Annotated in this window: 47 protein-coding genes, 5 tRNA genes and 1 riboswitch (2 of these 53 cut by a window edge); of the genes, 15 read left to right on the forward strand and 37 right to left on the reverse strand. The window is 60.0% G+C overall.

Annotated elements, in window-relative coordinates; genetic code table 11:
- Positions 1-236, reverse strand: partial view of a CaiB/BaiF CoA transferase family protein gene (locus ACSPX5_RS16170; RefSeq protein ID WP_439819900.1) — the 5' portion only. 946 nt of this gene lie to the left of the window's left edge; 236 of the gene's 1,182 nt are visible here — the first part of the coding sequence; the start codon lies at positions 234-236; its stop codon lies beyond the left edge, outside the window.
- A gap of 145 nt (positions 237-381) precedes the next feature.
- Positions 382-1,716 carry a dicarboxylate/amino acid:cation symporter gene (locus tag ACSPX5_RS16175; protein WP_323160626.1) on the reverse strand — a complete coding sequence of 445 codons (1,335 nt, stop codon included), beginning with the start codon at positions 1,714-1,716 and terminating at the stop codon, positions 382-384.
- 354 nt (positions 1,717-2,070) lie between these two features.
- Between ACSPX5_RS16175 and ACSPX5_RS16180 the strand changes: the two genes are divergently transcribed.
- Positions 2,071-3,069, forward strand: a complete 999-nt coding sequence (locus ACSPX5_RS16180) for an AraC family transcriptional regulator (RefSeq protein WP_439819901.1) — start codon at positions 2,071-2,073, stop codon at positions 3,067-3,069.
- 4 nt (positions 3,070-3,073) lie between these two features.
- Here the strand turns inward: ACSPX5_RS16180 and ACSPX5_RS16185 are convergent, their stop codons facing one another.
- The gene (locus tag ACSPX5_RS16185) at positions 3,074-4,420 is read right to left on the reverse strand and encodes an ATP-binding protein (RefSeq protein ID WP_207867618.1); all 1,347 of its coding nucleotides are present in this window, start codon (positions 4,418-4,420) and stop codon (positions 3,074-3,076) included.
- A complete protein-coding gene (locus tag ACSPX5_RS16190; RefSeq protein WP_169431492.1) occupies positions 4,417-5,094 on the reverse strand; it encodes a response regulator transcription factor in 678 nt (225 codons plus the stop codon). Before ACSPX5_RS16190 ends, ACSPX5_RS16185 begins: the two co-directional genes overlap by 4 nt.
- A 206-nt stretch (positions 5,095-5,300) precedes the next feature.
- Between ACSPX5_RS16190 and ACSPX5_RS16195 the strand changes: the two genes are divergently transcribed.
- The gene (locus tag ACSPX5_RS16195; RefSeq protein ID WP_439819902.1) at positions 5,301-6,092 is read left to right on the forward strand and encodes a dienelactone hydrolase family protein; all 792 of its coding nucleotides are present in this window, start codon (positions 5,301-5,303) and stop codon (positions 6,090-6,092) included.
- A gap of 84 nt (positions 6,093-6,176) precedes the next feature.
- Positions 6,177-6,902: a 4'-phosphopantetheinyl transferase family protein gene (locus ACSPX5_RS16200; RefSeq protein WP_207867616.1), complete on the forward strand. Its 726-nt coding sequence runs from the start codon at positions 6,177-6,179 to the stop codon at positions 6,900-6,902.
- A gap of 6 nt (positions 6,903-6,908) precedes the next feature.
- Here ACSPX5_RS16200 and ACSPX5_RS16205 read toward each other — a convergent pair whose 3' ends face one another.
- Together ACSPX5_RS16205 and ACSPX5_RS16210 are read right to left on the reverse strand one after the other, a co-directional pair.
- On the reverse strand, positions 6,909-8,519 hold the full coding sequence (locus ACSPX5_RS16205; protein ID WP_169431495.1) for an ATP-binding protein: 1,611 nt from the start codon (positions 8,517-8,519) through the stop codon (positions 6,909-6,911).
- Positions 8,516-9,238 carry a response regulator gene (locus ACSPX5_RS16210; RefSeq protein WP_096818051.1) on the reverse strand — a complete coding sequence of 241 codons (723 nt, stop codon included), beginning with the start codon at positions 9,236-9,238 and terminating at the stop codon, positions 8,516-8,518. The genes ACSPX5_RS16205 and ACSPX5_RS16210 overlap by 4 nt, the downstream gene beginning before the upstream one ends.
- A gap of 734 nt (positions 9,239-9,972) precedes the next feature.
- On the opposite strand from ACSPX5_RS16210, the gene ACSPX5_RS16215 reads away from it, so the two are divergent.
- Entirely contained in the window at positions 9,973-12,867 is a 2,895-nt protein-coding gene (locus tag ACSPX5_RS16215) for a ribonucleoside-diphosphate reductase subunit alpha (RefSeq protein ID WP_085730400.1), read from the forward strand.
- 320 nt (positions 12,868-13,187) lie between these two features.
- Here the strand turns inward: ACSPX5_RS16215 and flgE are convergent, their stop codons facing one another.
- The 6 genes from flgE to ACSPX5_RS16245 form a co-directional block, all read right to left on the reverse strand.
- Positions 13,188-14,522, reverse strand: a complete 1,335-nt coding sequence (gene flgE, locus ACSPX5_RS16220; RefSeq protein ID WP_169431497.1) for a flagellar hook protein FlgE — start codon at positions 14,520-14,522, stop codon at positions 13,188-13,190.
- Positions 14,523-14,552: 30 nt separating this feature from the next.
- A complete protein-coding gene (gene flgD, locus ACSPX5_RS16225; RefSeq protein WP_323160631.1) occupies positions 14,553-15,281 on the reverse strand; it encodes a flagellar hook assembly protein FlgD in 729 nt (242 codons plus the stop codon).
- Positions 15,282-15,296: 15 nt separating this feature from the next.
- Positions 15,297-15,740, reverse strand: a complete 444-nt coding sequence (flgC, locus tag ACSPX5_RS16230) for a flagellar basal body rod protein FlgC (RefSeq protein ID WP_054593596.1) — start codon at positions 15,738-15,740, stop codon at positions 15,297-15,299.
- Positions 15,741-15,743: 3 nt separating this feature from the next.
- Positions 15,744-16,151: a flagellar basal body rod protein FlgB gene (gene flgB / locus ACSPX5_RS16235; protein ID WP_169431499.1), complete on the reverse strand. Its 408-nt coding sequence runs from the start codon at positions 16,149-16,151 to the stop codon at positions 15,744-15,746.
- A gap of 240 nt (positions 16,152-16,391) precedes the next feature.
- Positions 16,392-17,219, reverse strand: a complete 828-nt coding sequence (gene cheR, locus ACSPX5_RS16240; RefSeq protein ID WP_007960327.1) for a protein-glutamate O-methyltransferase CheR — start codon at positions 17,217-17,219, stop codon at positions 16,392-16,394.
- Between the two features lie 47 nt (positions 17,220-17,266).
- Positions 17,267-18,199, reverse strand: a complete 933-nt coding sequence (locus ACSPX5_RS16245; protein ID WP_065258844.1) for a chemotaxis protein CheV — start codon at positions 18,197-18,199, stop codon at positions 17,267-17,269.
- Positions 18,200-18,281: 82 nt separating this feature from the next.
- On the opposite strand from ACSPX5_RS16245, the gene flgA reads away from it, so the two are divergent.
- From flgA to ACSPX5_RS16265, 4 genes are all read left to right on the forward strand, one after another.
- Positions 18,282-19,043 (forward strand): flagellar basal body P-ring formation chaperone FlgA, encoded by a 762-nt coding sequence (gene flgA / locus ACSPX5_RS16250; RefSeq protein WP_169432683.1) that lies wholly within the window; start codon positions 18,282-18,284, stop codon positions 19,041-19,043.
- A gap of 160 nt (positions 19,044-19,203) precedes the next feature.
- On the forward strand, positions 19,204-19,530 hold the full coding sequence (gene flgM / locus ACSPX5_RS16255; RefSeq protein ID WP_323160632.1) for a flagellar biosynthesis anti-sigma factor FlgM: 327 nt from the start codon (positions 19,204-19,206) through the stop codon (positions 19,528-19,530).
- 48 nt (positions 19,531-19,578) lie between these two features.
- Positions 19,579-20,046 (forward strand): flagella synthesis protein FlgN, encoded by a 468-nt coding sequence (locus ACSPX5_RS16260; protein ID WP_169431500.1) that lies wholly within the window; start codon positions 19,579-19,581, stop codon positions 20,044-20,046.
- Positions 20,047-20,141: 95 nt separating this feature from the next.
- On the forward strand, positions 20,142-20,876 hold the full coding sequence (locus ACSPX5_RS16265; RefSeq protein ID WP_169431501.1) for a flagellar brake protein: 735 nt from the start codon (positions 20,142-20,144) through the stop codon (positions 20,874-20,876).
- 76 nt (positions 20,877-20,952) lie between these two features.
- Here ACSPX5_RS16265 and ACSPX5_RS16270 read toward each other — a convergent pair whose 3' ends face one another.
- The 4 genes from ACSPX5_RS16270 to ACSPX5_RS16285 form a co-directional block, all read right to left on the reverse strand.
- The gene (locus ACSPX5_RS16270) at positions 20,953-22,323 is read right to left on the reverse strand and encodes an MFS transporter (protein WP_323160633.1); all 1,371 of its coding nucleotides are present in this window, start codon (positions 22,321-22,323) and stop codon (positions 20,953-20,955) included.
- Positions 22,324-22,391: 68 nt separating this feature from the next.
- Positions 22,392-23,633: a glutamine synthetase family protein gene (locus tag ACSPX5_RS16275; protein ID WP_439822036.1), complete on the reverse strand. Its 1,242-nt coding sequence runs from the start codon at positions 23,631-23,633 to the stop codon at positions 22,392-22,394.
- Between the two features lie 219 nt (positions 23,634-23,852).
- Positions 23,853-24,545 carry a sensor histidine kinase gene (locus ACSPX5_RS16280; protein WP_323160634.1) on the reverse strand — a complete coding sequence of 231 codons (693 nt, stop codon included), beginning with the start codon at positions 24,543-24,545 and terminating at the stop codon, positions 23,853-23,855.
- Positions 24,542-26,146: a tetratricopeptide repeat-containing response regulator gene (locus tag ACSPX5_RS16285; protein ID WP_207867606.1), complete on the reverse strand. Its 1,605-nt coding sequence runs from the start codon at positions 26,144-26,146 to the stop codon at positions 24,542-24,544. Before ACSPX5_RS16285 ends, ACSPX5_RS16280 begins: the two co-directional genes overlap by 4 nt.
- Positions 26,147-26,368: 222 nt before the next feature.
- Here ACSPX5_RS16285 and ACSPX5_RS16290 point away from each other — a divergent pair, with 222 nt between their 5' ends.
- Entirely contained in the window at positions 26,369-27,748 is a 1,380-nt protein-coding gene (locus ACSPX5_RS16290) for a lysozyme inhibitor LprI family protein (RefSeq protein WP_439819903.1), read from the forward strand.
- Between the two features lie 72 nt (positions 27,749-27,820).
- Here ACSPX5_RS16290 and ACSPX5_RS16295 read toward each other — a convergent pair.
- A tRNA-Arg gene (locus ACSPX5_RS16295) sits at positions 27,821-27,897 on the reverse strand.
- Between the two features lie 283 nt (positions 27,898-28,180).
- On the opposite strand from ACSPX5_RS16295, the gene ACSPX5_RS16300 reads away from it, so the two are divergent.
- Together ACSPX5_RS16300 and ACSPX5_RS16305 are read left to right on the forward strand one after the other, a co-directional pair.
- Positions 28,181-28,411, forward strand: coding sequence for a hypothetical protein (locus ACSPX5_RS16300; RefSeq protein WP_207867602.1), 231 nt, complete (start codon positions 28,181-28,183; stop codon positions 28,409-28,411).
- 20 nt (positions 28,412-28,431) lie between these two features.
- A complete protein-coding gene (locus tag ACSPX5_RS16305) occupies positions 28,432-28,611 on the forward strand; it encodes a PA3371 family protein (protein WP_169431526.1) in 180 nt (59 codons plus the stop codon).
- Here the strand turns inward: ACSPX5_RS16305 and phnN are convergent.
- The gene (gene phnN, locus ACSPX5_RS16310; RefSeq protein ID WP_169431527.1) at positions 28,586-29,155 is read right to left on the reverse strand and encodes a phosphonate metabolism protein/1,5-bisphosphokinase (PRPP-forming) PhnN; all 570 of its coding nucleotides are present in this window, start codon (positions 29,153-29,155) and stop codon (positions 28,586-28,588) included. The two genes, ACSPX5_RS16305 and phnN, sit on opposite strands and share 26 nt — an antisense overlap.
- 389 nt (positions 29,156-29,544) lie before the next feature.
- Between phnN and ACSPX5_RS16315 the strand changes: the two genes are divergently transcribed.
- Positions 29,545-29,871 (forward strand): Arc family DNA-binding protein, encoded by a 327-nt coding sequence (locus ACSPX5_RS16315; RefSeq protein WP_003178899.1) that lies wholly within the window; start codon positions 29,545-29,547, stop codon positions 29,869-29,871.
- A 114-nt stretch (positions 29,872-29,985) separates the two neighbouring features.
- Here ACSPX5_RS16315 and mgtE read toward each other — a convergent pair whose 3' ends face one another.
- The gene (gene mgtE / locus ACSPX5_RS16320; protein WP_011335525.1) at positions 29,986-31,428 is read right to left on the reverse strand and encodes a magnesium transporter; all 1,443 of its coding nucleotides are present in this window, start codon (positions 31,426-31,428) and stop codon (positions 29,986-29,988) included.
- A 320-nt stretch (positions 31,429-31,748) separates the two neighbouring features.
- Between mgtE and ACSPX5_RS16325 the strand changes: the two genes are divergently transcribed.
- A complete protein-coding gene (locus ACSPX5_RS16325) occupies positions 31,749-32,267 on the forward strand; it encodes a cell envelope protein SmpA (RefSeq protein ID WP_169431528.1) in 519 nt (172 codons plus the stop codon).
- A 19-nt stretch (positions 32,268-32,286) separates the two neighbouring features.
- Here ACSPX5_RS16325 and ACSPX5_RS16330 read toward each other — a convergent pair.
- From ACSPX5_RS16330 to ltaE, 8 genes are all read right to left on the reverse strand, one after another.
- Positions 32,287-32,363 (reverse strand) — tRNA-Arg (locus ACSPX5_RS16330).
- 72 nt (positions 32,364-32,435) lie between these two features.
- Positions 32,436-32,512 (reverse strand) — tRNA-Arg (locus ACSPX5_RS16335).
- 72 nt (positions 32,513-32,584) lie between these two features.
- Positions 32,585-32,661: transfer RNA gene (locus ACSPX5_RS16340), tRNA-Arg, on the reverse strand.
- A gap of 107 nt (positions 32,662-32,768) precedes the next feature.
- Positions 32,769-32,859, reverse strand: a tRNA-Ser gene (locus tag ACSPX5_RS16345).
- A 62-nt stretch (positions 32,860-32,921) separates the two neighbouring features.
- Positions 32,922-33,110 carry a carbon storage regulator CsrA gene (csrA, locus tag ACSPX5_RS16350; RefSeq protein ID WP_002554426.1) on the reverse strand — a complete coding sequence of 63 codons (189 nt, stop codon included), beginning with the start codon at positions 33,108-33,110 and terminating at the stop codon, positions 32,922-32,924.
- 188 nt (positions 33,111-33,298) lie between these two features.
- Positions 33,299-34,540: an aspartate kinase gene (locus tag ACSPX5_RS16355; RefSeq protein WP_169431529.1), complete on the reverse strand. Its 1,242-nt coding sequence runs from the start codon at positions 34,538-34,540 to the stop codon at positions 33,299-33,301.
- 90 nt (positions 34,541-34,630) lie between these two features.
- Positions 34,631-37,255 (reverse strand): alanine--tRNA ligase, encoded by a 2,625-nt coding sequence (gene alaS / locus ACSPX5_RS16360; RefSeq protein ID WP_039772080.1) that lies wholly within the window; start codon positions 37,253-37,255, stop codon positions 34,631-34,633.
- A gap of 146 nt (positions 37,256-37,401) precedes the next feature.
- Positions 37,402-38,406, reverse strand: coding sequence for a low-specificity L-threonine aldolase (gene ltaE, locus ACSPX5_RS16365; protein WP_439819904.1), 1,005 nt, complete (start codon positions 38,404-38,406; stop codon positions 37,402-37,404).
- Positions 38,407-38,603: 197 nt separating this feature from the next.
- Positions 38,604-38,775, forward strand: a riboswitch (FMN riboswitch).
- 102 nt (positions 38,776-38,877) lie between these two features.
- On the opposite strand from ltaE, the gene ACSPX5_RS16370 reads away from it, so the two are divergent.
- Positions 38,878-39,387 carry a 6,7-dimethyl-8-ribityllumazine synthase gene (locus ACSPX5_RS16370; protein WP_169431532.1) on the forward strand — a complete coding sequence of 170 codons (510 nt, stop codon included), beginning with the start codon at positions 38,878-38,880 and terminating at the stop codon, positions 39,385-39,387.
- Between the two features lie 160 nt (positions 39,388-39,547).
- On the opposite strand, the gene astE is transcribed toward ACSPX5_RS16370, so the two are convergent.
- The 7 genes from astE to ACSPX5_RS16405 form a co-directional block, all read right to left on the reverse strand.
- On the reverse strand, positions 39,548-40,558 hold the full coding sequence (gene astE, locus ACSPX5_RS16375; RefSeq protein WP_169431533.1) for a succinylglutamate desuccinylase: 1,011 nt from the start codon (positions 40,556-40,558) through the stop codon (positions 39,548-39,550).
- Between the two features lie 12 nt (positions 40,559-40,570).
- Complete coding sequence (locus ACSPX5_RS16380) at positions 40,571-40,861, reverse strand: hypothetical protein (protein WP_011335531.1); 291 nt, start codon at positions 40,859-40,861, stop codon at positions 40,571-40,573.
- Between the two features lie 59 nt (positions 40,862-40,920).
- On the reverse strand, positions 40,921-42,267 hold the full coding sequence (astB, locus tag ACSPX5_RS16385) for an N-succinylarginine dihydrolase (protein WP_439819905.1): 1,347 nt from the start codon (positions 42,265-42,267) through the stop codon (positions 40,921-40,923).
- Positions 42,268-42,404: 137 nt separating this feature from the next.
- Positions 42,405-43,871 carry a succinylglutamate-semialdehyde dehydrogenase gene (gene astD, locus ACSPX5_RS16390; protein WP_439819906.1) on the reverse strand — a complete coding sequence of 489 codons (1,467 nt, stop codon included), beginning with the start codon at positions 43,869-43,871 and terminating at the stop codon, positions 42,405-42,407.
- Positions 43,868-44,896 carry an arginine N-succinyltransferase gene (gene astA, locus ACSPX5_RS16395; RefSeq protein ID WP_169431536.1) on the reverse strand — a complete coding sequence of 343 codons (1,029 nt, stop codon included), beginning with the start codon at positions 44,894-44,896 and terminating at the stop codon, positions 43,868-43,870. The genes astD and astA overlap by 4 nt, the downstream gene beginning before the upstream one ends.
- 51 nt (positions 44,897-44,947) lie before the next feature.
- Positions 44,948-45,967, reverse strand: a complete 1,020-nt coding sequence (gene aruF, locus ACSPX5_RS16400) for an arginine/ornithine succinyltransferase subunit alpha (RefSeq protein ID WP_064598807.1) — start codon at positions 45,965-45,967, stop codon at positions 44,948-44,950.
- Between the two features lie 223 nt (positions 45,968-46,190).
- Positions 46,191-47,411, reverse strand: coding sequence for an aspartate aminotransferase family protein (locus ACSPX5_RS16405; protein ID WP_323160644.1), 1,221 nt, complete (start codon positions 47,409-47,411; stop codon positions 46,191-46,193).
- A gap of 306 nt (positions 47,412-47,717) precedes the next feature.
- On the opposite strand from ACSPX5_RS16405, the gene ACSPX5_RS16410 reads away from it, so the two are divergent.
- A complete protein-coding gene (locus ACSPX5_RS16410) occupies positions 47,718-55,448 on the forward strand; it encodes a dermonecrotic toxin domain-containing protein (protein ID WP_439819907.1) in 7,731 nt (2,576 codons plus the stop codon).
- 58 nt (positions 55,449-55,506) lie between these two features.
- On the opposite strand, the gene argR is transcribed toward ACSPX5_RS16410, so the two are convergent.
- From argR to ACSPX5_RS16425, 3 genes are all read right to left on the reverse strand, one after another.
- A complete protein-coding gene (argR, locus tag ACSPX5_RS16415; RefSeq protein WP_085607460.1) occupies positions 55,507-56,487 on the reverse strand; it encodes a transcriptional regulator ArgR in 981 nt (326 codons plus the stop codon).
- A gap of 111 nt (positions 56,488-56,598) precedes the next feature.
- Positions 56,599-57,363: an ABC transporter ATP-binding protein gene (locus ACSPX5_RS16420; protein ID WP_003227281.1), complete on the reverse strand. Its 765-nt coding sequence runs from the start codon at positions 57,361-57,363 to the stop codon at positions 56,599-56,601.
- 23 nt (positions 57,364-57,386) lie between these two features.
- Positions 57,387-57,671, reverse strand: the 3' end of a protein-coding gene (locus tag ACSPX5_RS16425) for a succinylglutamate desuccinylase/aspartoacylase family protein (protein ID WP_439819908.1). The gene runs 828 nt beyond the window's last position; the window shows 285 of its 1,113 coding nt (coding positions 829-1,113); its start codon lies beyond the right edge, outside the window; it ends in the stop codon at positions 57,387-57,389.

A 57,671-nucleotide genomic window follows, 5' to 3' on the forward strand; every position in this document is an offset into this window, starting at 1 on the left:
AGCGCCTCGGGCTGTTTGAGGTCCAGTGCCAGGCTGCGCTTGTTGCGATTCAGGTAGGCGTGACTGGCCGAGACGCCGTGATCGTGGGGCGGCAAGACCCGCACCAGGTCGAGTCGGGTCGGCGATTCGATGCGCAGCACTTCGGCGCCCATGTCCGCCAGCAGCAGTGAGGCGAACGGTCCCGGCAGCAGGGTCGAGAAATCCAGAATCTTCAGTGAGGCCAGCGGTGCAGACATGGGCGATCTCCATCAACGATGCATGCAGCCTAGGCAGCCGTCGGCGATGGGGCAATTACCGGATGCATCAGTTGCACTGACCGTTGCGCTCAAAACGCAGGCAAGAAAAAACCCGCCGAAGCGGGTTTTTCCATTCAAGCGATGCTTACTTCACATTGCTCGGGGTCGGGCCTTCGGCCACGCCCAGGTCATCTTCTTCACGCTCGTCGGAGATACCGCGACCGCCGGAGGCCAGCTCGGATTGCAGCACGTCGGTGTCCAGTTCCTTGACCCACTTGGCCACAACGATGGTGGCAACGGCGTTGCCGACCAGGTTGGTCAGGGCGCGGGCTTCGGACATGAAGCGGTCGATACCCAGGATCAGCGCCAGACCGGCCACCGGCAGGTGACCTACCGCCGACAGGGTGGCGGCCAGCACGATGAAGCCCGAACCGGTCACACCGGCGGCGCCTTTGGAGGACAGCAGCAACACCACCAGCAGAGTGATCTGGTGAGTGATGTCCATGTGGGTGTCGGTCGCCTGAGCGATGAACACGGCCGCCATGGTCAGGTAGATCGCGGTACCGTCAAGGTTGAACGAGTAGCCGGTCGGGATCACCAGACCTACCACCGACTTCTTCGCGCCCAGACGCTCCATCTTGATCAGCATGCGTGGCAGTACCGATTCCGAGGAGGAAGTACCCAGCACGATCAGCAGTTCTTCACGGATGTAGCGGATCATCTTCAGCACGCTGAAGCCGTGCATGCGGGCGATACCGCCGAGCACGATCAGGATGAACGCCAGGCAAGTAATGTAGAAGCACGCCATCAGTTGACCCAGCTGCACCAGCGAGCCGACACCGTAGGCGCCGATGGTGAAGGCCATCGCACCGAAGGCACCGATTGGCGCGAGCTTCATGATCATGTTGATGATGTTGAACATCACGTGGGCGAAGCGATCGATGAAGTCCAGGATCGGCTTGCCGTAGGCACCCAGGCGGTGCAGGGCGAAACCGAAGATCACCGAGAACATCAGCACTTGCAGGATGTCACCGGTGGCGAACGCGCCGACGATGGTGGTCGGGATCACGTTGAGCAGGAAGCCGACGACGCTCTGGTCAGCACCTTGCTGTACGTAGGTGGCGACTTTCGAGGCGTCGAGGGTGCTGACGTCGATGTGCATGCCGTTGCCCGGTTGCACGATGTTGACCACGATCAGGCCGACCAGCAGGGCAATGGTCGAAACGATTTCGAAGTACAGGAGTGCGTAACCGCCGGTCTTGCCGACCGATTTCATGTTCTGCATGCCGGCGATGCCGCTGACTACGGTGCAGAAGATGATCGGGGCGATGATCATTTTGATCAGTTTGATGAACCCGTCACCCAGCGGCTTTACGGCCACACCGAACTGCGGGTAGTAGTGACCGAGCGCGATACCGATACAAATTGCGACGATCACCTGGAAATACAGGGATTTGTACAGTGGCTGACGAGTCGTCATTGCAAAGTTCCTCAAGAGTCCCGCGCGGCAACATCCATCTGTTGTACGCGACACTTGAATTGCGAACCCTCCTGCACTGGAGGGATTTGTTGTGTCGAACGGCGCTGTTCCGGACCGGCTCGGCGCACGCTTCTGTTGCTCTTATCGCAAACGTCGTGCCACTTTGGTGCAAATCGCTGCAAGCCTTTTGATATCAGGGGATACGGGTTTTTCTGTGTCACCGTTCGGTTACTCAAGTGTGGCGGATTTCCGCCAACTCGCCCGACCTCGTCCTACAATTTGGCGGAAATCCGCCTTGTTACCGATCAAAGGCAGCCGCTACCATCGGTCGGCCAGAGGAAGGATCTGCCGCCCATGCGCGAACGCACCATCGCCAGTCACTTTGCCCGCGCCGCCCTCGGTGGCGCGCGGCGCTCGGGTTACGACTATTCGGACCTGCTGCAGCAACTGGGCATCAGCCCCGAACTGCTCGACGAACCGCGCGCGCGGATCGCACCGGAGCAATTCACCCAACTGATCCAGAACCTGTGGCTGGCCCTGGACGACGAATACCTGGGCTTGGGCAACGCGCCGAGCAAACCCGGCAGCTTCGCCATGATGTGCCACGCCATCATTCATTGCCGCAGCCTGGAAAAGGCTCTGCAACGCGGCTTATTGTTTTATAGCCTATTCCCAGATGCCCCGCGCCTGACGCTGACCCATGAAGACGAATGGGTACGCCTGAGCCTCGACGATGCGCAATGGTGGGACCCGGATCACTTTCTCAGCGAGAGCCTGCTGGTGATCTGGCACCGCCTCGGCAGCTGGCTGATCGGCCAGCGGATTCGCTTGGAACAGGCCGGTTTCAGCTACCCGAAACCGGCGCACGGGGCTGAATACGATTTGCTGTTCTCCTGCCCGCTGGCGTTTTCCGCCTCCCAGAGCAGCCTGGTGTTTCACAGTCGCTATCTGCACATGCCGCTGCTGCAGGACGAACGCACCCTCAAGCATTTCCTCGAACGCTCCCCCGCCGACCTGTTGTCTCGCCCGGATGACGGCAACAGCCTGAGCAGCCGATTGCGCCGCCTGCTCAGCCATGACAGCGCGCGCTGGCCGGACCTGGAAGCGGTGGCCACGCACCTGCACATCAGTCCGCAAACCCTGCGCCGACATTTGCGCGAGGAAGGCACCAGTTTTCAGGAATTGAAGGATCAACTGCGGCGGGACATCGCGATTTATCACCTGGGGCGGGCCGATCTGTCGTTGCAACAGATCGCCGAACAGCTCGGGTTTTCCGAACCGTCGGCGTTTCATCGGGCGTTCAAGAAATGGACGGGGCTGACACCGGGGGCTTATCGGGCGCAGGAACAGTAGGCGGTCACATCGCCGGAAAATGAATCCTGAACGCCGCCCCGCCCATCGGCGAATCCCCCAGTGTCAGTTTCGCGTTGTAGCTCTCGATGATGTCCTTGACCACCGCCAGGCCGATCCCCTGCCCCGGGTGCTGGCGATCCAGACGCTCTCCCCGCTCAAGGATCCGCGCCCGCTGATGCTCCGGAACACCGGGGCCGTCGTCTTCGATGCACAACTCGATCCCGGCCAGGGTTTCGCGCACGCTGATGCGCACTTCGCCCAGGCACAGGCGATAGGCATTTTCCAGCAGGTTGCCCATCATCTCCAGCAAGGCGCCCTGCTCGATCGGCACATAGCAGTGCTCCGGCAGGTCGAACGCCACCCGTACGTGTTTATCGCGGTAGACCTTGTCCAGGGTATCGCACAGGCTTTTGAGTACCGGGCGCAAGCGTACCTGATGGCGCACCAGACCACTTTTGCGCAGGCTCGCGCGCTGCAACTGGTAGCTGATTTGCTGACTCATGCGTTCGATCTGGGTTTGCAGCACCCAGGCCTGATCGCGATCTTCGGGACGCTGGGCCATGTCTTCACTGACCCCCTGCAAGACCGCCAGCGGGGTTTTCAGGCTGTGGGCCAGATCGTCGAGGGAGTCGCGGTAACGGCTGCGTTGCTGGCGCTCGCTGTGCAGCAAGCGGTTGAGCGAGCCGGTCAGACGCAACAGCTCACGGGGGTGCTGTTCAGTGAGGCTTTCGCGGGTGCCGCTTTCGATTTCGTCCAGTTCCTGGCTGAGCCGGCGCAACGCCTTGAGGCCCCAGGTCAGGCCGATCCACAGCAACGAAAGCAAGACCAGCAGCGCCGCGCCGAAACCGAGGTAGAGGTTTTCCCGCAGGCCTTCGAGGGTGGTTTCGTACTCACGCACCGGTTGCAGCGCGACGATGCTGAACGCCGCATTCTTGCCACCGAGCAGTTTGACCTCGACGTCGTAGACGAAGAACTCCTGACCGCTGGCTTCGCGAATCCGCGCAAACTCGCTGCCCATCCCGTCGTAACGCGGTTTGTAGTTGATCTGCTCTTCCTGGGTCGCTTTCGAGCGCCAGACCAGATGACCTTCGCGGTCGTAGATGTAGCCGAGCAGACGGAAGTCGGCGAGGTTGAATCGCTCGTCCGGCAACTGCATCGGCATCACCAGCCGACCGTTTTCAATCCGTGCCGCGGAAATCAGTGTGGTGACGTCCGATGCCAGGCGCTGCTCGATGGAATCCTGCAGCGCCAGACTGAACGCCCCTTGCATCGCCGGAAGCAGGGCGAGCATGAACAACACCGCCAACGTCGTGGCGGCCAGCATCAAGCGAACGCGAAGCGAACGGATCAAGTGCAGCGCTCATTGAACAGATAGCCGAGCCCGCGCACCGTGTCGATCGGCTTGAACCCGGCCGTGCCTTCAAGCTTGCGCCGCAGACGCCCGACCAGCACTTCGATCACGTTCGGATCACGCTCGTCGTCGTCCGGGTAGAGCTGCTCCATCAGGCGATCCTTGGGCACCACTTGCTGGTGATGGCGCATCAGGTATTCCAGAATCCGGTATTCGTAGGCGGTCAGAGCCAACGGCTGCTCATCGAGGGTCGCCTGCTTGCGATTGAGGTCGAGTAACAACGGACCGGCGACAATGGTCGACTGGGTAAAGCCGCTGGAACGACGCAACAGCGCATTGAGCCGCGCTTCCAGCTCTTCGAACTGGAACGGCTTGACCAGGTAATCGTCGGCACCGGCAGCCAGGCCTTCGACCTTGTCCTGCCAGTTGCCACGGGCGGTGAGGATCAGGATCGGAAAGCTTTTGCCGTCCTGGCGCAGCTGGCGGATCAGATCGAGCCCGCCCATGCCCGGCAGGCCAAGGTCGATCACCGCCAGGTCAAAATTGAATTGCCCGGTCTGATACAGCGCCTCTTCGGCATTGGCCACGGACTCGACCACGTGACCGCTTTCCGTCAGGCGGGTTTGCAGGTGATGGCGCAACAGCGCTTCATCTTCGACGACCAACAGTTTCATGACACTCTCCCGGGCCAATCAGCATCTGCAACAGCATACCTGCGACAACGGTGTACTGCCGCTTTTGAGGGTTCTGTTCATTTCATCCCTCGCACGTGGCTCAAGATTACTGAACCCGGCCTGTACCTGCCCTGAACGCACCCTGAACCCGGGCGCAATCAAATGAACTAGGCTGTCTTGACCTTTTACTGTCAGGAGACCCGATCATGCGCCTGTTCCTTGCCCTCACCCTGCTCGCCTTCAGCAGCCTCAGCGCGGCGGCGATCAAGACTCAGGAAATACCTTATCAGAGCGCCGATGGCACGAAACTGATCGGTTATTACGCCTATGACGACGCGATCAAGGGCCCTCGTCCCGGCGTGGTAGTGGTCCATGAATGGTGGGGGCTGAATGACTACGCCAAGCGCCGCGCCCGGGATCTCGCCGGGCTCGGCTACAGCGCGCTGGCTATCGACATGTACGGTGAAGGCAAGAATACCGAGCACCCGAAGGACGCGATGGCGTTCATGCAGGCGGCCACGCAGAACGCCGATGCTGCCAGCAAACGCTTCGAGGCCGGCCTCGACCTGCTGAAGAAGCAGCCACAGACCGACACCGGCAAGCTGGCCGCCATCGGTTACTGCTTCGGTGGAGGCGTGGTGTTGAATGCGGCGCGCCAGGGGGTGCCATTGGCCGGCGTAGTGAGTTTCCACGGTGCACTGGCCACCAAGACCCCGGCGACACCGGGCAGCGTGAAGTCGAAGATCCTCGTCGAGCACGGCGCACTGGACAGCATGGTGACTGCCGACAACGTCACGGCATTCAAGTCTGAAATGGACAAGGCCGGCGCCGACTATCAATTCGTCAGCCTCGACGGCGCCAAGCATGGCTTCACCAACCCCGACGCGGATCGCCTGAGCCATGGCGATCACGGTGGCCCGGATATCGGTTACAACAAGGCCGCGGACGAAAAGTCCTGGGCGGACATGCAGGCCTTCTTCAAGAAAATCTTTGGCTGAGTCCACTCGTTCCCGCGCCCTGCGCGGGAACGTTCCACGCCTGCGCACTATCCAGCCTCAAAGCAACCCGGCAAAATGCCCGCCATGAATTCCAGCCCTCTCCTCCCCGCTTGCTGCACCCCGCTCGATGCCCACTGGCCATTGCCGATCGTGCTGCCGGACACCGTGCTGCTGAGCACCCACTTCGACCCGTCGCAACTGCTCGGCGATGACTTCCGCCGCAGTGCCATCGAACCGCCGCCGAGTATCCAGCGTTCGGTGGCCAAGCGTCAGGCGGAGTTTCTGGCGGGGCGGATTTGCGCCCGAGCCGCGCTGCAACAACTGGAAGGTTCAAGCAATGTTCCGGCGATTGGCGAGGATCGCGCACCGGTGTGGCCGGCACACATCTGCGGCTCGATCACCCACAGCACCGGCCGGGCGGCGGCGATTGTCGCCAACAAGCAACACTGGCGCGGGCTGGGCATGGACCTGGAAAACCTGCTCAACGCCGAACGGGCCGAGCGGCTGGCCGGAGAAATTCTCACCCCGCCAGAAATGCAGCGCATGGCCGCCGGCGCCCGCGATCAACTGGCGCTGTGGGTGACCCTGACATTTTCGGTGAAGGAAAGCCTGTTCAAGGCGCTGTACCCGATCGTCCAGAAGCGTTTCTATTTCGAGCACGCCGAAATGCTCGAATGGACCGAACAGGGTCAGGTACGGCTGCGACTGCTGACGGACCTGTCCAGCGAATGGCGCAACGGGACCGAACTGGACGCACAGTTCGGGGTACACGACGGGCAGTTGTTGAGTCTGGTCAGCATCCAGGCTTGAGCCGCTTCAGCGTCGCTCCTGATTTCGCGGCCAGCTCAGGCTGAAACACGCCCCGCCCAGACTCTTGCTCTTGCCGATCAGCGCCCGGCCGTCATGCCAGTGGATGATCCGCCGCACGATCGACAGCCCCAACCCGTGCCCACCGGACGCCCGGGTACGGCTGTCGTCCAGCCGCAGAAACGGCGTGAAGATTTTCTCCCAGGCACTTTCCGGCACACCGGGACCGTCGTCCTCGACATCCACCCGGCAACGCATCTGTCCGACCTGATAACTCACCGTGACCTTCGAGCGCGCATGGCGCATGGCGTTGCTCACCAGATTCTGCAAGGCACGGTGCAGGAAGCGCGGCTCGGCCTCGACCCAGGCGCCATCACAATCGGCCGCCGACAGGCACAGACCGCGCTGCACGATGACATCCGCACGTAACGGCGCCAGTTCCTCGATCACCTGATTGACCAGCGCATCGAGGTCCAGACGCTGGAACGTCAAGGCCGGCGAGCCCTGCTCCAGCCGCGCATAGGTGAGCATTTCGTCCACCAGCTTATCGAGGTCCTCGATATCGTGGTCCATGCCTTCACGGTATTTCTCCAGGGCCTGCGGCGTGGTGGCCGAGCCGATCATTTCCAGACCGAACCGCAGGCGCGCCACCGGCGTGCGCAACTCATGGGACACCGCGCGCACCAGCTCACGCTGGATCGCCAGCAATTGCTGCAGATGCTCGGCCATGCCGTTGAACGCGGCCGCCAGTTTTCCCACCGAGTCGGCACCGCGCGCCGGCACGCGAGTTTCCAGGCTGCCCTTGGCGATGCGTGTGGCCGCCGCTTCGAGACCACGCAAGCGCCGCTCGAGCTGACGCACCAGTAAATAGACGATGAGACCGATCAGGGTCAGACCCAATGCCGCAATCAGCACCAGCCATTGCGGCGGGTACGGATTCATCTGATAGAGCGGGCCGATTTCCAGCACCCACGGCGTGCCGACCATCCCGGCGAACACCCGGATCGAATCACCGCCCTTGCCCAGCGCCATCACCGTATCGCCCTCCGACACACGACGGCTCTGGTCTTCGTCCATGTCGGCCTCGTCCACGGTGACCAGTCGCAGGTCGAAGCCGAACCCTTTCTCTTCCTTTAATTGCGCCAGGCGTCTGGGTTGTTCACCCACCGGCACCCGCACCAGTTCATCGGCCAGCAGGTAGATCGTCGCCCGGGCCAGTTGCTCGCTGATCTGCTGCACCTCGCCCACCAGCACAAGCTGCTCCTTGTCGCTGACCATCCGGTAGACCTTTGCCGCGTGCGGCCCGGTCTGTTCGACCAGTGCCTGGCCGCGCTGCACGCGGGTGCGCTGGGTGAGATCGAGATCGGTCTGGGCGAAGGTTTTCAATGCCAGCGGAATTCCCAGCAGCCGCTCCCAGACCAGCAAGGCACGGTGACGCTCGGTTTCGTTCATCGGCTGCAGGTTGTCCGCCATCAGGGAAAACGTGCCGTGGGCAAGGCGCTCGCGGTATTGCTCGCTGCGCACCTGATTGAGCAGGTGCAGCGCCAGTACGCCGAGCACCGCCACCAGAATCAGCGCCGCGCACATGCCGCCGTAGATGCGCAGGAAGATCGAGTTCACAGTGGCAGTTCTACGCAGGCTTCAGGCACGAACAGATAGCCTTTGCTGCGCACGGTCTTGATCAGGCGCGGGTGATCGGGGTCGTCGCCGATCTTCGGGCGGATGCGCGAGATGCGCACATCGATCGAGCGGTCCTGGCCGTCGTAACCGATGCCGCGCAGCGCGGTGAAGATTTCTTCCCGCGACAGAATCCTTCCGGCGTTGGATACCAGCAGCCACAACAGGTCGAATTCGGCGCTGGTCAACTCGATGCCGCTGTCGCTCAGCCAGGCCTCGCGCAAGGCGTTGTCGACCACCAAAGGGCCGAACTGCAGACGACGAGGTTTGCCCGACGCCGGCTCCGGTGCGTCACTGCGTCGCAACAACGCCTGGATACGCGCCAGCAACAGCCGTGGACGCACCGGTTTGCACACGTAATCATCGGCGCCGATGTCGAGGCCGAGGATCTGGTCGGCATCGTCGGTGCGCGCGGTCAGCATGAGGATCGGTCCGTCGTACTGGTCGCGCACCTTGCGGCAGATGCTCAGGCCGTCTTCGCCGGGGAGCATCAGGTCGAGGATCACCAGATCCGGCTGTTCCTTGATGATCCGCGCCGCCGCCAGTGCGCCGTTGCCTTCGATCTCCACGCGCAATCCGTTGGCTTGCAGGTATTCACGGGTCAGTTCGGCCAGACGCTGGTCGTCCTCGACTATCAATACCTGCCAGGCTTCTTGCTCCACGAGTGACCTCTGCTTGCCGATGCTGCCTATAAAGGAAGGATCCTCCCGTCTTTTTGTCATCTTTAAGGAGGATAAGAATGCGTGCGCACGGGCCGATTGTATAAACGGCGTACAGCCAGAACACAAGTCGGTAAATGCGTTCGGACAAGGCGGATTTTTGTGATAGGGTTCGCGCCCTTAAAAATCCGCTGAAGCGTTTTTCCCGACTGAAAAACAGTGACAAACGGTCTAGCTCAGCAGGTTCACGGCCTACAAAGGTTTTCCCTGTTTCGCACACAATTTACGCACAGGGTTATCCACAGGCTGTCCATTGCAATCGCCCCCCAAAACGCATTATCTTGTAGCCCGCGCTCAAAAAAACCCTACATATAGGGTTTGACGCAAAAAACCAAACACAAACCGGACAGTGAATTCAAGGCTTTTTATTGCCATTGTCGGGTTGAACCAAACGTATTTTGAGAAGCCCAAACCGCGCCTGCGGATGGCTACCGTTTTTCAGCCGATCACGGCGTAAACGGTACGGGTGTTGCAGTTCCAAACTGCTCCCCGAAAGGAATGCGGTTTCACGCGTATCGCGCGAACCGAAGACTTCGGCATGGAAGCGGCGCCCACAAGGCTCCCTTCCTGAACTGTCCCGAAGTCGTTACCCGGCGCTGGCCGGTCGTAGTGCTTCAGGACGGAACGGTGGGCACCGTGATGGTGCCCAAACAAACATAGAGAACGTGGAGACACCCATGCAAACCGACACAACTCGCGAGAACCCGCAGGGCACCTTGCCGCAGGCCGCCGATTCGAATTCGGATCTGGCTGCCACCGCGCCTGGTCAACTGCGCGTGATCAAGCGTAATGGCACTGTCGTTCCTTACACCGATGACAAGATCACCGTCGCTATCACCAAAGCGTTTCTCGCAGTTGAGGGCGGCACTGCTGCCGCTTCGTCGCGAATCCACGACACCGTTGCCCGCCTGACCGAACAGGTCACCGCGACCTTCAAGCGTCGCATGCCGTCGGGCGGCACCATCCACATCGAAGAAATCCAGGATCAGGTCGAACTGGCCCTGATGCGTGCCGGCGAGCAGAAAGTGGCTCGCGACTACGTGATCTACCGCGATGCCCGCTCCAAAGAGCGCGCCACCCGCACCACCGCCGATGCTCCGGTTCAGGCGCACCCGTCGATCCGCATCACCCGCGCCGACGGCAGCCTCGCGCCACTGGACATGGGCCGCCTGAACACCATCGTGACCGAGGCCTGCGAAGGTCTGGCCGAAGTCGACGGCGACCTGATCCAGCGCGAAACCCTGAAGAACCTGTACGACGGCGTGGCCCTGAACGACGTCAACACTGCGCTGGTAATGACCGCGCGTACCCTGGTCGAGCGCGAGCCGAACTACTCGTTCGTGACCGCCCGCCTGCTGATGGACACCCTGCGCGCCGAAGGCCTGGGCTTCCTGGGCGTGGCCGAGAGCGCCACTCACCACGAGATGGCCGACCTCTACGCCAAGGCGCTGCCGGCCTACGTTGCCAAAGGTATCGAGTTCGAACTGCTGAACCCTGTGCTGGCCTCCTTCGACCTGGAAAAACTGGGCAAGGCGATCAACCACGAGCGCGACCAGCAATTCACCTACCTGGGCCTGCAGACCCTGTACGACCGTTACTTCATCCACAAGGATGGCGTGCGCTTCGAACTGCCGCAGATCTTCTTCATGCGCGTGGCCATGGGCCTGGCGATCGAAGAGAAGCAGAAAGAAGACCGTGCGATCGAGTTCTACAACCTGCTGTCCTCGTTCGACTACATGGCATCGACTCCGACCCTGTTCAACGCCGGTACCCTGCGTCCACAGCTGTCGAGCTGCTACCTGACCACCGTGCCGGATGACCTGTCGGGCATCTACCACGCGATCCACGACAACGCCATGCTGTCGAAATTCGCCGGCGGCCTGGGCAACGACTGGACGCCGGTTCGTGCACTGGGTTCGTACATCAAGGGCACCAACGGCAAGTCGCAAGGCGTGGTTCCGTTCCTGAAAGTGGTGAACGACACCGCCGTCGCCGTCAACCAGGGTGGCAAGCGCAAAGGCGCTGTGTGTGCCTACCTGGAAACCTGGCACATGGACATCGAAGAGTTCATCGAGCTGCGCAAGAACACTGGTGATGATCGTCGTCGTACCCACGACATGAACACCGCCAACTGGATCCCTGACCTGTTCATGAAGCGTGTCTTCGATGACGGCAAGTGGACCCTGTTCTCGCCATCCGAAGTACCGGACCTGCACGACCTGACCGGCAAGGCCTTCGAAGAGCGCTACGAGTACTACGAAGCCCTGACCGAGTACCCGGGCAAGATCAAGCTGTTCAAGACCATCCAGGCCAAAGACCTGTGGCGCAAGATGCTGTCGATGCTGTTCGAAACCGGCCACCCATGGCTGACCTTCAAGGACCCGTGCAACCTGCGCAGCCCGCAGCAGCATGTCGGCGTCGTTCACAGCTCGAACCTGTGCACCGAGATCACCCTGAACACCAACAAGGACGAGATCGCGGTCTGCAACCTGGGCTCGATCAACCTGCCGAACCACATCGTCGACGGCAAGCTGGACACCGCCAAGCTCAAGCGCACCATCGACGTCGCCGTGCGCATGCTCGACAACGTGATCGACATCAACTACTACTCGGTACCGCAGGCGAAGAACTCCAACTTCCGCCACCGTCCGGTCGGCCTGGGCATCATGGGCTTCCAGGACGCGCTGTACCTGCAGCACATCCCTTACGGTTCCGACGCTGCTGTCGAGTTCGCCGACAAGTCGATGGAAGCGGTCAGCTACTACGCGATCCAGGCTTCCTGCGACCTGGCTGACGAGCGCGGCTCGTACGAGACGTTCCAGGGTTCGCTGTGGTCCAAAGGCGTTCTGCCGCTGGATTCGCAACAGATCCTGATCGAAGCACGTGGCCAGAAGTACATCGACGTCGACCTGACCGAGTCCCTGGACTGGGCACCGGTTCGCGCCCGTGTTCAGAAAGGCATCCGTAACTCGAACATCATGGCCATCGCACCGACCGCGACCATCGCCAACATCACCGGCGTCTCGCAGTCGATCGAACCGACCTACCAGAACCTGTATGTGAAATCGAACCTGTCGGGCGAATTCACCGTGATCAACCCGTACCTGGTTCGCGACCTGAAGGCTCGCGGTCTGTGGGATTCGGTCATGATCAACGACCTGAAGTACTACGACGGTTCGGTTCAGCAGATCGAGCGCATCCCGCAGGAACTCAAAGAGCTCTACGCGACCGCGTTCGAAGTGGACACCAAGTGGATCGTTGACGCCGCCAGCCGTCGTCAGAAGTGGATCGACCAGGCCCAGTCGCTGAACCTGTACATCGCCGGCGCATCGGGCAAGAAACTGGACGTGACCTACCGCATGGCCTGGTACCGTGGTCTGAAAACCACCTATTACCTCCGTGCCCTGGCCGCGACCAGCACCGAGAAGTCGACCATCAACACCGGCAAGCTGAACGCTGTTTCCAGCGGCGGCAACCACGGTGACGATTCGGTCCTGGCAGCGCCTGCCGGCCCTGCTCCAGTGCCGAAGGCGTGCGCCATCGACGAGCCGGATTGCGAAGCTTGCCAGTAAGCTGAGCTGAATCGGGCGTTGCGAAACGCCCGATTCGAGAAACCCCCGACAGACCTCCGGTTTGTCGGGGGTTTTCTTTTGCCCGCGAAAAAAGCAAAAACGCCCTCACCACCCCAGCTTTGCCTTTCCACCACTCACCACAATGAGCGTTAGCTCGAGTACCGCTTTTGATCTTCGGGCGACGTCAGGGCGAAACCGCCAGCCGCCACCCCCCAAGAAACGGATATTCATCCAATCAACTAAAGCATGGTCGTCTACCAGGACGCCACGGCAAACAAAAAAAAGCCCCTCAAAAGAGGGGCTCCTTGAACAACCAAAAATCAGGTCATCTGAATGATGGTCTGCATGATGGTGCTCTGGGTGGAAATGGTCTTGGCGTTCGCCTGATAGTTGCTCTGGCCCTTGATCAGGTCCACCAGCTCGTTGGTCAGGTTGACGTTCGACTCTTCCAGCGAGTTGGATACCACCTCACCCAACGTACCGGTTTTCGGCGCGTCGTAGCCCGGGATACCCGAAGCATAGGTTTCTTTCCAACTGGTGCCGCCGATCGCCTGAAGGCCCTGCTCGTTGGTGAAACTGGCCAGCGCGACCTGACCGATGGCCTTGCTCTGGTTGTTGCTGAAGTTGGCGAACAGCGTGCCGGTACCGTCGATGGTCAGGTTGGTGATCTGGCCGGTGGCGTAGCCATCCTGAGTCGGGATCGAACGGGCGGTGTCAGCGTTGTACTGAGTGGTCTTGGCCATGGAAATGGTCACGCCATTCGGGTTGGCGGCCGCGCCGTTCGGCGTAAAGGTGCCGTTGGTCACGGTGCCCGGCTTCCAGTTTCTCAGGACCAGGTCACTGCTGATGATCGGGGTCCCCGGGTTCGCCGGGTCAGGCGTGCTGATCTGAGTCAGTTTGCCACTCGAGTCAAACGTCATGGTGGATGCAACTGGCGGGGTGGTTTTCGGATCGCTGCCGGTAGCATCCGGGTTACGACCGTCCACCAGGGTGTATACCTTCCAGATGTTGTCACCGGTTTTCACCACGTACTGATCCATGACGTGCGAGTTGCCCTGGCTGTCATAGATCGGGGTGCTGAATTGCTTGGTGTAAGTCTCGATCTTGGTCGGGTCGAACACGACAGCACTGGCGCCGGTATCAATGATCTTCGGCGCGGACGAGTCCAGGTTGATCGTCGACGTCACCAGCGAAGTGGACTTCGGCGCCAGGTTCGAGGTGTCGATCTTGAGGTCGGTCAGTACGCCGTTGAGGATCTTGCCGTTGGAATCCACACCGTAACCTTGCAGGCGCGAGGTGTAGTCGGTGTTGGTGATGTAACCGTTGTTATCAACTTTGAACGTACCGGCACGGGTGTAGGAAATCGAGCCGTTGTTGCTCATGGTGAAGAAGCCGGAGCCGTTGATGCCCATGTCCAGCACGTTGCCGGTGTTGTTGATGTCACCCTGGGTGAACTGCTGGGAAACGTTGGCCAGGCGCACACCGTTACCGATGACCTTGCTGCCGCTGCCCAGACGAGTCGACGAATATACGTCTTCGAATTCCGCGCGGGAGGATTTGAAACCGGCGGTCGCGACGTTGGCGATGTTGTTGCCGGTCACGTCCAGTTGCTTGTTGGCTGCATAGAGACCGCTAAGGCCGATATTGAAAGACATATTCCACTCCTTTGTGCCGGTTAGTCGGCTCTATATACCAATGGTTTGTACTTTGGACAGAGCAACGGTGCCCTTGCCGGACAGGTTGAGCATCAGCTCACCGCCGGTCTGGCTGATGGTCACGCTGGTGACCGTGGCTGGCAGATAGGTCGCCAGGTCGGTCGCGGTGCCATTGATCGAGGCGTTGGCCTTGACGGTGTAGTTACCGGTTTTCACCAGGTTGCCGTCCTTGTCCTTGCCGTCCCATGTGAAGCTCGCGGCACCTGCGGCGCGACTGCCCAGATCGATGGTGCGAATCGTCGCGCCACTGCTGTCGGTGATGGTGACGGTGCCGCCGGCAATCGACGACGGGACGGTGACCGAACCGGTCATGCCTTTGCTCGGATCGTCCAGTTGAACCGTGTTGGTCTGCACGATCACATTGCGGCCGACCAGCGACGACGCCTGCAACGCTTGCGAGGAGTTGTAGTTGCCGGCCAGCGAACTGACGGTACTGTTGAGGGTAGTGATGCCCTCGAGGCTGCTGAACTGCGCCAACTGCGCAACGAATGCACTGTTGTCCTGCGGGTCGAGCGGGTTCTGGTTCTTCAGCTGGGTCACCAGCAGTTGCAGAAACGCATCCTTGCCTAGGGCCTGGCCGCCGGTCGCACTGTTGGTGGCCGAAGCAATGCCGCCGGCGGTGGTGCTACTGGTCTTCTTCGAAGAGTTGGCCAGTATGTCCTTCATCGTCAGGCTGCTGGTGGTATCGGTAACGCTCATGGCAGTCGCCCCTTATTACTGACCGAGGGTCAGTACCTTCTGCATCATGGTTTTGGCGGTGTTCATCATTTCGGCGTTGGTCTGGAACGACCGGCTCGCGGAAATCATGTCAGCCATTTCTTCCACCACGTTGACGTTCGGGTAGTAGACGTAGCCCTTGGCGTCGGCTGCCGGATGATTCGGCTCGTAGCGCGCTTCGAGGTTGCTCTGGTCTTCGACCACGCCCAGGACCTGCACGCCTTGACCTGCCGCGTCCTGGTTCTGGAACAGCGAATTGCTGCCGCCGCTCTGACCACCCTGGAACATGGTGGCGAATACCGGGTGACGGGCACGGTAGGTCTGGTCGATGCTCGACGAGACGGTCTCGGCGTTGGCGATGTTCGAAGCCACGGTGTTCAAACGCGTGGTCTGGGCGCTCATGCCGCTGCCGGCAATGTTGAAAACGCTGGACAGGGACATGGATTACTCTCCGCGCAGGGCTGACACCAGCCCTTTGAATTTGCTGTTGAGCAGCGTGAAGCTGGCCTGGAAGCCGACGGCGTTTTGCGCGTAGTTCGACTGTTCCAGTTGGGCATCCACGGTGTTCTGGTCGATCGACGGCTGCATCGGCGTGCGATACATCAGCGACTCGTCGCCATTGCCCAGGCCCTCAGCCTCAATGTGACGGCTGTTGGTCATGTTCAGGGCGATGGTGCCATTGGCGTTCTTCTGGCTCTGTGCTTCGAGCACTTTGGAGAAGTCCAGATCCCGAGCCTTGTAGTTCGGGGTGTCGGCGTTGGCGATGTTGTTGGCCAGCACTTCGGCACGCTGGGCGCGGAAGCCCAAAGCCTTTTCGTGAATGCCGAGCGCTTTATCGAAGCTGATGCTCATGTCGGGAACCTTCAGGTGACCGGATTTTTCGTAACAGGGTTATAGCAAGCGTCGTGCCAGCTTTAGAAAGCCCCGGATTACGGGGCTTTGCACTGAACAGACGACGCGGCAATGCCAGAAAAGCGGCAACCGGTTTCCGCCGGCTGCCGCTTTTCTGCCGCCTGCCGCCAACGGCAAAACCTTCAGGCATAAAAAAACGGAAGCCCTGAGGACTCCCGTTTCTTGTGTTGCCGGTCTTGATCACTTCGCCTGGTAGATGATTCCCGGGCTGCACTGGACCATCTGGTAATGATCCGGCAAACCGTTCAGCGCTTCGGAAGCGCCAAGGAACAGATAGCCGCCCGGCTTCAGCGTGCTGTGAATGCGCAACAGGATGTCTTTCTTCACCTCGGCGGAGAAGTAGATCAGCACGTTGCGGCAGAACACGATGTCGAACTTGCCCAGGCTTGCGTAGCTGTCGAGCAGGTTGAACGAGCGGAATTCCACCCGGTTCTTGATCGGCGCCTTGATTACCCAGCGTCCGGGCCCTTTCGGGTCGAAGTAGCGCTGCAGACGATCGGCGGACAAGCCGCGACCGATCGCCAGGCTGTCGTACTCGCCGGTCTTGCAGTTGGTCAGCATGCTGCCGGACAGATCGGTGGCGACGATCTGCACGCCCATCTTCAACTGACCGATGTTGGTCCGCTCGAACTCGTCGATCGACATCGACAGCGAATAGGGTTCCTGACCCGACGAGCAGGCCGCCGACCAGATCCGCAGACGCTGGTTGGGAGCCGCCTTGATTGCCTCGGGCAGCACCTTGTTCTTCAAGACTTCAAACGGATAGGTGTCGCGAAACCACAGGGTTTCGTTGGTCGTCATGGCATCGACCACCTGCTCGCGCAAACCGCTGCGCGGCTGTGTCTGGATGCGCTGTACCAGCTCACCCAGGGACTTGATGCCTTGCTGCTCCATCAGTTTGTTGAGACGGCTCGACACCAGGTACTGCTTGTTTTCACCGAGCAAAATGCCACAGGCTTTTTCCAGGAAGACCCGGAACTGTTCGAAATCCAAATTACCCGTAGACAAATGATGCCGCCTCTTAAATCGTGTTGAACGCCAGGGGCAAAAGGCCCCTAGCTGATATCTGCTGCTTTGATCCGGTCGACTACCCGGGATGCCAGGTCATCAGGACGGAATTTGGCCAGGAAGTCATCGGCACCGACCTTCTTGACCATCGCCTGGTTGAACACACCCGACAACGAAGTATGCAGGATGATATGAAGCTTTTGCATGCGAGGATCGCCACGGATTTCCGCCGTCAGGGTGTACCCGTCCATCTCCGGCATTTCGATGTCGGAAATCATCATCAGGAACTCTTCTTCCGGCTTCTTGCCCTCATCGACCAGCTTGCGCAGGTAATCCAGCGCCTGCTTGCCGTCGTTCAACGCCACCACTTCGACACCGACCGTCTGCAGGCAACGCGTCACCTGCTTGCGCGCCACCGACGAGTCATCGACCGTCAGTACCCGCAGCGACAGCGCCTTGCTCTGGGTCTCGACATCCACCACGCCGACCGAAATCGCTTCCGGTGTCGGTGCGACTTCCGCCAGCACCTTTTCGACGTCGATGATTTCGACTAACTGATTGTCCACCCGAGTCACAGCGGTCAGGTAATGATCGCGACCGGTCCCCTTGGGTGGCGGATGGATCTCTTCCCAGTTCATGTTGACGATACGTTCCACCGAGCGCACCAGGAAACCCTGGGTCTTGGTGTTGTATTCCGTGATGATCACGAACGGACTGTTCTTGTCTTTCAACGCCCCGGAACCGGTCGCCATTGCCAGATCAAGGATCGGAATGGTCGCCCCCCGGATATTCGCCACCCCGCACACGACAGGACTGGACTTGGGCATCAGCGTCAGTTGCGGGCATTGCAGCACTTCCCGAACCTTGAACACGTTGATCCCGTAGAGCTGCTGGCCGTCGAGACGGAACAACAGCAGCTCCAGGCGATTCTGCCCTACCAGTTGCGTGCGCTGGTTCACCGAATCCATTACACCAGCCATGCCCAGACTCCTACACCAACGCCAAGTGTTGTTGCGACGCACATTCATTGCTAAACGGCACGGCGCTTGCTTTTTAACTCGTATGAACATTCAAACGACATTTTTCCGACGCCTGACATCCCCTATCCGCAGAGGACTTTGCGCGGCGTCCGCCGTTTGCCTGTTTTTTGCGGGCAGCCCTGCCAGTGCTGATGCGGTTACCTTGCCTGACATGCTTATCGGCGTCACTCAGGGCTTTCTTGAATTCACCGTAGAAGACTATCTGGCTACCAGTCAAACGGAAGGCCGTTACGAAATCGAGGTCAAGCAGCTCGATCCGCGCATGCGCATGCCTATGTGCGACAAGGAATTGACAGCCTCCCTGGAGAGTCCGGGGCGTCCTTTGGGTCGTGTGACCGTCAAGGTCCGCTGTGAAGGCGCGTCTCCCTGGACAGTGTTCGTGCCCGCTCAAGTCCGCCTGTTTCGCGAGGTCGTGACCACCACTCGCCCCCTCAAGCGCGCGGGGATAATCGAGCCTCAGGACGTGACGCTGCGCGAGCATGACGTCAGCCAGATCAATCAGGGTTTCCTGACGTCGGTAGACGAAGCCATCGGGCAAAAACTGACCCGACCAACGGTCGCCGACCAGGTGCTGACCCTGGTGCACATGGAACAGGCAGAAGTCGTTCGCAAAGGCGATCAGGTGGTGATTACCGCCCGCAGCGGCACGCTCGCCGTGCGCATGCCCGGAGAAGCCCTGTCCAACGGCGGCCTGAAAGAACAGATTCGCGTGAAAAACCTCAACTCCCAGCGGGTCATCAAGGCGCAGGTCATGGCGCCGGGCCAGGTGGAAGTGGCCATGTAAAACAGGCAAGGAGAAAACTGGCGCCGACCCCGGCTGTTCCCTAAACTGTGCCGCAGCAGGATCTGTGCGGCGCATGCAGGCTCATTGGTAAAAGAGCCTAAAGTTTTCCAGGGGATGGCCGAGAACATGGCAAGCGTCCAAATTCCCAGAGGTTTTTAACATGGTCATCGATTTCAGCCGTTTGAACAGCTCCTCGTCACTTACGGGCAGTACACGTACCAGCGCGCCCAAGGAATCCGCCGAAACCGGCACTTCCGCGCCGCTGAATACCCCGGCCGAACAGGCCAGTACCGCAAAAAGCGGGGAATCGGTACACCTCAGCAATGAGGCTCAACAGTTGCAGAAGGTCACTGACAAGCTGCGCGATCAGCCTGCAGTCGACAAAGCCCGCGTGGCCGAGTTGAAAGCAGCGATTGCCGATGGCAGCTATAAAGTCGACAGCAACCGTGTAGCCAGCAAACTGCTCAACTTCGAAGCCCAGCGCTAGGCCTCGGCCTGCGCCAGGCTTTTGGACGCTTAAAACCCAAGGCCAGCCATGCACGACACTAATTTATTGCAACTGATCACCGACGACTTTGCTCCAGCTCAACAACTGCTGGAGTTACTGCATACCGAGTCCCTCGCCTTGCACGGTCGCGACATGCCACTGCTGGAAGAAATTCTGGCACGCAAACAGGCATTGATCATTCTGCTCGAACAGCATGGCCGCAAACGCAGCGAAATCCTCGCCAGTCTCAACCTGTCGCTCGACCGCCAGGGTCTCGAACAACTGGCCAGCCAGTCGAGCATCGGCGAGCAATTGCTGAGCCAGAGCGATGTACTGACCGACCTGATCGCCCAGTGCCAGGCGGCCAACGCCAGAAACGGCCAATCGATCGTGATGCAGCAGGCCGCCACGGCCAATCAGCTGAAAATCCTTACCGGCGGCGAGCCTCCTGCGCTCTACGACGCCAGCGGCACCTTCTCCAAACTGCAGAAACCGCGCGCGCTCAGTCAGGCGTGATTCTTTCTTCTATTCTTGCGCCCTATCAACGCGCGATACATGCTGGCAAAATACTGGCCAGCCGTAGTCAAATTTTGTCTGGAGATTGATTTAACGTGTCCAATGATGACGCTCCGCAGCCCCCAAAGGTGCTTACCACGCCCCTGGAGATCTCCAGCAATCTGCGCCAGCTGCAAGAGAGCCACGATCCGCTGATCATTACCTTCCACGAACGCAGCCAGCGCTTCCAGAGCTACCTGATCAAGGTCGACCGGGAAAACGCCAGCATTGCCCTGGACGAAATGATCCCGCGCGATGGCGAGCGCTTCCTGCTCGCCGGCGAGCCGTTCAAGGTCGAAGGCTTTCATGACGGCGTGCGCATTGCCTGGGAATGCAACGGCACGCTGAACATCGAAGAATCCAGTGGCGATCGCTTCTACACCGGCGACCTGCCCACCGAAGTGGTTTATCACCAGCGCCGCAATGCCTTCCGCGCAGCCCTGAAGCTGACCGATCTGGTTAGCGTCGAACTGGGTGGCGAAAAGCTCAAGGCACCAATCGGCGGCAAACTGCTGGATATCTCTGCCACCGGCTGCAAGCTGCGCTTCGAAGGCGACATCACCGACCGCCTGCAACTGGGCCAGGTCTACGATCGCCTGATCGCCGCGCCGCTGTTCGGCAACCAACCGACCTCGGTCGAGCTGCGTTACCTGCACTTCGAAGAAAAACTCAACATCACCTTCGCCGGCCTGCGCTTTCACAACATCAGCGGCCCGGCAGCGCGCAACGTCGAGCGTTTCGTCTATCAGTTACAACGTGAAGCACGGCGCTTCGACAAAGACGATCTCTGATTCGTACGCGCCATAAAAAACGGGCAGTCGCTTGCAACGACTGCCCGTTTTTTTTATGCCCGATGTTTTTTCAGCATCAAGGCCTGGCACCACTGATGTCCGGAGCCGGGCTGTCGTTGCCGGTCTCGGGCGCCACAGGCGATTCAGGTTCGGTGACGGGCTCAGGTGCTGGCTCCGGCGCAACCGTAGTCTGCATCTGCTCCTGCACCACTTGCTCGTCGACCCGCGGATCGAGCGCCGCCACCAGCGGCGAACTGGACATACTGTCCGGCATCGCCACATGATGCAGCGGTGCGTCGTCGACCTGATGCAGATTGGTCACGGCTTTCGGTCGGATGCGCCATACCAGCACCAGCGCGAAAAAGGTGAAGAACGCATACAGGCTCTGACTACCGAACATTTTCATCAGCACACCGGCGAGCAACGGCCCGATACTGGCGCCAACCCCGTAGGTCACCAGCAGCATCGCCGTCAGCGACACGCGTCGATCCCCTTCGACATGGTCGTTGGAAAACGCCACGGCCAGCGGGTACAGGCAGAACTGCACCAGCGAGCACAGGAAGCCGACGACGAACAAGATCTCCAGCGGCACCTGCGGCATGATCGCCAACGGCAGAGCAGCCACCGCCAGAAACCCGGCAAAGCAGCGAATCAGCAAGGCCCGGTCATAACGATCAGAGAGCCAGCCCAGTGGCCACTGCACCAATAACCCGGCAAAAATGCACGTACCCATGAACAGACCGACCTGCTCGGTCGATAGCCCCTGCTGCGACGCATACAGCGGTGCCAGACCGTAGAACGAGCCGATGATCAGACCGGCACCGAGCACCGTACTCAATGACTGCGGCACACGCTTGATGAAGAAGCGCGGCTCCATCGGTGCCGGGTGCAAAGGCGCCGGGTGAATCCGCCGGGTCAGTGCCACCGGCACCAGACACAGGGCAAAACACAGGGCGACCAGCATCAGCAGTTCCAGACCCAGCCCCGGGTGCATGACCAGAATCAGCTGACCAAGCACCAGCCCCAGATACGAAGCAATCATGTAGCCGCTGAACACCACCCCGCGCTGGTTCGCGTCGGCCTGCTCGTTCAGCCAGCTCTCGATCACCATGTATTGGCACATCATGCCGAGGCCGACGATCGTCCGCAGCACCAGCCAGGCCGGCAGCCAGTCCACCAGACCATGACCGAGCACCGCCGCGCCGACGATCCCCGCACACGCGGAGTACGCACGAATATGTCCGACCCGGGCGATCAGGCGGTGACCGATCTTGCCACCCAGCACCAGACCGAAATAGTTGGCCGCCATCAGCGCACCGACCCACAGTCCGTCGACATGGTCGGCTGCCAGGCGCAAGGCCAGATAAGTAGAAAGAAGGCCCGAGCCGATCAACATCATCAGCGAGGCGAAATACAGCGCTCGAAAGGATTTCCAGATTTGGCGCATCGGCGTTCCGAGCGGCTCCTTGCGGTGAGTGTCGGGCTATCGAACGATAGCCCGATGACGACATTTCGTCAGGCCTGGGCTGCCAGAACGCGCCGTTCCCAGGGAGTGATCTCATCAAAGAAACTGGTCAGTTCCATGGTCTTCGAAGCGATGTAGCCTTCGATGAACTCGTTGCCGAACAGTTCCCGGGCCAACTGGCTGCGCTTCAAACGCTCGAGCGCCGCGTGCAGGGTGCATGGCAGCGAAAGATTGTCCGGCACTTCGAATTCACCCTGAATCGGCGCGCTCGGTTCCAGCTCATGCTCGATACCGTGCAGACCGGCCGCCAGACTCGCGGCAATCGCCAGATAAGGGTTGGCATCGGCACCCGGCAAACGGTTCTCGACCCGACGGGCGACCGGCGAACTGGCCGGTATCCGCAGACCCGCCGCACGGTTGTCGTGAGACCAGCAAGCGTTGTTCGGCGAGGCGAATGGATGGCACAGGCGCTGGTAGGAATTCACGTTCGGTGCAAACAGCGCCGTGAAGTCAGCCATGCCCGCCTGCTGCCCGCCGATGAAATGGCGGAACATCGCCGTTGGCTGGCCGCTCTCGTCGCTGAACACATTCTTGCCGCTGCCAATCTCGACGATGCTCTGGTGAATGTGCATCGAACTGCCCGGCGTGTGCGCCAGCGGCTTGGCCATGCACACCACCGTCAGGCCATGCTTGAGCGCAACTTCCTTGAGCAGGTGCTTGAACAGGAAGGTCTGGTCGGCCAGCAACAGCGGATCGCCGTGCAGCAAGTTGATCTCGAACTGGCTGACGCCCATTTCGTGCATGAAGGTATCGCGAGGCAGGCCGAGGGCCGCCATGCATTTGTAGACTTCACTGAAGAACGGTCGCAGACCGTTGTTGGAGCTGACGCTGAACGCCGAGTGACCGTCCTCGCGACGACCGTCGAGACCGACTGGCGGCTGGAACGGCTGGTTCGGATCGGTGTTCGGTGCGAACACGAAGAACTCAAGCTCGGTCGCCACCACCGGAGCCAGGCCACGGGCCGCATAACGGGCGATGACTTTCTTGAGCTGGCCACGGGTCGACAGGTTGGAGCTCTCGCCGCTCAGCTCGTCGGCATCACAGATGGCCAGAGCGCGCGGCTCCTGACTCCACGGCAGGGGATGGATCTGCGCCGGATCGGCCACCAGCGCCAGGTCACCGTCATCGCTGCCGTAGAACCGCGCAGCGGGATAACCGCCCGTGATGCATTGCAGCAGCACCCCCCGGGCCATCTGCAAACGCCGCCCTTCGAGGAAACCCTCGGCGGTCATTACCTTGCCTCGTGGTACGCCGTTCAAATCCGGCGTGACACATTCAATCTCATCAATGCCCGTCAATCGCTGCGCGAGTGAACGCTGGCCATCGGTTGTCATGACGCAATCCTTGTTATTGTGCGAGCCGCGAACGGCGACCCGGACAAAATAGGCTTCGCCTGTTCGGAATTTCAAGCAGCGGCCAACAAAAAGACGTCAGTACGGCGAATCTGTGCTTCAGGGCAAGTAAATACTGAACACGCCACCCCCCAACGGCCCGCCATTGCGAAGCTCGGTTCGACCACCGACACCGTTGCGCTGGTGCAGCGCGGCAATGCGTCCGGCGAAGTACAGACCCAGCCCGGTACTGCCACTGCTGTGATTGATGCCCTGCACATAATCGGCCTGGCGCTCGAGCATCTCGACCGGGTAACCATCGCCGTCATCGTTGATGCTCAACACCAGCTGCCCGGCCTCGTCGCTGACGGTGATCAACAGCGATTCACGGGCATGGCGGATCGCGTTGTTGATGCAGTTGCCCAGCACCGAGGCGATCAGCTCACGGTCGAAGAAACCCAGAGGGCTCAGCGGATCGACTTCGTAAGTGGCGATGATGCCGCGACTGGCGAAAACCTCTTGATGAGCCGCCAGTTGCGCCTCGATGAAATCATCCAGCTCGTGATACGCCGGCTGCAACGGCATCTGGTTGACCCCAAGCTTGTACAGCCCGAGCAACTGCACCAGCATGCCGTTGAGGTGTGCGAACTCGAAGTCGATCACACCCTGCTCCGGCACCTTGCGCTGGTCCTCGGGCAGATGCGCCAGCCATCGGCTGTGGGCCTGCATCAGCATGGCCAGGGAGTTCTTCATATCGTGCACGGTGGAGGCAATCACCGTAGAAAAATCCAGTGCCTGATCGTCTTGATTCATTCGCCAAACGCCTTGCTTTTCAGCTTCTGATAACGCGGATAACGCGCGTCGGTGTCGGGCATCAGGCCGACCATTTTCAGGCAGGCCCGACATTCTTCCAGCTCCGCCGACGGCACACTGGTATCGGTGCCATGCAGCAGCGACTGCGCCATGTTCAGCGCGATGCTGATGTTCTTCGGTTGCATCTTCAGCGCCTTGCGGAACACCTCGCGGGCCTCCACCAGGTTGCCGGTCTTGTACACGCGCACGCCCTGACGGTTGAGGTCGGCGGCAGCGTTGCTGGAACTGAGAATAGTCGGGTCGTCGGTGAGCTTGGCGATGTCTTTCATCACCGTCGGGTCATCGCCGTAGATTTCCGCGCAACTCTTGAGCATCGACGTGCCCGCTTCGGCCTGGCCGAGCATCTGCAATTGCTTGGCAACGAGCAACGCGGCCTCGGGACTCATGAACTGCTCCATGCCGTCGAGGCGCATCAGTGCTTGCTCAGTGAGCTTCTCGGCGGTCTCGGCGTCGTTGAGCAGCAGACTGGTGGCCTTCATCAGACGCGCGCGAATCTGCAGACCCGGATCGCTCGGGTTTTCCTTGGCCACGGCACTGAGGGTGGTGTTGATCTCCAGCCGCGTGCGGGTATCGAGGCCCTTCTCGCTGCCCTTGCTGATCAGCGCGTGGGCCAGACCCAGGTTACTTTCCGGATCCTTGAATCGCGACTGCGCACCCTGCGCCACCGCCTGACGGTAAGCCTTCGAGGCCGTGTCAAAATCTTCGTTGGTCATTGCCAGCTTGCCGAGCAGCGCCTGCCGGCGCACCGCCAGCGGCGACAGGCGAATCGCTTCTTCCAGCACCTTCTGCGCACCCTTGGTATCGCCCTCGGCCACCAACACATCGGCCATGCCGTCGTACAGCGCCGGCATCATCGGGAATACTTTCAGGGCTTTTTCATACACGCCTTTGGCTTGGGCCACCTGACCACGCTTGAACAACAACTTGCCCAGCCCGGCAAAAGCCCACGGCAACGGCCGGTCGGCGATGATGCTGTCATACAGCCGTTCCAGCGCTTCGTTCTGATTCATGTCGCGCAGGGCATCGGCGCGGTAACGCAGGCACAACGGCGAATAGCGGATGTCCTGCTTGCACAGGGCGATACAGGCGTTAAGCACCTCCACCGGCTTGCCACGGTCAAGGGCTTGCAGAATCGGCTTGAGCAGGGTCTTGCGCTGCTCCAGACGCTCCAGGCGCTGGGCCAGACCGATCCGGTTGAACGGTTTGGTCAGATATGCGTCCGGCTCGTGCTCAAGAGCACTGAGCACCATCGCCTGACTGGTTTCGGCAGTGACCATCACGAACACCGCTTCGTGACTGATCAGCTTCTCCATCATCAGGTCTTCCAGCACCTGCTGGCCGTTTTTCTTGCCGTCACCGAGGTGAAAGTCCTGAAGGATGAAATCGTAGGACTTCTGCGCACACATTTTCAGCGCCTGCTCACCGGTGTCGGCGGTGTCCACGTCCTTGACGCCCAACTCGCGCAACATCGAGCGAACGGAACTGCGGAAATCCGAGAAATCATCGACGATCAGAAAACTCTTTTGGTGATACGACAGCATCGAGGATTTCCAGGCAATTGAAGAGAATGGACCGAGGGCACATTTCAGGCGCGCAGATGATAGCTGGCGGCCAAATGCTATCAAGCAATTTCGTGCGACTCTGAAGTCACCGAATGGGTTATCGGCCGGATCAACGGTTCTCTTGAAGCGGGGGTTCAAGATTCGTTGTACAGCGATTACCCTGCGCGCCTGCTCCCACCCTCCTACTTCAAGGTTTTCATCGTGTACATCAAAGGACGCTACATCGTGTCGGCCTGCGCACTGCTGTTTTTCCAGCAGGCACAGGCGAGCGGAATGGACTGCACAAAGGCTGTGAGTGTTGTGGAAACCACCATTTGTGCGAACAAGCCTCTGTATGAGCTGGATGCGCAGATGGCCTCGATTTATGGACGGTTAATCAGGGCTATTGCGCCGGGACAGGCCGGGATCAAGACTGCCCAGCGCGAGTGGCTGAAGACAAGGGAAGCGTGCGGCGAAGATGTGGATTGCCTGAATCGGAGCTATTCACATCGCATAGAAGGATTGCATGCGCAGTGGATCGACGCCGTCGCCTATCAACCTGACGACACCGACAAACAGGTCATGCAAGATCTGCAACAACGCATTCGCGCCGCGACCAAGGTCAAACCGGAGTTCGCCCTGGAACGGGCGCTGGGTTCTCTCACGATCAGCAAGGGTCAAACCTCATTCGATGGCGATCCAAATGATGACCCGTCCGAGGATCACACACTGTTTCCCAAAACCATTCCCAAGGCTGTCACACAGGATGAATGGAAGGCGCTGACCGCATCAGGACTCGAAGCAGATGCAGAGCAAGGTCGGGCCAGTTACACACTTGTGGATCTGGACGGTGACGGTCAACGCGACTTACTCATTGCAACCTACACCGGCGGCACCGGCCTGTTCACGTTCTATGAAACCTTTCGCCGTGATGGAAAGCGGTTTACTCGCCGATTGACGCCTTATGATCCTGAATCAGGCGCTGGCAGCTCGTTGTTTTCCGTTAGTGAACGCGGAGCCGAACAATGGGCAAGCTGGATCAAGTCTCACGGGAGAACGTATCTCGCCTTCCGCAATGGCTCATACGGTGTTGATGAGCTGTACTTGATCAATCCCCTGAAGATCAATCGTCAGATACCAACAATTACGGTTCGGTACGACTACCAACTGACCGTGCCCCACAACCAAAACCGCGAGAACGACAATACCGCCTACAAGCTTCAACCAGGTTTGCAAAAGACGCTCAGCCAAGCGTTGACCAAATCGAACGCTGGCAAACCACAGCAGCCGAGCGAGCATAAAAGCCCTCTCTGCCCCATTCCTGCATCGGGAGAAGGCGACGATACCTACTACAGCTATGGTGCCGGCTACTACGTAGACGAACCTGTGACCGATATGCCGGTGATCATCGGCAAAGAGTGCTACATCGCAAGATTGATCAATTGGTATGGGCGTTACGGCGATAAAGACGGGCTTTATGCAAAGTTGATGTTGCGCAAGCCTGGGTCGACGGATCCGGAGCAGAGTTACTCGGTCAAAGGACGTCGACATGTGACGCAGGTCAGTTCCGAGATCAGTACTCGCGGAGCCGAGCTTTTCTAGCAGTTGATTCTGCGCCGCCGAGAGCCACGAAAAAGCCCCGCCAGATCACTCTGTGCGGGGCTTTTTAATAGATGGTGTCCCAGGGCAGGTTCGAACTGCCAACCTTCCCCTTAGGAGGGGGATGCTCTATCCAATTGAGCTACTGGGACACAGGACTGTCGGTGCGACAGACGGCGTGCATGTTAACGGCCAGGCCCTGATTTGTCATGTCGTCCACAGGGCTTTTTAAGTGTAGGCAGGCGCCTCGCAAAGCCGTGGGACGTTTTGTCGTGCAATTTGCATCACCGCAAAAAAGCCATCATTGCAGAATGCAACCCACGCCTCTCTGGAAACCCTTCCAAATGCTTGTTTTTAAAGGACTTAACAGCGGTTAGACTATTGGCACGACGGCTGCTTCAGGTTCTTGCAAAAGAACAAACGGAGCATTGCCTCATGAACCGCTTCCTCTTGCTCGCAAACGCAGTTGCCCTGACGGTTCTGGTGGGTTTTCATTTCATCCCCCAGCACAACGAGGACGTGGCTCAGCGTATGCCCCATTACCTGCAGGTGCAGAAGGCGCCGCAATGGGCGGTGTTGAGCGACCAGCATGGTTTTGCCGCGCAAGACGTCAGCGAGCCAGATCAGGCACCGACGACACAGATGCCTGAACGCCTGGTGTTTTGAATCATTTTCCGGAGTACCGCATGTCCAAATCCGCCCTGGGGTTGTTGATCCTCGCTTTCTTGAGCGGTGTTCTGCATTTCTCGCTGTTCGAAGAGACAGAAATCTCTTTGCCCCTGATTGGCTGCGGCGTTTTCGCTGTCCTGTTTGTACTGGCCCTGGTTGCCGGGCGCAAAATCAAGTTTGATCCGGTACTGCGCTGAGCCTGACCAGTTCCAGCAAATGACCGACGGCATCCGCCAGGTCGCCCGAGTTGTCGATCAGGTGCACAGGCCTGTCGATTGAACGCCTTTCCTTGAACAGCGCATTGCGGGCGAGCCGTGCATCGATCTGTTCAAGGGTCTCCCGACCGCGCCGAAGCAGGCGCTCGCGCAGGACATCATCCCGAACCGTCAACAACACTGGCACCAGTGTCGGGTAACTTTCCAGCGCTTGTCGAAGGTTCGCACGCGAGCCGTTCACCAGCACATGCTTCCCGGCTTTCAACCATTGGTCCATTTCCACCGGGATCCCGTAGGCCAGGCCATTGGCCTCCCATGCCAGAGAAAACTCACCCGCACGCTGCCGCCGTTCGAACTCTTGCGGCGCCACACCGATCGCATCTTCCCCCACCGATTCAGCCGAACGCGTGATCACCCGACGTATCACTTCGCAGCTCAACGCATGCAGTGGCACGCGTGCAGCCTCAATCAGACTGTCCTTGCCGGAGCCGGAAGGCCCCATGAGATAAATCAGCCTGCCATCCATCCTGAAAACGCCCTCCGACGGGCATTTGCCCCTAGTAAATCGGCCATTTGCCACTATCCTGTACAAGGTAAGGAACAAGGATTTTAGCCGCATAGCATGCACGGTCCGAAGTCTTCAGACATCAGTTCGTGCGCTTCAGGACGCGGTCAGCGATACGGGCCGATGCATTCTTTTCAAACCAGTCCGCATTTCTGATAATTGGTGCTGGCATTACGCCTTTACCCGGATCAATATTTGTCACAGAATTGACGCCAATGATCTGGCAATTTTGAGGCATGATGCGAGCCTCTTAACAATTCAGGTTGAACCATTTGGCCCGGATGCATGTCCTACAACTCATCCTGCGGCCAATCCCGAGAACCGCTCCCCTGAACTAACCGGTTAAATATATGCGCCCATTGAAACAGGCAATTTATTCCAGCCGTACGGCTGACAAGTTCGTCGTACGTCTGCCAGACGGAATGCGTGAACGCATTGCCGAGGTGGCTCGCAATCATCATCGCAGCATGAACTCCGAGATCATTGCGCGCCTTGAGCAGAGTCTTATTCAGGAAGGCGCACTGGGCGAAGAGCTGAGCATGCGCCTCGACAGCCCGGAGCTTTCGCTGCACGAACGCGAGTTGCTGCAACGCTTCCGCCAACTCTCCCATCGCCAGCAGAACGCGCTGGTGTCTCTGATCGCCCACGACGCCGAAATGGCCGCAGACGCATCCTGAGTCAAGCCGAACATCTCAAGCCAGCATGAATGCTGGCTTTTTTTTGCCCGCAATTTGAGTTTTTCAGGGACGAAAAAAAGCCCGCCAATTGGCGGGCTGTTTCGATACAGGCAATCAGAGCAGGAAAATCGTCGCCAGCCCCAGGAAGATGAAGAAGCCACCACTGTCGGTCATGGCCGTGATCATCACACTGGCGCCCATCGCCGGATCGCGGCCCATCTTGGCCAGGGTCATCGGGATCAACACCCCCATCAACGCTGCCAGCAGCAGGTTCAACGTCATGGCGGCAGTCATCACTACCCCCAGTGACCAGCTGCCATAGAGCATGTAAGCCACCACACCAATCACTCCGCCCCAGACCAGGCCGTTGATCAACGCCACAGCCAGCTCTTTGCGCATCAGGCGCGAAGTATTACCGGTGCTGACCTGATCGAGCGCCATGGCGCGAACGATCATGGTGATCGTCTGGTTGCCGGAGTTGCCGCCGATGCCTGCCACGATCGGCATCAGCGCCGCCAGAGCCACCAGCTTCTCGATCGAGCCCTCGAACAGGCCGATCACCCGGGATGCGACGAATGCGGTGATCAGGTTGATTGCCAGCCACGCCCAACGGTTGCGCAGGGACTTCCAGACAGAGGCGAAGATGTCTTCCTCTTCACGCAGACCCGCCATGTTGAGGACTTCGCTTTCGCTCTCCTCACGAATCAGGTCGACCATTTCGTCGATGGTCAGACGACCGATCAGCTTGCCGTTCTTGTCGACCACCGGGGCCGAGATCAAGTCGTAACGCTCGAACGCCTGTGCGGCGTCGTAGGCGTCTTCATCCGGGTGGAAACTCACCGGATCGCTGGCCATCACCTCGGAAACCTGTTTCTCCGGATCGTTGACCAGCAAACGCTTGATCGGCAGTACACCCTTGAGCACACCGTCGTAATCGACCACGAACAGTTTGTCGGTATGGCCCGGCAGCTCTTTCAGGCGACGCAGGTAGCGCAGAACCACTTCAAGACTGACGTCCTCACGGATGGTCACCATCTCGAAGTCCATCAGCGCACCGACCTGCTCCTCGTCGTAGGAGAGAGCCGAACGCACACGCTCGCGTTGCTGCTGATCCAGAGTCTCCATCAGCTCATGGACGACGTCTCGCGGCAGCTCGGAGGCCAGGTCAGCAAGTTCGTCGGCATCCATGTCCTTGGCCGCAGCCAGGAGCTCGTGGTCATCCATGTCCGCGATCAGCGTTTCACGGACGGAATCGGATACTTCAAGAAGAATGTCGCCGTCGCGATCAGCCTTGACCAGTTGCCAGAGCGTCAGACGGTCGTCCAGCGGCAGGGCTTCAAGAATATAGGCGACGTCGGCGGAGTGCAGATCATCGAGCTTGCGCTGCAGCTCGACGAGATTTTGCCGGTGAACCAGGTTCTCGACCCGGTCATGATGCGGGCCTTCCTGGCGGTGCGTCAGATCTTCGACGACCCGCTGGCGCTGCAGCAGCTCAACGACCTGAGCCAGGCGATCCTGCAGGCTTTCCTGTGTTTTCTTTACTTCGATTTCGGACATAGGCGAACTCCACTCCCAGCAGCGGGGCACGCCGGAAGGATCAATCAGTCAATTCATGATTGGTGAAACGGGGTACTGAGTAACTACTGGGTAAGTCCATGGAGGTTTTCCATAAGCCCCGGCGGGGCTGACGGGCGCAATGATACACCGCCTGACGGTTTTAAACGTTAAAAAATCCAGCCTGAAACAAGCGCTTGCGAGACAAACCTGAGCGCTGTCCTGATTCTCCACACTGCGACGACTCATCCTGAAAAGAAAACACACCGGCGATGAAAAAACTGCCGGCTACGCTTGATGAGGATCGTCAAGGAGGACGCCGAATGCCATCGAAAACATCTCGATTCATGCTGACCACCCTGCTCTGCCTGCCCGCCATCGGGAACGCAACGACACTTCATCGCTGCGAAGCTTCTGATGGTCGCGTCACGTTCACGACATTGAGTTGTGCGAACGATGAGCACCTTTCACTGCAGGAAGTTCGCCCCTACTCGCCTGGCTCGACCGTGACACTGATACCCGAAGCCCGACACGAAGAAATATCCGGTATGAATATCAGAAAACGAGAAATGGCCGTCGTCGGGCGCACCCAGGACAAATGCGGAGACCTGATCGACGCGCGACAGAAACGCGAAGCAATCATCAATCAACGAATCATCGCCGGCATGAGCCAACAGGATGTTGAAAGTGCCTTGGGCAAACCCGACAAGATCAGCATTCGCAATTCGGTAACGAGCTATCGTTACGACCTCAAGCGAGGCCGCAGTGCTCAAGTCGATTTTGATGAGAAAGGATGTGTGACGGGAAAAGCCAAATCCCGGACAGCAAAAAGCCCGCGTTAAACGCGGGCTTTTTGGTATATGGTGCACTCGACAGGATTCGAACCTGTGACCGCTCGGTTCGTAGCCGAGTACTCTATCCAGCTGAGCTACGAGTGCATTTTGTGTTTTTAGGCCAGACCACAACTGACTGAAACCAAGTTATTTGCATTGCTGCAACTAACTCTTAAATGGTGCACTCGACAGGATTCGAACCTGTGACCGCTCGGTTCGTAGCCGAGTACTCTATCCAGCTGAGCTACGAGTGCATTTGTGTTTGTTAGACCAGATCACACCTGGTTGAAGCCGAGTCATTTACATTGCTGTAACCAACTCTTAAATGGTGCACTCGACAGGATTCGAACCTGTGACCGCTCGGTTCGTAGCCGAGTACTCTATCCAGCTGAGCTACGAGTGCATTTGTTGCGCCGCATTATAGCCCGTCTAATCTCTATTCCAACCACTTTTTCTATTAATTTCAACAACTTACAGAAAAAGCCAGATTACAACGTACTAAGCAAATAATGGCGGAGAACGGGGGATTCGAACCCCCGACACCCTTGTGAGGTGTACTCCCTTAGCAGGGGAGCGCCTTCGGCCACTCGGCCAGCTCTCCGCAACACGGGGCGTATATTAACCACCTTCTTCCCCGTTTGCAAACATAAAAATCGATAAAAATTAATGGCTTGGTTCTTCGTCCTTCTCTTTCTTTATACGCAGGTAAATTTCCTCACGGTGCACGGCCACCTCTTTCGGGGCGTTGACGCCGATACGCACTTGATTTCCTTTGACGCCGAGCACGGTCACGGTGATTTCGCCATCACCGATAATCAGGCTTTCTGCGCACCGACGAGTCAGAATCAGCATACCTTTCTCCTCACGCGAATCATTTCAGGGACAACAGTCTGCAAAAAAAAGGCACCCGACCTACAACCGGAGCGATCGTAGCCCTACATGCCTGAGTATTGACCAGCGCGAGCAAAAGAACAGTTCAGGGGCTCGCGCCATTCAAAAAATAAAGGGCGCGGTCAGACCGCGCCCTTCATTGACCAGGATTACTCGCCCTGACGGGCCGGAGCATCCAGTTCGAAAGCCGTGTGCAGGGCGCGCACGGCCAGTTCCAGGTATTTCTCCTCGATCACTACGGAAACCTTGATTTCCGAAGTCGAGATCATCTGGATGTTGATGCTTTCTTTCGCCAGGGATTCGAACATACGGCTGGCCACGCCTGCGTGAGAGCGCATGCCGACGCCGACGATCGAGACTTTGGCGATCTTGGTGTCGCCGACGACTTCACGGGCACCGATCTCGCGAGCGGTGTTTTCCAGCACGGTCTGCGCGGACTGGTAGTCGTTGCGGTGCACGGTGAAGGTGAAGTCGGTGGTGTTATCGTGCGCGACGTTCTGCACGATCATGTCGACTTCGATGTTCGCGGCACTGATCGGGCCGAGAATCTTGAACGCCACGCCCGGGGTGTCTGGCACGCCACGGATGGTCAGCTTGGCTTCATCGCGGTTGAAAGCGATGCCGGAAATGATCGGCTGTTCCATGGTTTCCTCTTCATCAATAGTAATGAGGGTGCCCGGACCCTCCTTGAAGCTGTGCAGTACGCGCAGCGGAACGTTGTACTTGCCGGCGAACTCCACGGCGCGGATCTGCAGCACCTTGGAGCCGAGACTGGCCATTTCCAGCATCTCTTCGAAGGTGATCTTGTCCAGACGCTGAGCGACCGACACCACACGCGGGTCAGTGGTGTAGACACCATCGACGTCGGTGTAGATCTGGCATTCGTCAGCCTTCAACGCAGCGGCCAGCGCTACGCCAGTAGTGTCGGAACCGCCACGCCCCAGGGTCGTGATGTTGCCGTGCTCGTCGACGCCCTGGAAACCGGCGACCACAACCACGCGACCGGCTTTCAGGTCACCACGAATCTTCTGGTCATCAATCTGCAAGATACGCGCTTTATTGTGCGCACTGTCCGTCAGGATCCGCACCTGATTGCCGGTGTACGACACCGCCGGCACACCGCGCTTGATCAGCGCCATGGCCAACAGGGCGATCGTCACCTGCTCACCGGTGGAAACGATCACGTCCAGCTCGCGCGGAACCGGTTGATCGTCACCACTGATTTGCTTGGCCAGATCGATCAGACGGTTGGTCTCGCCGCTCATTGCAGACAGCACAACCACCAGGTCATCGCCGGCATCGCGGAATTTCTTAACCTTGTCGGCGACCTGCTCGATTCTCTCGACAGTGCCGACCGAGGTGCCTCCAAATTTCTGTACGATCAAAGCCATTTCAAAGCCGCCTCTGCCCATGAAGGGCGCCCAATAATCACTCGAACAGCCGCCGGGCCCGCCACTAGACTGCGGACCCGACGGGCCGTCTTATAAACCCTGCTCGACGAATGGAACGGTCAGCGCCAGTGCGCCATCCAGTGCGCCGGCGTCGACACCGCCGCCCTGCGCCATGTCCGGACGACCACCGCCCTTCCCGCCCACTGCCGCAGCAGCCTGCTTCATCAAATCACCGGCTTTGAGTTGGCCAGTCAGGTCCTTGGTCACGCCTGCAACCAGTACGACCTTTTCCTCATGGACACTGCCGAGCAGGATCACTGCGCGGCCGAGTTTGTTTTTCAGCTGATCGACCAGCGCCAGCAGCGCCTTGCCGTCCTGACCATCCAGACGCACGGCCAGCACCTTCACGCCCTTGACGTCCACAGCCGAAGCCGACAGATCGTCGCCCGCAGCGGCGGCAGCCTTGGCCTGCAACTGCTCGAGCTGCTTTTCAAGCGCACGATTGCGCTCCAGCACAGCCGACAGCTTGTCGATCAGGTTGTCGCGGCTGCCCTTGACCAGGCTGGCCGCTTCCTTGAGTTGTTCTTCAGCAGCGTTCAAGTAAGCCAGCGCCGCAGCGCCGGTGACTGCTTCGATACGACGCACGCCCGATGCCACACCGCCTTCGCTGATGATTTTCAGCAGGCCGATGTCGCCGGTACGGTTGGCGTGGATACCGCCGCACAGCTCGACGGAGAAATCACCGCCCATGCTCAGCACGCGCACGTTGTCGCCGTACTTCTCGCCGAACAGCGCCATCGCGCCTTTCTGCTTGGCGGTTTCGATGTCGGTTTCTTCGGTTTCCACCGCCGAGTTCTTGCGGATCTCGGCGTTGACGATGTCTTCCAGCGCCTTGATCTGCTCAGGCTTGATCGCTTCAAAGTGGCTGAAGTCGAAACGCAGGCGCTGACTGTCGACCAGCGAGCCTTTCTGTTGAACGTGATCGCCCAGCACTTTGCGCAATGCAGCGTGCAGCAAGTGAGTGGCCGAGTGGTTCAGCGAAGTGGCGTGACGCACGTCGGCTTCGACGTGAGTTTCTACTGGCGCGCCAACGATCAGGCTGCCCGACGCCAATACACCGTGGTGCAGGAACGCGCCGCCGGTCTTGGTGGTGTCGCGCACGTCGAAACGGCTGTTGCCGGCCTGCAGGTAACCGCAATCGCCGACCTGGCCGCCGGATTCGGCGTAGAACGGGGTCTGGTTCAGAACCACAACGCCTTCCTGCCCTTCACTCAAGACGTCCACGGACTGGCCATCTTTATAGAGAGCAACGACTTTCGCCGAACCGCTGGTGGCGTGATAACCGGTGAACTCGGTGTCGACGTCTACCTTGACCAGGCTGTTGTAGTCCAGACCGAACGAGCTGGCGGAACGTGCACGGACGCGCTGGGCTTCCATCTCACGCTCGAACCCAGCTTCGTCGATGGTCAGGCTGCGCTCGCGGGCGATGTCCGCGGTCAGGTCCATCGGGAAACCGTAGGTGTCGTAGAGTTTGAACACCACGTCGCCCGGGACTACGTCGCCCTTGAGCTCGGCCAGATCCTGCTCGAGGATTTTCAGGCCCTGCTCCAGGGTCTTGGCGAATTGCTCTTCTTCGGCTTTCAGTACGCGCTCGATGTGCGCCTGCTGGGATTTCAGCTCAGGGAAGGCTTCGCCCATCTCGGCCACGAGAGCGGCAACGATCTGGTAGAAGAAGCTGCCCTTGGCGCCCAGCTTGTTGCCGTGACGGCAAGCGCGGCGAATGATCCGGCGCAGCACATAACCGCGGCCTTCGTTGGACGGCAGCACGCCGTCGGCAATCAGGAAGCCGCAGGAACGGATGTGGTCAGCCACGACTTTCAGGGACGCCTGATTGTCGTTGCTGCAACCGATGGCCTTGGCCGAAGCGGCCAGCAGGCTCTGGAACAGATCGATTTCATAGTTCGAATGAACGTGCTGCAGCACGGCACTGATCCGCTCAAGACCCATGCCGGTGTCCACCGACGGGGCTGGCAGCGGATGCAACACGCCATCGGCGGTGCGGTTGAACTGCATGAACACGTTGTTCCAGATTTCGATGTAACGGTCGCCGTCTTCTTCCGGCGAGCCCGGTGGGCCACCCCAGATGTCGGCGCCGTGATCGTAGAAGATCTCGGTGCAAGGACCGCACGGACCGGTATCGCCCATGGTCCAGAAGTTGTCGGACGCGTAAGGCGCGCCCTTGTTGTCGCCGATGCGCACCATGCGCTCGGCCGGCACACCGACTTCCTTGGTCCAGATGTCGTAGGCCTCGTCATCGCTGGCGTAGACGGTGACCCACAGTTTTTCCTTTGGCAGGTTCAGCCACTTCTCGGAGGTCAGGAAGTTCCAGGCGTAGGTGATGGCATCACGCTTGAAGTAATCGCCGAAGCTGAAGTTGCCCAGCATTTCGAAGAAGGTGTGGTGACGGGCGGTATAACCGACGTTTTCCAGGTCGTTGTGCTTGCCGCCGGCGCGCACGCATTTCTGGCTGGAGACGGCGCGGGTGTAGGCGCGCTTTTCCTGGCCCAGGAAGCAGTCCTTGAACTGGTTCATCCCCGCGTTGGTGAACAGCAGGGTTGGGTCGTTGCCCGGAATCAAAGAGCTGGAGGCTACACGGGTGTGGCCTTGCTCTTCGAAGAAGCGAAGGAAGGCTTCACGGATTTCTGCGCTTTTCATTAGGTTCTTCCACGGAGGCTGCGGCCAAAGGCCTGTACGAAACGTCAACAGACGAAACGACGGCAAAGGGCCGCATTATATCGGCCCTGCGCGCGGGGTACAGCGTGTTTATACGATAGAAACGGTCAATTGGGCCGCTAACGCTGTCACTTGCGCGAAAACTCGACGAATGTCGCGACCACTTGCTCGATTTGCGAGCGATTGACGTCCATGTGCGTGACCATCCGCAACCGGGCGGCAGCGCTCAACTTGATCCCGCGTTCGGCGGCAAATGCCTTGATTACCTCGGCACGGTCGCCCATCTGCACGTAAACCATGTTGGTCTGCACCGGCTCGACACTGAAACCGGCCTCGCGCAGGCCTTCGGCAAGAAACTGCGCGTTGGCATGGTCATCCGCCAGACGCTCGACGTTGTGATCCAGCGCATACAGCCCCGCCGCCGCCAGCAATCCGGCCTGTCGCATGCCGCCACCGACCATTTTGCGCAGGCGCCGGGCCTTTGCAATCAACGCCGACGAACCGCACAGCACCGAGCCGACCGGCGCGCCGAGACCTTTGGACAGGCACACCGAGACCGAATCGAAATATTGGGTGATTTCCCGGGCATCGACCCCGAGCTTGACCGCCGCGTTGTACAGCCGCGCGCCGTCCAGATGCAGCTGCAGGCCATTGTCCTGAGTAAACCGGCGGGCCCGGGCCAGATAGTCCAGCGGCAGCACTTTGCCTTGCATGGTGTTTTCCAGCGCCAGCAGGCGGGTGCGGGCGAAGTGGAAATCGTCAGGCTTGATCGCGGCTGCCACCTGATCCAGGTCCAGCGAGCCATCGGCCTGCACTTCCACCGGCTGTGGCTGAATCGAACCGAGCACCGCTGCGCCACCGCCCTCGTACTTATAGGTGTGCGCCTGTTGACCGACGATGTATTCGTCACCGCGTTCGCAGTGCGCCATCAAGCCCAGCAGGTTGCTCATGGTGCCGGTGGGGACGAACAGCGCGGCAGCAAAACCCAGCCGTTTTGCCAGTTCGGCCTCCAGACGATTGACCGTCGGATCTTCGCCATACACATCATCGCCGGTGTCGGCGCGGGTCATTGCGTCGAGCATGGCGGGAGTCGGTTGAGTGACGGTGTCGCTGCGAAGATCGATAACGCTCATGAACCTGGCCTCTGGTCAGCAGGGGAAATCCCTTTACGAAGACGAATTACTGCGGGCATGGCGCAGATTAATCAACCCTCGGGCAAGGAAAAGTCGTTTTCGTGCTTCGAAAAATCCGATGGCAATCATCACAAAGGCGCAATGCACAGCCCGGCAATCTGTGTTAAAAACGCTGCGCCGCCCGATAAAGGGCGGCGAAACGTTCTCAGGGCGGGGTGCAATTCCCCACCGGCGGTAATTGCGCGCAATGCGCATAGCCCGCGAGCGCTTGGTGACGGGCACGGCAAAAGCCGTGAGCGGCGGCAAGGTCAGCAGACCCGGTGTGATTCCGGGGCCGACGGTCACAGTCCGGATGAAGAGAGAACGGGATTGACGCCAAAGGGCCGTCCGCCGTGTTTGCGCGAGCGTGCGTACCCTTGAATCCCTTTCGATTCATAACGCCCTGTTTTTCACACAAACAGGAGTCAGAACATGCAACCCACCGCTATCGACAGCAAAAGCAAACACAGCCACGGCGAGCGCGTCGCGTTCATTCAGGCCTGCTGGCACAAGGAAATTGTCGACCAGAGCCGTAAAGGCTTCCTCGCCGAAATGATCGCTCAGGGCTATCAGGAATCGGACATCGACTTCTTCGAAGTCGGCGGCGCCTTCGAAATGCCTCTGCACGCCAAGCTGCTGGCCAAGACCGGCCGTTATGCCGGTATCGTCGCGGCCGCCCTGGTGGTGGATGGCGGGATCTACCGTCACGAATTCGTCGCCCAGTCGGTGGTCAGCGGCCTGATGCAGGTTCAGCTGGAAACAGAAGTGCCGGTGTTCTCGGTGTCCCTGACCCCGCACCACTTCCATGCCGGCGAAGAACACCAGAAGTTCTTCTTCGAGCACTTCGTGCACAAGGGTCAGGAAGCGGCGAAGACCTGCGCCGATACGTTGCAGAAAGTGCGTGCATTGCGCCGCACGGAGCCGCGTGCAGTTGCGGTGTAAACCGATCCGGAACTGAGTGAGGTCTCAGCCTCACTCAAATCCAAATGTGGGAGCGGGCTTGCTCGCGAATGCGGTGTGTCAGTAATAGATGTTTCACTGACACACCGCATTCGCGAGCAAGCCCGCTCCCACAGTGGTTTATGTCGAACCGAAAATAGAGTCAGGCAAGATTTTCGTCAGTGGTCGGCACGATCAGAATGCCCGCCCGCAGGCCGTTCTTGACCTTGGGGTTGGGGAAGATAATCCGCGCGCCCTGCTCTTCGATGATCCAGCGGGTATTGGCCAGGTCTTCGGCCAGCACATAACCCACATCCAGTTCCGAGAAGTTTTCGATGTCCGCCGGCAGGTTCAGGCGGAACGAGTCGCTGTGCTTGATGATTTCCCGCGCCACACTGAACAACTGCAGACCGTCCAGGCCCTGCTCGGCCATCTCCGGCTCGGTGCCTTCGATGATCTGCTTGAGGCGGGTTTCCAGCAGTGACACGTTGACCCCGGCGTTCTGCCCGAATGGCCGCGCCTTGCCCAGTTCCAGAGTGAAGGACTCGGCCCCCAGCTTGTCGTAGGTGTAGGAGCTGAAGACGATCGACGGTTTGTTCTGCAACAGCACCGCTTCCATGCCGGCGGCGCGCAGACGGGCCAGTTCAAGACGCGAATGCTGGCGACCTTCCTTCCACGGATACAAGGCGAACTGTTCAATCTTCGAACCGCGAATCGCGGTGTGCAGGTCGTAGTGCAGACGCTGACGATCCGGCACGCTGAAGAAACTCGCGGCCAGACGTTCCAGCTCACAGGCACGCAGGGCTTCGGAGCCGCTGCTTTGTTCGTGACGGCCGTTGAACAGCCGATTGACGTCCTGCTCGACGAAACGCTCGCCCTTGCGAATCGCTTCCGGGTTGCCGAACAGGAACAGAATGCGTGCACGCGGCTTCAAGTCGCCGCGGGCGATGTCATGCAGCAACCGGTCGAGCAATTCGATCGGTGCCGTTTCGTTGCCGTGGATGCCTGCCGACAGCAGCAGGTCCAGGCCATTGTCGCGCGCTTCGGGTGGCCGGACTTCCAGCGCCCCCTCGCTCAACCAGCGCATGCGCACGCCTTCGACAGTCAGTTGAGTCTTCTCCGCCGGTTCGCGGCCGGCGAGGGTCAGTTCAAGCAGTTTGCCGAGGGCGAGCATAGAGCGGTTTCCTTAGTGGTCGTGGTTGCAATCCGGGCCGTGCACATGGCCGTCATCGTCGCCGAGGTCAGCCGGTTCCATCTCCAGTTGCAGACTTACCAGATTAGTCGCCAATGGGCGCAACAGCAGGTTGGCGTACTCTTCGTCGCCCTCTTCGACGTCCACGCCGATCAGCAACTGGCCGCGGCCATCCTGCTGAATCCACAGCTCTTTGCCTTGCCACATGACCGCGACGCGGGTGCAGGAGGTTTGCAGTTGCGTGCCGTCGGTGTCTTCAAGGATCAGCTGCAGGGAATCGCTCATGTTTTACGCTCTCTTGGGGAGATGGAACCGTGCGCCGCGCCGAAGCGGCGCATCGGTCATCAATTGATCTGGAATGGATAAACCGCGCCCAGTTTAAGGATTTGCGTCAGTTCATCCAGTGCCGTCCGGCATTCAAGCAGCAATTGCGGATCCGCCAGGTCGCTTTCGCTCAGACGGTCGCGGTAGTGCTTTTCAACCCACGCGGTCAACGAACCGTACAACGGGGCGGTCATGATAACCCCTGGGTTGACGGCCGCCAGCTCGGTTTCGTTGAGCGCGACGCGCAGACGCAGGCACGCCGGGCCACCGCCGTTCTGCATGCTTTGCTTGAGATCGAAGACTTTCACTTCACGGATCACGCCGCCGGAACCGGTCAGGCCTTGCAGGTAGTTCCACACGCGATCGTTACCACGACACTCTTCCGGCACGATCAACAGCATCGAACCGTCAGGACGCGACAGCAGCTGGCTGTTGAACAGGTAGGAACGCACTGCGTCGTCCACGGTGACCGCCGAACGCGGCACGCAGACCGACTGGAACTTGCCGCCGACCTTGGCCAGTTTGGCTTGCAGTTCGGCCAGCATCTGATCGGTGTCGAGGAACGCGTCCTCGTGATAGAACAGCACCTCGCCGTTGCCCACCGCAATCACGTCGTTGTGGAACACGCCCTGATCGATCACCGCCGGATTCTGCTGCGCGTAGACCACGCCGTCTTCACGCAGACCGTGCAGACGGGCGACCGCTTGCGACGCTTCGAGGGTCTGGCGCGCCGGGTATTTCTGCGGCGCCGGGTAACGGGTGTCGAACGCACTGCGACCGAACACGAAGAACTCGACGCCAGCCTCGCCGTACTCACGGCAGAAACGCGTGTGGTTCGCGGCGCCCTCATCACCGAACTGCGCCACCGCCGGCAACGCGGCGTGGTGAGCGAAGTGCTGCTGATTGGCGAACATCGCGCCCAGCACGCGACTGGTGGTCGGGTGCTCGATGCTGCGGTGGTATTTGCAGTTCAGGTTGGCAGCGGTGAAGTGCACGCGACCGTCAGCGGTGTCGGCACTCGGGCTGACCGTGGCGGCGTTGGCCACCCACATGCTCGACGCCGAGCAACTGGCGACCAGCAGCGGCATCGCTTCTTTCGCAGCGCGCTCGATCACCTGAGCGTCGGTGCCGCTGAAACCCAGACGGCGCAGAGCAGCCACGTCCGGACGTTCCTGTGGAGCGAGAACGCCCTGCTGAAAGCCCATTTCCATCAGCGCTTTCATTTTCGCCAGGCCTTGCAGCGCCGCTTCCTTCGGGTTCGAAGACTGCTGGCTGTTGCTCTGGGACGCAACGTTGCCGTAGGACAGACCACCGTAGTTATGGGTCGGCCCCACTAGACCGTCAAAATTGACTTCATAGGATTTCATCAGCGAGGCTCCACGAGAATCTGTTGTTATAGGCTTCAGTAACTATTCTTTGAAACTGCGGCGCGGCCATCGCTGGCAAGCCAGCTCCCACAGGGATCTCATCGCCCTTGTGGGAGCTGGCTTGCCAGCGATGGGCATCACGCCATCTTCACGCCTGGGGTCAGAGCGGCCGGCAACACCAGGCTCGGGGTTTCCAGCGAGGCCACCGGGTACGCGCAGTAATCCGCCGCGTAATAGGCGCTGGCGCGGTGGTTGCCCGAGGCGCCGACACCGCCGAACGGCGCGCTGCTCGCAGCCCCCGTCAGTTGCTTGTTCCAGTTGACGATCCCGGCACGGCTTTCCAGCCAGAACTGCTGGTAGCGCTCTTCGGAATCCGACAGCAGACCGGCGGCCAGGCCAAACGCGGTGTCGTTGGCTTCGGCAATCGCCGCCGCGAAATCGGTGTAGCGGATCACTTGCAGCAACGGACCGAACAGTTCTTCGTCGGAACGATCGGCAACCGCCGTCACATCCACGATGCCCGGAGTCAGCAGCGCCGACTGCACCTGCGGTTGAGTCATTGCCAGCAGCGACACTGCGCCGTTGGCCAGCAAATGTGCCTGGGCATCCATCAAGGCTTTTGCCGCGCCGAGGGAAATCACCGAACCCATGAACGGCGCCGGCTGCTGATCGAACGCGCCAACCTCGATGGTCGAGCTGACTTCCACCAGACGCTTGAGCAGGCTGTCGCCCCACGCGCCTTGCGGCACCAGCAGACGACGGGCGCAGGTGCAACGCTGACCGGCGGAAATGAATGCCGATTGAATGATCGTGTACACCGCAGCGTCGAGGTCCGCGACCTGATCGACCACCAGCGGGTTGTTGCCGCCCATTTCCAGCGCGAGGATCTTGTCCGGACGCCCGGCGAACTGCTGGTGCAGGTGATTACCGGTGCGGCTCGAACCGGTGAAGAACAGACCGTCGATGCCCGGATTCGCCGCCAGCGCGATCCCGGTTTCACGGGCGCCTTGCAGCAGGTTCAGAACGCCGGCCGGCAGACCGGCTTCGATCCAGCACTTGACCGTCAGCTCGGCGACTTTCGGGGTCAGTTCGCTTGGCTTGAACAGCACGCTGTTACCGGCCAGCAGCGCCGGCACGATATGACCGTTCGGCAAATGGCCGGGGAAGTTGTAAGGGCCGAATACCGCCACCACACCGTGGGGCTTGTGGCGCAACACGGCGGTGGCGTCGCCCAGCGGGCCGCTCTTCTCGCCAGTACGTTCGCGGTAGCTCTGTACCGAAATCGCGATCTTGTTGACCATGCTGGTGACTTCGGTCGCGGCTTCCCACAGCGGTTTGCCGGTTTCCTCACCGATGGTGCGGGCCAGTTCGTCGGCGTGTTTTTTCAGCGCCGCAGCGAACGCTTCGAGCACGCTGATGCGATCTTCCAGGGTACGACGGGCCCAGCTCGGGAACGCCTGACGCGCAGCCTGCACGGCCGACTCGAGCTGAGCGGCAGTGGCACCCTCCCCCGACCACAGCACTTGCTGGGTCACCGGGTTCAGCGATTGAAAGGCCTCGCCCTGACCGGCCAGCCACTCACCTGCGATGTATAGCGAATTCATTGTTTGGACTCCCGGGCAGCGGACAACGCCACGGCGCGAACCTGATCGCCAGCGTTGAGTTGAAGACGTTTGGCGGTCAGCGGATCGACCACCAGCGTACCGGCGGCCAGTCGGGCCGGCGCAGCCGTGATGCGGCAGTCTTCGCGTTTGCGGTTATGGATGATGAACGGCGTGGCGTCGTCGCCCGGGGTGCCGATGGCCAGCACCAGCGCTTCGCTGTCACGCACCGCGCGGATCTTGCTGGTCTCGCACTCGATGGCTGGGCCGGCGTCGAAGATGTCGACGTAACCCTGATAACTGAAGCCTTCGCTCTTGAGCATCGCCAGCGCAGGCTCAGTGTCCGGGTGCACCTGGCCGATGACGTTGCGCGCGTCCGGCGACAGGAAGCAGGTGTACAGCGGAAATTTCGGCATCAGTTCGGCAATGAATGCCTTGTTGCCCACACCCGTCAGGTAATCGGCCTGGCTGAATTCCATCTTGAAGAAGTGACGGCCCAGGCTTTCCCAGAACGGCGAACGACCGGCTTCATCGGATACGCCGCGCATCTCGGCAATGATCTTGTTGCCGAACAGCTCCGGGAATTCGGCGATGAACAGCATCCGCGCCTTGGACAGCATGCGGCCATTGAGGCCGGTGCGGTAGTCGGCGTGCAGGAACAGCGAGCACAGCTCGGAGTTGCCGGTCAGGTCGTTGGCCAGGAACAGCGTCGGAATCTCGCGATAGATGTTCAGTTCCTGCGAGGCGCTGACGGTCAGGCCGACGCGGAAGTTGTACCACGGCTCGCGCAGACCGACGGCGCCGGCGATGGCGGAAATCCCCACCACGCGACCGTTGTCATCTTCGAGCACGAACAGGTAGTCCGCGTCGCCACGGCCGGCTTCACCGCGAAAGGTCTTCTCGGCCCAGCCGACCCGGTGGGTCAGGCGCTCTTCGTTGGCCGGCAAGGTGGTCAGGCCGGTGCCGGTGCTGCGGGCCAGGTCGATCAGAGCGGACAAATCGCTGCTGCGTACGGGACGAACAATCATGCTATCTCCTCAAACGGGCCGCCGTGGCCACCCGTGAAACTCGCTAAGGCGTTAAACCGCCACCAGGCGCACGCTGGCACCTTCACCGACGCCCAGGGCTTCGGCCGCTTCCAGATCCAGGGTCACCGGTTTTCCCGGCGCGTAATCCAGCTCAAGCAATACCGCGCGGTAATCCTGCAACTGGGCATTGGCCACCAGATACTGGCGACCGGCACCTTTGACCGGCTCGCCGAGCTTCACCGGTACCACACGGCTCTGGGCGATCGAGCGGATCCCCGAAACGCGCGCATGCAGGGTCGGGCCACCGTCGAAAATGTCGATGTAGTGATCGGTCTCGAAGCCTTCGCGCATCAGGATGTCGAAGGTGATCTGCGCACGCGGGTGTACCTGGCCCATCGCTTCCTGGGCGGAATCCGGCAGCAGCGGCACGTAGATCGGGTAATGCGGCATCAGTTCGGCGAGGAACGTACGGCTTTTCAGGCCACACAGACGCTCGGCCTCGGCGTAGTTCAGGTCGAAGAAGTTGCGACCGATGGCGTCCCAGAATGGCGAGTCACCGTTTTCATCGCTGTAACCGACGATCTCGGTCACCACCGAATCGGCAAACCGCTCCGGGTGGCTGGCGACGAACAGCAGACGGCCACGGGAGTTGAGTTCGGCCCAAGGCGAACCCACCAGCTCGCGCTGCACGTAGAAACTGGTCAGCAAGCTATTGCCGGTCAGGTCGTGGCATTGCGAGAGCACGTGGATCTTGTTGTGGATCTTCAGTTCGCGGGAAGCATGCACGAAGGTCTCGTTGCGAAAGCTGTAGAACGGCTCGGAATAACCGGCCGACGCAACGATCGCCGAGCAACCCACCAGTTTGCCGGTGGCGGTGTCTTCCAGGACGAAGAAGTAACTCTCCTCGCCGTTGAAGCTCACTTCGGCGGCAAACGAGGCTTCGCTCGCGGCGATCTTGTCGCTCAGGCGTTCAACGTCATCCGGCAAGGAAGTGACACCAATCGGGCTGTCCGCAGCCAGACGCTGTACCTCGCCCAGATCAGCCATTTGCGCGGGGCGCATCACCAGCATGGTGTCACTCCTTTCTCTTATTCATTCACAGAAAAATAACCGGGCAGCTACTGCATACACAGAGATCAGTGTGGGAGCGGGCCTGCTCGCGAAAGCGGATTGTCAGTCAACATTTTCGCTGTCTGACCCACCGCTTTCGCGAGCAAGCCCGCTCCCACATTTGATTTTGCCCGGCATCAAAATTGGGTTCGGCGCCTGATCAAGTCAGGCGCCGAAGGGTCTATCAGGCTTGCGTTAGTTTCGCGGCAGCACGCTCAAAGCGGTCCAGACCGGCGTCGATGTCCGCGTCTTCAACCACCAGGCTCGGGGCGAAACGGATCACGTCCGGGCCGGCCTGCAGAATCATCAGGCCTTCTTGTTCAGCGGCGTTGAAGATGTCCTTGGCCTTGCCTTTCCAGGCGTCGCTCAGCACGCAACCGATCAGCAGACCGAGACCACGCACCTGGGTGAACAGGCCGTACTTCTCGCCGATCTGTTGCAGGCGGGTCTTGAACTTGTCGTGCTTGGCATGGACGCCGTTCAGCACCTCAGGGGTGTTGATCACGTCGATCACCGCTTCAGCCACGGCGCACGCCAGCGGGTTGCCGCCGTAAGTGGTGCCGTGAGTGCCAACGACCAGATGCTTGGCCAGTGCTTCGGTGGTCAGCATCGCGGCGATCGGGAAACCGCCACCCAGGCTCTTGGCGCTGGTCAGGATGTCCGGAACCACACCGAAATGCTGGTAGGCGAACAGGTTGCCGGTACGGCCCATGCCAGTCTGCACTTCGTCGAACACCAGCAGCGCGTTGTTCGCGTCGCACAGTTCACGGGCGCCTTGCAGGTAAGCCAGCTCGGCCGGCAGCACGCCGCCCTCACCCTGGATAGGTTCCAGAACGACCGCGCAGGTCTTGTCGGAAACAGCGGCTTTCAGCGCCGCCAGATCGTTGTACGGTACGTGGGTGATGCCGGTGATTTTCGGACCGAAACCGTCGGAGTACTTCGACTGGCCACCGACGTTCACGGTGAACAGGGTGCGGCCGTGGAAGCTGTTGAGCGCGGCGATGATTTCGTACTTCTCGGTGCCGAAGCGATCGAAAGCGACGCGACGGGCCAGCTTGAAAGCGGCCTCGTTGGCTTCGGCGCCGGAGTTGCAGAAGAACACGCGCTCGGCAAAGGTGGCGTCGATCAGCTTGTGCGCCAGGCGCAGGGCCGGCTCGTTGGTGAACACGTTGGACACGTGCCACAGCTTGTTCGCTTGCTCGGTCAAGGCACCGACCAGCGCCGGGTGCGCATGGCCCAGTACGTTGACGGCGATGCCGCCGGCGAAGTCGATCAGCTCGCGGCCGGCCTGATCCCAGACGCGGGAACCGGCGCCACGCACCGGAATGAAAGCGGCAGGCGCGTAGTTGGGAACCATAACCTGGTCGAAATCGGCGCGTTGTACCGCAGCGTGCTCAACGGACATCGGAGTCTCCTGATGAGGGCCACCCGCCTGAAACTGGCGAGCGATGGGGGGATTGTAAGGACAGTTTTCAGCCCGGCCTTGTCGCCAAGCGACAACTTCTTATAGCGCAAACCCCGGATTTTCCCGGGTTTACGGCAATGCGACATATAGCGTCGCAAAGGCGCAGTTTAAACCGTCGACAGCAATTGCAGCAGGCCCAGGAAGATATCAATTGCAGCGGTGGCCAATGTCATAACTATGTACCGCACTTCGTCGAAAGCATTCTGATTTGCTTAAGCCCTTTCCGAACATCAAGGCGCACTCGACATGCAGTCACTGAACGAAGGGCAATCGCCGGCAACCCCAGCCGCTGTCCCGCTCAACCCACCCGCTCACTATCAACCCCTCATCAAGGGCATTCCTGAATGGCTGCCCCTCGCGTCCCCGGCCAGACGCAAGGCACTGAGCAACCCTCAGCGGCCGGTCAGTGACCGGATCAAGGCTGCACCGCGAGCCCGGCACGACGATCTGCGAACCACCATTGCCGAACACATGAATACGCAGAACGCCATCGACCGGGACCTGATGCACCTGCAAGACATCAAGGCGTTTGCCGAACCGTTGCTCAAAAGTGCGCTGAAATCACGATTTGGCCTGGATCTGGACACCCAGGAAACATTTCTGCGCCTCTACATCCCGATCACCCCCCCAGGCCTTTCCATCCGGACAGGCTCCAGAGTCTGGACCGTTTCCCTGCTGGAAGCCGCACTGCACAATTTCGAAGAAGAGGAACCCCACGAAAGCGGTTCATGTTTCATCTCCCGACCGTCCTCCCAAGGTCAGTTCGAGACGCTGCCGCACGTCAACGAAAAGCTCAGCATCACTGCATTCACCCATCTGTGCCGGGAGCTGGATATTGGCGCGGGCTACAAGACCTTTCTTGAACAGAGACTGGGCGTCACCGACCAGGTCGTCGCAACCACCCTGCACCCCAGAATCAAGGCCAGTCAGCGATCAGCGCTCAAGGCCGCCCTGCAACTGGCGCGGATGAACGGAGACATCGACGAGGTCTGGTTTCGCATGATCGAGGCCCTGATCGACGGCGTGCAGGGAGTGCGAATGAACCGTCAGGCGCTGCAATGTCAGGACTTGACGATGATGTCCGCCACCCTGACGGGAGTTGTCATTTTTGCCCCTGATCTCGAACAGGCCAACGTGCCGGCAGGATTGGTGGCCTATCTGCCTGACGATCCCGAGCACCCCGTCAAGCAGTACGCCTCGTCGGTTGAAATGGCAGTAGAACTGACCCGGCAATTGCGCTCGCCGGACTACCAGCGCTATTTCAGCCGATTCGTGCTGCACGAGCAGCGAGGCTACTTTTTTTCACAGCTCAATCACCGCCTCAGCCGGGTGCAGTGGCATCAACCTGAACGGGGCAGCCAGCAGCCTGCCTGGCGTGACACGCCGCTCGATCGCCCCGATCTGCAGCTGGCCGTCTCCCCGATCGCCGGTGATCTGTGGCAGCACCTCTACCAGCGCAAGCTGGACAAGATCCTCAATGACGCTGCCGTCATCGCCGTTGCCACCGCCACCGTGGACCGCAATGCCCGTTGGGCGTTGTGGGACTCGTTGGTCAACGTCGCGTCGTCGCTGCTGGAAATCGCTTCGTTTGTCGTGCTGCCGTTCGTGCCGTTTTTGGGTGAAATGATGATGGCGTACATGGCCTATCAGTTCGTTGATGAAGTGTTCGAGGGTATCGTCGACTGGGCGCAAGGCTCGGCCGCCGAAGCAGGCGAACACCTGTTCGCGGCGCTTGAGTCATTGATTCAGCTGGGGGCGTTCGGCATTGGCGGCAGCATCGCCATGGCCGAGCTTCCCAGGGTCCTGCCGGCAAGCGTCGTGTCATTCATCGACCGCTTTCAGCCGGTCAAGCTGCGCAACGGCAAAACCCTCTACTGGAAACCCGATCTGAAACCTTACGAGCGTCAGGTCCAGCCGCCCGAAGGATCCGGGCCCGACCGGCAGGGACTGTACCGACACCAGGGAAAAAGCCTGCTCACTCTCGATCAGACGCATTACGCCGTCAGCCCGCATGAACATCCCGACAAGCTTTACATCGAGCATCCGAGCCGGGCAGATGCCTATCGCCCCTTCGTACGCCATAACGGCGAAGGCGCCTTCCACACCGAGTTAGAGCAACCGCTTGAATGGGACACCACAACCGCATTGCAACGGATCGGTCACAACGTTGAATCGATATCCCCCGCCCGACGCGAGCAGATCCTCAAGGTCAGCGGGTATCCGGAAGATGCGCTGCGAAAAATGCACGTCAACCAGGAGCGCTTGCCGCCGCTGCTGGCCGACAGTATTCATCGCTTCAGGATCGATCAGGACCTGCAAGACTTCATTGATCGTATCTCCAGTGACAGACCCGAGGTCTATCTGACCGCAGATCCCTTGACCCAGCTGCAGATTCTCAAAGAACAGAACTTATGGCCCGACACTAAAAGACTGCGTTTTATCAATCTGCAAGGCGAGATCGCGTGGCAATCCTCAACCGATCAAGAGCTTGCGCTGACCGAGATTCGCCAGGACAGCCTGTCCAGTGGCGATTTGCTCAAGACCCTGATCCAGACCCTCAGTGAATCGGAAATCAATACGCTGCTCGGGGAAAATTTCGGTGAGAGACTCGCCCTTGATGCGCGTGCGCGCAAACTCAGAGCCAGGCTTGCGCAGATCGCCCAGCAGCAGCGCAGCTCACTGTTCGAGGCACGCTATCAAGCGCTTCAACATCGCGAGGAGCCCCTGTTCAGGCGTGCGGCCCTGCATGAACCGCAATTGCCCGCCAGAATTACCGAAGAACTGTTGAACACGGCCACCGGTTCGGAACTGGTGGCGATCAACAAAGGACAATGGCCAGAACGGCAGCAGACCCTGACAGAACACGCCAGACAGGAACTGCGCGTCACTCGTGCCTTCGAAGGGCTGGTACTGGATTCGGTGCACAATCCGGACACCGACACCCTGGCGCTGCACAGCCTTCAACTATTGCCGGGCTGGTCGGCTGACGTTCGCCTTGAAGTCCGCGCCCAATCCCGGGAAGGGCAATTGATCGACAGCACCGGCCCCGTCGAGGCCCCCATTCAGAAAGTGCTGGTTCTCAAATCCGGGGGGCTCTGGCAACCGTACGACGAACAGGGTCTGGAACTGCACGGCCACACCGATTTCTACACTGCCGTCCTGCAAGCCCTGCCGGACATGCAGAGAAAAGCCTTGAAGCTGCAGATCGGCGAAGGTGAAAAGCTCAGGCAGGCCATCCGTGACAATCCAATGGCACGCAGCGAACTGCGACTGGCGATCATGCCCGACCCTGTGCCGCCTCCCACCATCGATACGCTGCGATTGCTCGGCACGGACGGCTACTCCCGCAACCCGCCAACGACCTCGCAAACGCCCCGCACCCTGGACAACCGGATCAGGCAGGTCTATCCGGGAATGTCCGAAGACGAACGACTGATCATGGCCCAGCGCCTTGAAAGCCACCCGGACGGCGCACTCGCCGAGCTGTCCCGGCTGCAACTGGAATACGCCCAACTGGATAGCCATCTCAATCAATGGCTGTTCGACTTCCCGGAGATCAACCCGGCAAACGGCACCCGACGCTCACAGGAGCAGCAGATGGCCGCCATCCGTGATCGCCAGACATTCGCCAGCGACCTGCGCAGCTGCTGGCGCAGAGAAATTCGAGGCCCGAACGGTTACCAGATGCGCTTTTCGGAGCCGCTGGCAGGTGACCTCCCCGCCTTGACGGCCGACTTCTCCCACGTCAGCAGCCTGGAGCTGATCGGCAGCGGCGAGCCAGGCGCGGTGAGCGACTTTCTCGAAAGCTTTTCGGGGCTGGTGCGAATGGAACTGCGCGACTTCGATCTGCACAATCTCCCGCCACGCCTGACGAATTTTCCGGGTCTTAAACAGTTGACGCTGCAAAACTGCCGCGTCGTCCTTACACCGCAAAACCAGTCGATCCTGTCGACCCTCAATGCTCTGAGCACACTGGATCTGGAGGGCAATCCACTGGGTGCCACGTTCGATTTCGGCCTCATGCCGGACCTGACTCATCTGAACCTTTCCAGTACAGGCATCTCCCAAGTCCCCACAGGCATACTGGATCATCCGCGCCTCATCAGCGCATGGCTCACCGACAACCAGATCACCACGCTGCCGGACGCCCTGTTCGAACAACCGGCCGCGCCCACCGCCGGGTACGATTTTTTCGGCAATCCGCTTTCCGCCGCGACCCGTGAAAAGGTGAAGATCTATTTCAACCGGACCGGCAGCGATCTGGGCGTTCGCCCCGAGCAAGCGGATATAAACCGGGTCAAGGCGCTGTTTACCGACTTGAATGAACGCCAATCCAGCGAACTGATCTACGGCCTGCCTGGCTCGCTGTTACAGGGTCGGCTGCAACTGGATCGCTGGGAGAGCGAAATCACCCGGCTGACCGCCGACCTGGCCACATGGGCGCGGGACACACCAGACCGTGATCCGTCCACCGGTGAAAGGCTCAATCCCAACGAACACTTCAATCAGTTTTACGAGCGTGAAATATTCGCCGGAAGAATTGAAAGGCTGTGGCGCCACCGCTCGACTGCACATCCGCTGACCAGAGCGGACGTGTTCTCGGCGCAAGCCACATTCATCGGAGACATGCCCGAGCTGTCGGCAGATTTCAGCCATATCACCGCACTGTCGCTGAACGGAAACAAACACATTCAAGCCACCTCGCCATTTCTGCAAAGCTTCCCCCGACTCAAGCGATTGATCCTGCATGACTTTGCACTGGAGCAACTGCCACAGTCACTCACGGCCCTGCCCTCACTCGAGATACTGCTTCTCCGCAATTGCGGTGTGACATTTACCGGCGAGCTGCAGATTGCTCTGGCGGCGATGCGCGAGCTTGAATCACTCGAACTGCCCAACAACCCCCTGGGCAGCGCGCCCGATGCAAGCAGCCTGCCAGCGCTCGTCTATCTGGATCTCTCACGCACCGGTATCAGCGATGTTCCCGCCGGATTGATCGGACACCCGACATTGCGAACGGCCATTATCAGCGACAACCGGATAAGCGAACTGCCCGAGGCGTTCTTTGAGCTACCGGCGGCAGCCAGCGAAGGATTCGACTTCTCCGGCAACCCGTTGACCGCCGATACGCTTGAGAGGATCAAGCGTTACTCCGGAAAAACCGGTCAGGACTTCGGGGTGCTCGCCGAACAGGCCGACATCGATGCCACCCAGGCGCTGTTTCCTACCCTGGACGGCGAAGAGGCCAGCGATGTCTTCTATGGATTGCCCGGCGACCTCGAGCACGGGCGCCGTCAACTCAGGCACTGGAAAGCGGAGTTCGAGCAACTCACCGCCGATCTGGCGCAATGGAAAATGGCAATTCCCCAGACTCATCCTTCCAGTCATCAGCCACTGACACCTGGGGAATTTCTGACGGAGCACTCGGCACGAACAGAGTTTGCCGAGCAACTGCAAACCCTGTGGCGTACGCGAATGCCGGAAAACCCCAGGCGCAGGGGCGACTCCCTGGTAGCCCATCTGGCATTTATCGGCGACCTGCCCACGCTGACCACCGACTTCAGCCATATTCGCGAAGTGTCACTCGTGGGCCACGGAGCGCTGAGCAACATTGACGGGTTCCTTCAACCCTTCTCCACGTTGCGTCATCTGGAACTGCATGATTTCAGGCTGGGTCAGGGCCCGCTGACAGCCCTGCGCATGCCTTCGCTGGAACGACTGATCATTGAGAACTGCGGATTGACGCTGACTCCGCAAACCCGGGCAACCCTTTCATCCCTTGGCAACCTGCAGTACCTGAACCTGAGCCGAAACCCGCTGGGGACACCTCCCACCCTCGAAACATTGCCGGCCCTGGTTCAACTGCGCCTGGCCGACACCGGCATATCGAGCCTGCCGGATGGCCTGTTCGAACATCAACGACTGGTCTTCGCCACCTTCGAACGCAACCTGATCCGCGAACTGCCCGACCTCCTCTTCGATATCTCCGCCCGCCCGCCCAGACAACTCAACCTTGCCGGCAACCCGCTGTCACCCGCCATGCGTGAACGCATCAAGGTCTGTTATCGGCAGTTCAGGCAGAGTTTCGGCGTTTCAATGCCATGGGAAGAAATCCAGCGGATCCGCGCTCTGTTCCCGTCCCTGGACGACGAAGGTGCCAATCGAGTGTTGTACCTGCTGCCGGGAACGCTTGATGACGGCCGGTTACAGATCCATCGCTGGGAAGCCGAATTGCGGCAACTGGAAGATGACCTTGAAAGCTGGGTGACCGCGATTCCTGAACGCTATCCGGCCACCGACCTGGCGCTGACCGACAATGATCGCTCCGACGAACGCTCCAGACGCATGATGTTTCGACTGGAGATCGAATCATTCTGGCGCGACCGGTCCCCGGAGAGCCCCGAAAAAAGGACCACGGTGCTCAACCTGAATCCGGCTTTCATCGGTGATCTGCCGACCTTGAGTGCAGACTTTGCTCACGTCACGGTACTCGCGATCACCGGCAATCCCCAACTGCGTGCCGGCACCGGTTTCCTGCGCGGGTTCACCGGCCTCGATTCGCTTGAGCTGCGCGACCTGGCATTGGCTGAGGTTCCGCCGGCACTGACCAGGATGCCGGACCTGCAGCAACTGGTTCTGAGCAACTGCGCGATCGTACTGGATGACAGGGGCAGCGCCACACTGTACTCGCTGAGGCACCTGGTCAGGCTCGACCTTTACAACAATCCGTTGGGCCGGCTGCCGGATATCCGCAACTGGCCGGCACTGGAATTCCTCGATCTTTCGAACACCGGGATTACCGGGCTGCCACCGGGCTTGCTCGATCCGCCCTGGCTGGAGACGGCACTGCTGAGCGGCAATCGCCTTACCGAACTGCCCGCGGAGATCTTCGACCTGCCTGCCTCCGCCAGCAACGGCTATGACTTGGGCGACAATCCGCTGAACGCGGCCACCCGCGAGCGCATCAAGGACTACTTCCGTCGGACCGGAGAAGACCTTGGCGTACTGGCCGAGCCGTCAGACATCGCCCGGACCCGGACACTCTACCCAACCCTGAACGATAAACAGGCCAGCGATTTCATTTATCACCTCGAAGGCACGCTGGTCGACGGTCGAGTTGAACTGACGCGCCGGGAAGCCGAACTCGACAGACTGCTGGGCGACCTTACAGCCTGGGAGTCCGATATACCGGTTGATCCCTTGACCGGGCTGCCGCTCAGCCCGCGCGAGCGCCTGGCGGAAGAACAGATCCGGTCGGCACTTCGCGAAGCACTGCTGAGGTGCTGGCGCAAAACGCCGGTGGAAGGGGCAAGCACGGCTGGCCACCATTTCACTTCCCGGTTGTCGGTCATGGGTCAATTGCCCACGCTGAGCGTAAGCTTCAGCCATGTGTCGGACCTGTACCTGACCAACATCAGCGATCACTGGCCGCGAATCGGCCGGTTTCTCGAGGCATTTCCCAGTCTTGAAAGCATCGATATTCGAGGCTACGACCTGGCTGGCATCCCTCAAGCCATCTTCCACATGAGGCGACTCAACACGTTGAGCCTGCCCTCCTGCAGAATCACGCTGTCGCCGAGCGACGTGGCCGGGCTGAACACGCTGGACGGTCTTGATCTGCTGCATCTGCACGACAACCCCCTCGGTCTGACACCTGACCTCAGCAACCTGCAGGGGCTGACCGATCTGGACCTGAGCACCACCGGCATCAGGGAAATCCCCCACGGCGTACTGGAGAATTTCAACTGGATGGAAGTGGATCTGTCGGGCAATGAAATCACTGAAATGCCCGACGAGCTCATGGAGGTGCCTGCGCATGTCGGCGATCGCTACGACCTGCGCGGCAATCCATTCTCCGCCCGGGCCATGCAGCGAATCCGGGCCTACTACCAGCAAACGGGAATGACACTGAACGTCGACGGCGTAATGGTACATCCGCCGGTGCGAACGCGCGCCGGGGTCGAAATCGAAGATTGACGAACGCCTGAAACAACAGCGCCATGGACGTTGCCTCCATGGCGCTGCTGCAGATCAATCAACCGCGCTCTGGCGGCACTGACGATAATTCGAACGGGCTGCTGCTGCGCCGCTGGTTGCGGTCCTCCCGCGGCGTGGCGCCGAAGAAGTTGCGGTAGGCGCTGGAGAAATGCGGCCCCGAAGAGAAACCGCACGACAGGCCGATCTGGATGATCGACTTGCTGGTTTGCATCAACATCTGCCGGGCCTTGTTCAGGCGCAGCTCCAGGTAATACTGGCTCGGCACGCGGTTGAGGTATTGCTTGAAGATCCGCTCCAGCTGACGGCGGGACACGCACACATGCTGGGCGATTTCGTCGGTGGTCAGCGGCTCTTCGATGTTGGCTTCCATCAGCAGCACGGCTTGCGTGAGCTTCGGATGGCTGGAGCCGAGACGGTTCTGCAACGGAATGCGCTGACGCTCGCCGCCTTCGCGGATACGCTCGACCACCAGTTCTTCGGAGACCGCACCGGCCAGTTCCGCACCGTGATCGCGGGCCAGGACGGCCAGCAGCAAATCGAGTACCGACATGCCGCCGCACGCGGTCAGGCGATCGCGATCCCAGTCGAACAGATGGCTGGTGGCGATGACTTTCGGAAAGCGCTCGGCGAAATCGTCCTGCCAGCGCCAGTGCACCGCCGCGCGGTAGCCGTCGAGCAGGCCGAGTTGCGCCAGCGGGTACACACCGGCCGACAGACCGCCAATCACACAACCGGCACGCACCAGTTGTTTCAGCGCGCTGCTGAGTGCCGGCGCCAACGTCGTCGGTGGCTCATCGGCGAGCAGGAACAGTTTCTGGAAATTCTCGAGTTTGCCGGCCCAGGGTTCGCCGGGCAGTTGCCATTCACCGTCGGTCGGTGCTTCGGCCTGCAGGAACGACAGCTCGTAAACCACGTCCGGATGCACACGCTGGGCAACACGCAAGGCCTCCTCCGCCAGCGCCAAAGTCAGAGCTTTAGTGCTGGGCCAAATCAGGAAACCAATTCGATGGGCAGTCATGGCGGGCGATCCGAAACGTAAACAGAGGGAAAAACCGAAATCGGCTGCAACCAAATTAGACCATCTGGCGCGCTGCGCAGCATGACCTAATCTGGTGCATAACGGGAGCGATTACTTGAGGCTGCCCGAGAGGAATTGTTGCAAACGTTCCGATTGCGGATTGACCAGCACTTCACGCGGGTTGCCGCTTTCTTCGACGACGCCTTTGTGCAGGAACACCAACTGGTTCGACACTTCACGGGCGAAGCCCATTTCGTGGGTCACCACCACCATGGTCCGGCCTTCCTGAGCAAGGGCCTGCATGACTTTCAGCACGTCACCGACCAGTTCCGGGTCGAGGGCAGAAGTCGGTTCGTCGAACAGCATCACTTCCGGTTCCATCGCCAGCGCGCGGGCGATCGCCACACGCTGCTGCTCGCCACCGGACATGTGCCCCGGGAACGCGTCTTTACGATGAGCCACGCCGACCTTGTTCAGATAATGCTCGGCTTTCTCGCGGGCTTCGGCCTTGGATACGCCCAGCACATGAACCGGCGCTTCCATGATGTTTTCCAGCGCGGTCATGTGCGACCACAGGTTGAAGTGCTGGAACACCATCGACAGGCGCGAACGCATGCGTTGCAGCTGTTTCGGATCAGCGGCTTTCAGCGCGCCGTCCTTGTTCGCCACCAGTTTCAGCTCTTCGTTGTTGAGCAGGATCTTGCCCGCGTGCGGCTGCTCGAGCAGGTTGATGCAGCGCAGGAAAGTACTTTTGCCGGAGCCACTGGAGCCGATGATGCTGATCACATCGCCGGCGGCCGCTTTCAGGGAAACGCCCTTGAGCACTTCGTGACTGCCATAGCGTTTATGCAGGTCTTGGACTTCAAGTTTGTACATGCGGTCGGTTCTCACAAAAACAGTCAGTCGTTGAGCAAAGGGCCGTCGCGCAGCGCATCGCGCCCCGCCACTTTGGCCAGCCAGAAACCGGGTTGGGCGTAACGCAGCCGCTCAATGGCAAACAGCACCCCGGACGTACCAGCACACACCGTGCTGACCCGATCCGACAGCGGATCGATCACTTCGAAAATCTTGTCACCGGCTTCAACCCACTCGCCGGGCTTGCGCAGAAAACTCACCACACCGGGATGCGGCGGCAGGAGCAATTCAGTGCCCTCGAACGGCATGCCTTCACACGGTTCGCGCCC

Origin of the sequence: Pseudomonas sp. HLG18, assembly GCF_051903985.1 — a bacterium.
Lineage (GTDB): Bacteria > Pseudomonadota > Gammaproteobacteria > Pseudomonadales > Pseudomonadaceae > Aquipseudomonas > Aquipseudomonas fluorescens_BT.

Coding starts and splice junctions, on each gene's coding strand:
- ACSPX5_RS16175 (WP_323160626.1), bottom strand. CDS start 1,716: ATGACGACTCGTCAGCCACTGTACAAATCCCTGTATTTCCAGGTGATC.
- ACSPX5_RS16180 (WP_439819901.1), top strand. CDS start 2,071: ATGCGCGAACGCACCATCGCCAGTCACTTTGCCCGCGCCGCCCTCGGT.
- ACSPX5_RS16190 (WP_169431492.1), bottom strand. CDS start 5,094: ATGAAACTGTTGGTCGTCGAAGATGAAGCGCTGTTGCGCCATCACCTG.
- ACSPX5_RS16195 (WP_439819902.1), top strand. CDS start 5,301: ATGCGCCTGTTCCTTGCCCTCACCCTGCTCGCCTTCAGCAGCCTCAGC.
- ACSPX5_RS16200 (WP_207867616.1), top strand. CDS start 6,177: ATGAATTCCAGCCCTCTCCTCCCCGCTTGCTGCACCCCGCTCGATGCC.
- ACSPX5_RS16215 (WP_085730400.1), top strand. CDS start 9,973: ATGCAAACCGACACAACTCGCGAGAACCCGCAGGGCACCTTGCCGCAG.
- flgE (WP_169431497.1), bottom strand. CDS start 14,522: ATGTCTTTCAATATCGGCCTTAGCGGTCTCTATGCAGCCAACAAGCAA.
- flgD (WP_323160631.1), bottom strand. CDS start 15,281: ATGAGCGTTACCGATACCACCAGCAGCCTGACGATGAAGGACATACTG.
- flgC (WP_054593596.1), bottom strand. CDS start 15,740: ATGTCCCTGTCCAGCGTTTTCAACATTGCCGGCAGCGGCATGAGCGCC.
- flgB (WP_169431499.1), bottom strand. CDS start 16,151: ATGAGCATCAGCTTCGATAAAGCGCTCGGCATTCACGAAAAGGCTTTG.
- ACSPX5_RS16245 (WP_065258844.1), bottom strand. CDS start 18,199: ATGGCTGGTGTAATGGATTCGGTGAACCAGCGCACGCAACTGGTAGGG.
- flgA (WP_169432683.1), top strand. CDS start 18,282: ATGAACATTCAAACGACATTTTTCCGACGCCTGACATCCCCTATCCGC.
- flgM (WP_323160632.1), top strand. CDS start 19,204: ATGGTCATCGATTTCAGCCGTTTGAACAGCTCCTCGTCACTTACGGGC.
- ACSPX5_RS16260 (WP_169431500.1), top strand. CDS start 19,579: ATGCACGACACTAATTTATTGCAACTGATCACCGACGACTTTGCTCCA.
- ACSPX5_RS16270 (WP_323160633.1), bottom strand. CDS start 22,323: ATGCGCCAAATCTGGAAATCCTTTCGAGCGCTGTATTTCGCCTCGCTG.
- ACSPX5_RS16275 (WP_439822036.1), bottom strand. CDS start 23,633: ATGACCGCCGAGGGTTTCCTCGAAGGGCGGCGTTTGCAGATGGCCCGG.
- ACSPX5_RS16280 (WP_323160634.1), bottom strand. CDS start 24,545: ATGAATCAAGACGATCAGGCACTGGATTTTTCTACGGTGATTGCCTCC.
- ACSPX5_RS16285 (WP_207867606.1), bottom strand. CDS start 26,146: ATGCTGTCGTATCACCAAAAGAGTTTTCTGATCGTCGATGATTTCTCG.
- ACSPX5_RS16300 (WP_207867602.1), top strand. CDS start 28,181: ATGAACCGCTTCCTCTTGCTCGCAAACGCAGTTGCCCTGACGGTTCTG.
- ACSPX5_RS16305 (WP_169431526.1), top strand. CDS start 28,432: ATGTCCAAATCCGCCCTGGGGTTGTTGATCCTCGCTTTCTTGAGCGGT.
- phnN (WP_169431527.1), bottom strand. CDS start 29,155: ATGGATGGCAGGCTGATTTATCTCATGGGGCCTTCCGGCTCCGGCAAG.
- ACSPX5_RS16315 (WP_003178899.1), top strand. CDS start 29,545: ATGCGCCCATTGAAACAGGCAATTTATTCCAGCCGTACGGCTGACAAG.
- mgtE (WP_011335525.1), bottom strand. CDS start 31,428: ATGTCCGAAATCGAAGTAAAGAAAACACAGGAAAGCCTGCAGGATCGC.
- ACSPX5_RS16325 (WP_169431528.1), top strand. CDS start 31,749: ATGCCATCGAAAACATCTCGATTCATGCTGACCACCCTGCTCTGCCTG.
- csrA (WP_002554426.1), bottom strand. CDS start 33,110: ATGCTGATTCTGACTCGTCGGTGCGCAGAAAGCCTGATTATCGGTGAT.
- ACSPX5_RS16355 (WP_169431529.1), bottom strand. CDS start 34,540: ATGGCTTTGATCGTACAGAAATTTGGAGGCACCTCGGTCGGCACTGTC.
- alaS (WP_039772080.1), bottom strand. CDS start 37,255: ATGAAAAGCGCAGAAATCCGTGAAGCCTTCCTTCGCTTCTTCGAAGAG.
- ltaE (WP_439819904.1), bottom strand. CDS start 38,406: ATGAGCGTTATCGATCTTCGCAGCGACACCGTCACTCAACCGACTCCC.
- ACSPX5_RS16370 (WP_169431532.1), top strand. CDS start 38,878: ATGCAACCCACCGCTATCGACAGCAAAAGCAAACACAGCCACGGCGAG.
- astE (WP_169431533.1), bottom strand. CDS start 40,558: ATGCTCGCCCTCGGCAAACTGCTTGAACTGACCCTCGCCGGCCGCGAA.
- ACSPX5_RS16380 (WP_011335531.1), bottom strand. CDS start 40,861: ATGAGCGATTCCCTGCAGCTGATCCTTGAAGACACCGACGGCACGCAA.
- astB (WP_439819905.1), bottom strand. CDS start 42,267: ATGAAATCCTATGAAGTCAATTTTGACGGTCTAGTGGGGCCGACCCAT.
- astD (WP_439819906.1), bottom strand. CDS start 43,871: ATGAATTCGCTATACATCGCAGGTGAGTGGCTGGCCGGTCAGGGCGAG.
- astA (WP_169431536.1), bottom strand. CDS start 44,896: ATGATTGTTCGTCCCGTACGCAGCAGCGATTTGTCCGCTCTGATCGAC.
- aruF (WP_064598807.1), bottom strand. CDS start 45,967: ATGCTGGTGATGCGCCCCGCGCAAATGGCTGATCTGGGCGAGGTACAG.
- ACSPX5_RS16405 (WP_323160644.1), bottom strand. CDS start 47,411: ATGTCCGTTGAGCACGCTGCGGTACAACGCGCCGATTTCGACCAGGTT.
- ACSPX5_RS16410 (WP_439819907.1), top strand. CDS start 47,718: ATGCAGTCACTGAACGAAGGGCAATCGCCGGCAACCCCAGCCGCTGTC.
- argR (WP_085607460.1), bottom strand. CDS start 56,487: ATGACTGCCCATCGAATTGGTTTCCTGATTTGGCCCAGCACTAAAGCT.
- ACSPX5_RS16420 (WP_003227281.1), bottom strand. CDS start 57,363: ATGTACAAACTTGAAGTCCAAGACCTGCATAAACGCTATGGCAGTCAC.